The sequence below is a fragment of the Vibrio sp. 1CM23M genome (assembly GCF_023161755.1).
GTDB lineage: Bacteria > Pseudomonadota > Gammaproteobacteria > Enterobacterales > Vibrionaceae > Vibrio > Vibrio coralliirubri.
Genome location: NZ_JALNTR010000007.1, coordinates 115,343 through 173,013 on the forward strand (window position 1 = coordinate 115,343; position 57,671 = coordinate 173,013).

51 protein-coding genes and 1 pseudogene (2 of these 52 running past the window's edge) are annotated in these 57,671 nt (G+C 45.6%); 7 read left to right on the top strand and 45 right to left on the bottom strand.

Going from position 1 to position 57,671, the window contains the following annotated elements:
* Positions 1–1,628, bottom strand: partial view of a class I SAM-dependent methyltransferase gene (locus MSG35_RS18675; protein ID WP_248384733.1) — the 5' portion only. 85 nt of this gene lie to the left of the window's left edge; the window shows 1,628 of its 1,713 coding nt (coding positions 1–1,628); its start codon is at positions 1,626–1,628; its stop codon lies off the left edge, out of view.
* Positions 1,629–1,896: 268 nt separating this feature from the next.
* On the opposite strand from MSG35_RS18675, the gene MSG35_RS18680 reads away from it, so the two are divergent.
* From MSG35_RS18680 to MSG35_RS18695, 4 genes and pseudogenes are all read left to right on the top strand, one after another.
* Positions 1,897–2,835 carry a hypothetical protein gene (locus tag MSG35_RS18680; protein ID WP_248384734.1) on the top strand — a complete coding sequence of 313 codons (939 nt, stop codon included), beginning with the start codon at positions 1,897–1,899 and terminating at the stop codon, positions 2,833–2,835.
* A gap of 197 nt (positions 2,836–3,032) precedes the next feature.
* Entirely contained in the window at positions 3,033–3,800 is a 768-nt protein-coding gene (locus MSG35_RS18685) for a 1-acylglycerol-3-phosphate O-acyltransferase (RefSeq protein ID WP_050633796.1), read from the top strand.
* Positions 3,801–3,947: 147 nt separating this feature from the next.
* Positions 3,948–5,303 (top strand): annotated as a pseudogene (locus MSG35_RS18690) (MBL fold metallo-hydrolase).
* 455 nt (positions 5,304–5,758) lie between these two features.
* Entirely contained in the window at positions 5,759–7,306 is a 1,548-nt protein-coding gene (locus tag MSG35_RS18695) for an alanine/glycine:cation symporter family protein (protein WP_017069529.1), read from the top strand.
* Between the two features lie 145 nt (positions 7,307–7,451).
* Here MSG35_RS18695 and MSG35_RS18700 read toward each other — a convergent pair whose 3' ends face one another.
* The 5 genes from MSG35_RS18700 to guaB all read right to left on the bottom strand — a co-directional run bounded on the left by MSG35_RS18700 (position 7,452) and on the right by guaB (position 15,697).
* Positions 7,452–8,045: a GPR1/FUN34/YaaH family transporter gene (locus MSG35_RS18700; RefSeq protein WP_010440610.1), complete on the bottom strand. Its 594-nt coding sequence runs from the start codon at positions 8,043–8,045 to the stop codon at positions 7,452–7,454.
* A 642-nt stretch (positions 8,046–8,687) separates the two neighbouring features.
* Positions 8,688–10,238 carry a Na+/H+ antiporter NhaC family protein gene (locus MSG35_RS18705; protein WP_248384735.1) on the bottom strand — a complete coding sequence of 517 codons (1,551 nt, stop codon included), beginning with the start codon at positions 10,236–10,238 and terminating at the stop codon, positions 8,688–8,690.
* Between the two features lie 237 nt (positions 10,239–10,475).
* Positions 10,476–12,188 carry a chitinase gene (locus tag MSG35_RS18710; RefSeq protein WP_248384736.1) on the bottom strand — a complete coding sequence of 571 codons (1,713 nt, stop codon included), beginning with the start codon at positions 12,186–12,188 and terminating at the stop codon, positions 10,476–10,478.
* A gap of 289 nt (positions 12,189–12,477) precedes the next feature.
* The gene (guaA, locus tag MSG35_RS18715) at positions 12,478–14,031 is read right to left on the bottom strand and encodes a glutamine-hydrolyzing GMP synthase (protein WP_248384737.1); all 1,554 of its coding nucleotides are present in this window, start codon (positions 14,029–14,031) and stop codon (positions 12,478–12,480) included.
* A gap of 202 nt (positions 14,032–14,233) precedes the next feature.
* The gene (guaB, locus tag MSG35_RS18720; RefSeq protein ID WP_017062496.1) at positions 14,234–15,697 is read right to left on the bottom strand and encodes an IMP dehydrogenase; all 1,464 of its coding nucleotides are present in this window, start codon (positions 15,695–15,697) and stop codon (positions 14,234–14,236) included.
* 269 nt (positions 15,698–15,966) lie between these two features.
* Between guaB and xseA the strand changes: the two genes are divergently transcribed.
* Positions 15,967–17,313 carry an exodeoxyribonuclease VII large subunit gene (gene xseA / locus MSG35_RS18725; RefSeq protein WP_248384738.1) on the top strand — a complete coding sequence of 449 codons (1,347 nt, stop codon included), beginning with the start codon at positions 15,967–15,969 and terminating at the stop codon, positions 17,311–17,313.
* Between the two features lie 101 nt (positions 17,314–17,414).
* Here the strand turns inward: xseA and ureG are convergent, their stop codons facing one another.
* The 34 genes from ureG to trmJ all read right to left on the bottom strand — a co-directional run bounded on the left by ureG (position 17,415) and on the right by trmJ (position 50,040).
* Positions 17,415–18,056 (bottom strand): urease accessory protein UreG, encoded by a 642-nt coding sequence (gene ureG / locus MSG35_RS18730; RefSeq protein ID WP_004735125.1) that lies wholly within the window; start codon positions 18,054–18,056, stop codon positions 17,415–17,417.
* Positions 18,057–18,102: 46 nt separating this feature from the next.
* A complete protein-coding gene (locus tag MSG35_RS18735) occupies positions 18,103–18,783 on the bottom strand; it encodes an urease accessory UreF family protein (protein WP_248384739.1) in 681 nt (226 codons plus the stop codon).
* 42 nt (positions 18,784–18,825) lie between these two features.
* A complete protein-coding gene (locus tag MSG35_RS18740; protein WP_248384740.1) occupies positions 18,826–19,422 on the bottom strand; it encodes a HupE/UreJ family protein in 597 nt (198 codons plus the stop codon).
* A gap of 62 nt (positions 19,423–19,484) precedes the next feature.
* Positions 19,485–19,931 carry an urease accessory protein UreE gene (gene ureE, locus MSG35_RS18745; RefSeq protein ID WP_248384741.1) on the bottom strand — a complete coding sequence of 149 codons (447 nt, stop codon included), beginning with the start codon at positions 19,929–19,931 and terminating at the stop codon, positions 19,485–19,487.
* A 115-nt stretch (positions 19,932–20,046) separates the two neighbouring features.
* Positions 20,047–21,750: an urease subunit alpha gene (ureC, locus tag MSG35_RS18750; RefSeq protein ID WP_048614369.1), complete on the bottom strand. Its 1,704-nt coding sequence runs from the start codon at positions 21,748–21,750 to the stop codon at positions 20,047–20,049.
* Between the two features lie 39 nt (positions 21,751–21,789).
* Positions 21,790–22,125 (bottom strand): urease subunit beta, encoded by a 336-nt coding sequence (locus MSG35_RS18755; protein ID WP_004735120.1) that lies wholly within the window; start codon positions 22,123–22,125, stop codon positions 21,790–21,792.
* An 11-nt stretch (positions 22,126–22,136) separates the two neighbouring features.
* Complete coding sequence (gene ureA, locus MSG35_RS18760) at positions 22,137–22,439, bottom strand: urease subunit gamma (RefSeq protein WP_017092435.1); 303 nt, start codon at positions 22,437–22,439, stop codon at positions 22,137–22,139.
* 133 nt (positions 22,440–22,572) lie between these two features.
* Positions 22,573–23,520 carry an urease accessory protein UreD gene (locus tag MSG35_RS18765; protein ID WP_248384742.1) on the bottom strand — a complete coding sequence of 316 codons (948 nt, stop codon included), beginning with the start codon at positions 23,518–23,520 and terminating at the stop codon, positions 22,573–22,575.
* The gene (gene urtE, locus MSG35_RS18770) at positions 23,517–24,212 is read right to left on the bottom strand and encodes an urea ABC transporter ATP-binding subunit UrtE (protein ID WP_248384743.1); all 696 of its coding nucleotides are present in this window, start codon (positions 24,210–24,212) and stop codon (positions 23,517–23,519) included. Before urtE ends, MSG35_RS18765 begins: the two co-directional genes overlap by 4 nt.
* Position 24,213: 1 nt before the next feature.
* The gene (gene urtD / locus MSG35_RS18775; RefSeq protein WP_248384744.1) at positions 24,214–25,056 is read right to left on the bottom strand and encodes an urea ABC transporter ATP-binding protein UrtD; all 843 of its coding nucleotides are present in this window, start codon (positions 25,054–25,056) and stop codon (positions 24,214–24,216) included.
* Positions 25,053–26,225, bottom strand: a complete 1,173-nt coding sequence (urtC, locus tag MSG35_RS18780) for an urea ABC transporter permease subunit UrtC (RefSeq protein WP_248384745.1) — start codon at positions 26,223–26,225, stop codon at positions 25,053–25,055. The genes urtD and urtC overlap by 4 nt, the downstream gene beginning before the upstream one ends.
* Positions 26,226–26,235: 10 nt before the next feature.
* Positions 26,236–27,864, bottom strand: coding sequence for an urea ABC transporter permease subunit UrtB (gene urtB, locus MSG35_RS18785; protein WP_248384746.1), 1,629 nt, complete (start codon positions 27,862–27,864; stop codon positions 26,236–26,238).
* Positions 27,865–27,998: 134 nt separating this feature from the next.
* Positions 27,999–29,285, bottom strand: coding sequence for an urea ABC transporter substrate-binding protein (gene urtA / locus MSG35_RS18790; RefSeq protein WP_004735113.1), 1,287 nt, complete (start codon positions 29,283–29,285; stop codon positions 27,999–28,001).
* Between the two features lie 560 nt (positions 29,286–29,845).
* Positions 29,846–30,073: a zinc ribbon domain-containing protein gene (locus MSG35_RS18795; RefSeq protein WP_017056199.1), complete on the bottom strand. Its 228-nt coding sequence runs from the start codon at positions 30,071–30,073 to the stop codon at positions 29,846–29,848.
* A gap of 36 nt (positions 30,074–30,109) precedes the next feature.
* On the bottom strand, positions 30,110–31,111 hold the full coding sequence (locus MSG35_RS18800; protein WP_248384747.1) for a sensor domain-containing diguanylate cyclase: 1,002 nt from the start codon (positions 31,109–31,111) through the stop codon (positions 30,110–30,112).
* Positions 31,112–31,400: 289 nt separating this feature from the next.
* Complete coding sequence (locus MSG35_RS18805) at positions 31,401–32,303, bottom strand: alanyl-tRNA editing protein (RefSeq protein ID WP_248384748.1); 903 nt, start codon at positions 32,301–32,303, stop codon at positions 31,401–31,403.
* A 131-nt stretch (positions 32,304–32,434) separates the two neighbouring features.
* Positions 32,435–33,916: a ribosome biogenesis GTPase Der gene (gene der / locus MSG35_RS18810; protein ID WP_017062511.1), complete on the bottom strand. Its 1,482-nt coding sequence runs from the start codon at positions 33,914–33,916 to the stop codon at positions 32,435–32,437.
* A 158-nt stretch (positions 33,917–34,074) separates the two neighbouring features.
* Positions 34,075–35,235, bottom strand: coding sequence for an outer membrane protein assembly factor BamB (gene bamB / locus MSG35_RS18815; RefSeq protein WP_048613470.1), 1,161 nt, complete (start codon positions 35,233–35,235; stop codon positions 34,075–34,077).
* A gap of 10 nt (positions 35,236–35,245) precedes the next feature.
* A complete protein-coding gene (locus tag MSG35_RS18820; protein WP_019822120.1) occupies positions 35,246–35,860 on the bottom strand; it encodes a YfgM family protein in 615 nt (204 codons plus the stop codon).
* A gap of 79 nt (positions 35,861–35,939) precedes the next feature.
* Complete coding sequence (gene hisS, locus MSG35_RS18825; protein ID WP_248384749.1) at positions 35,940–37,208, bottom strand: histidine--tRNA ligase; 1,269 nt, start codon at positions 37,206–37,208, stop codon at positions 35,940–35,942.
* A gap of 70 nt (positions 37,209–37,278) precedes the next feature.
* Entirely contained in the window at positions 37,279–38,400 is a 1,122-nt protein-coding gene (ispG, locus tag MSG35_RS18830) for a flavodoxin-dependent (E)-4-hydroxy-3-methylbut-2-enyl-diphosphate synthase (RefSeq protein ID WP_009848294.1), read from the bottom strand.
* Positions 38,401–38,407: 7 nt separating this feature from the next.
* Positions 38,408–39,364 (bottom strand): cytoskeleton protein RodZ, encoded by a 957-nt coding sequence (gene rodZ / locus MSG35_RS18835; protein ID WP_248384750.1) that lies wholly within the window; start codon positions 39,362–39,364, stop codon positions 38,408–38,410.
* Positions 39,365–39,804: 440 nt separating this feature from the next.
* Complete coding sequence (locus MSG35_RS18840) at positions 39,805–40,947, bottom strand: bifunctional tRNA (adenosine(37)-C2)-methyltransferase TrmG/ribosomal RNA large subunit methyltransferase RlmN (protein WP_019822113.1); 1,143 nt, start codon at positions 40,945–40,947, stop codon at positions 39,805–39,807.
* 442 nt (positions 40,948–41,389) lie between these two features.
* The gene (gene ndk, locus MSG35_RS18845) at positions 41,390–41,824 is read right to left on the bottom strand and encodes a nucleoside-diphosphate kinase (protein WP_016797173.1); all 435 of its coding nucleotides are present in this window, start codon (positions 41,822–41,824) and stop codon (positions 41,390–41,392) included.
* 106 nt (positions 41,825–41,930) lie between these two features.
* Positions 41,931–43,226: an aminopeptidase PepB gene (pepB, locus tag MSG35_RS18850; RefSeq protein ID WP_017062517.1), complete on the bottom strand. Its 1,296-nt coding sequence runs from the start codon at positions 43,224–43,226 to the stop codon at positions 41,931–41,933.
* A gap of 206 nt (positions 43,227–43,432) precedes the next feature.
* Positions 43,433–43,633 (bottom strand): Fe-S cluster assembly protein IscX, encoded by a 201-nt coding sequence (gene iscX, locus MSG35_RS18855; protein WP_248384751.1) that lies wholly within the window; start codon positions 43,631–43,633, stop codon positions 43,433–43,435.
* A gap of 134 nt (positions 43,634–43,767) precedes the next feature.
* Positions 43,768–44,106, bottom strand: coding sequence for an ISC system 2Fe-2S type ferredoxin (gene fdx, locus MSG35_RS18860; protein ID WP_010440525.1), 339 nt, complete (start codon positions 44,104–44,106; stop codon positions 43,768–43,770).
* Positions 44,107–44,126: 20 nt separating this feature from the next.
* Complete coding sequence (hscA, locus tag MSG35_RS18865; protein WP_059021420.1) at positions 44,127–45,977, bottom strand: Fe-S protein assembly chaperone HscA; 1,851 nt, start codon at positions 45,975–45,977, stop codon at positions 44,127–44,129.
* 22 nt (positions 45,978–45,999) lie between these two features.
* Complete coding sequence (gene hscB / locus MSG35_RS18870) at positions 46,000–46,515, bottom strand: co-chaperone HscB (protein ID WP_059021423.1); 516 nt, start codon at positions 46,513–46,515, stop codon at positions 46,000–46,002.
* Between the two features lie 84 nt (positions 46,516–46,599).
* The gene (iscA, locus tag MSG35_RS18875; RefSeq protein WP_010440519.1) at positions 46,600–46,923 is read right to left on the bottom strand and encodes an iron-sulfur cluster assembly protein IscA; all 324 of its coding nucleotides are present in this window, start codon (positions 46,921–46,923) and stop codon (positions 46,600–46,602) included.
* Between the two features lie 97 nt (positions 46,924–47,020).
* Positions 47,021–47,398 carry a Fe-S cluster assembly scaffold IscU gene (gene iscU / locus MSG35_RS18880; protein WP_004740340.1) on the bottom strand — a complete coding sequence of 126 codons (378 nt, stop codon included), beginning with the start codon at positions 47,396–47,398 and terminating at the stop codon, positions 47,021–47,023.
* A 33-nt stretch (positions 47,399–47,431) separates the two neighbouring features.
* Complete coding sequence (locus MSG35_RS18885; protein ID WP_048613459.1) at positions 47,432–48,646, bottom strand: IscS subfamily cysteine desulfurase; 1,215 nt, start codon at positions 48,644–48,646, stop codon at positions 47,432–47,434.
* Between the two features lie 27 nt (positions 48,647–48,673).
* Positions 48,674–49,195, bottom strand: coding sequence for a Fe-S cluster assembly transcriptional regulator IscR (gene iscR, locus MSG35_RS18890; protein WP_010440512.1), 522 nt, complete (start codon positions 49,193–49,195; stop codon positions 48,674–48,676).
* Positions 49,196–49,311: 116 nt separating this feature from the next.
* Positions 49,312–50,040 carry a tRNA (cytosine(32)/uridine(32)-2'-O)-methyltransferase TrmJ gene (trmJ, locus tag MSG35_RS18895; protein WP_019822102.1) on the bottom strand — a complete coding sequence of 243 codons (729 nt, stop codon included), beginning with the start codon at positions 50,038–50,040 and terminating at the stop codon, positions 49,312–49,314.
* Between the two features lie 181 nt (positions 50,041–50,221).
* On the opposite strand from trmJ, the gene suhB reads away from it, so the two are divergent.
* Positions 50,222–51,025, top strand: coding sequence for an inositol-1-monophosphatase (suhB, locus tag MSG35_RS18900; protein ID WP_017062836.1), 804 nt, complete (start codon positions 50,222–50,224; stop codon positions 51,023–51,025).
* A 287-nt stretch (positions 51,026–51,312) separates the two neighbouring features.
* Here suhB and secF read toward each other — a convergent pair whose 3' ends face one another.
* From secF to queA, 5 genes are all read right to left on the bottom strand, one after another.
* The gene (gene secF, locus MSG35_RS18905) at positions 51,313–52,260 is read right to left on the bottom strand and encodes a protein translocase subunit SecF (protein ID WP_017062837.1); all 948 of its coding nucleotides are present in this window, start codon (positions 52,258–52,260) and stop codon (positions 51,313–51,315) included.
* 14 nt (positions 52,261–52,274) lie between these two features.
* Positions 52,275–54,131 (bottom strand): protein translocase subunit SecD, encoded by a 1,857-nt coding sequence (gene secD / locus MSG35_RS18910; RefSeq protein WP_348983488.1) that lies wholly within the window; start codon positions 54,129–54,131, stop codon positions 52,275–52,277.
* A gap of 20 nt (positions 54,132–54,151) precedes the next feature.
* Positions 54,152–54,481 (bottom strand): preprotein translocase subunit YajC, encoded by a 330-nt coding sequence (gene yajC, locus MSG35_RS18915; protein ID WP_010440492.1) that lies wholly within the window; start codon positions 54,479–54,481, stop codon positions 54,152–54,154.
* A 110-nt stretch (positions 54,482–54,591) separates the two neighbouring features.
* Positions 54,592–55,728: a tRNA guanosine(34) transglycosylase Tgt gene (gene tgt, locus MSG35_RS18920; protein WP_017056177.1), complete on the bottom strand. Its 1,137-nt coding sequence runs from the start codon at positions 55,726–55,728 to the stop codon at positions 54,592–54,594.
* Between the two features lie 190 nt (positions 55,729–55,918).
* On the bottom strand, positions 55,919–56,971 hold the full coding sequence (queA, locus tag MSG35_RS18925) for a tRNA preQ1(34) S-adenosylmethionine ribosyltransferase-isomerase QueA (RefSeq protein WP_248384752.1): 1,053 nt from the start codon (positions 56,969–56,971) through the stop codon (positions 55,919–55,921).
* A 334-nt stretch (positions 56,972–57,305) separates the two neighbouring features.
* Here queA and MSG35_RS18930 point away from each other — a divergent pair, with 334 nt between their 5' ends.
* Positions 57,306–57,671 carry the 5' portion of a CBS domain-containing protein gene (locus MSG35_RS18930; RefSeq protein WP_017062524.1) on the top strand. Its footprint extends 81 nt past the window's final position, so only the first 366 of its 447 coding nucleotides appear in the window; its start codon is at positions 57,306–57,308; its stop codon lies off the right edge, out of view.

Genomic DNA, 57,671 nt, shown 5'->3' on the forward strand with positions numbered 1-57,671 from the left:
CACTGTGCAGGGATGTTAGGTAACGAAAGCGCGGCTTCTGAAAAGAATTGTTGTTCAAAATGAGCCGAATCGTTCCAAGCGAGTTGCCACCACTCTAGAATACGAGACTTAGACGAACGAAGCTTTTCAGCCGTAGGAACTTTATCACTTTTACTTAAGTTCTCTTTGCTTGTAGTAGGAAAGAGGTTCCACTTATCGTTGTTTGGCCAGTAAGCGAAAGGCAAACAATGATCAACGTGAAACTCATTTTTTAATGCTTTTCCACTCCACACGCTGACAATGTCGGCACGATCAGATCTAAGTTGCTCGACACGTTTACGCACATCGCGAGTTTCGTGGTTTTGATCGATCCATACCAAGCAGTCGTGATACGTCTGCAATGAGATACTTCGCTGTCGGTTCAACTCGAAACGCTGCATCTCCATGACCCATTGATTCACCACCAGCGGTTCAATCCAAGAGTGGTAGATTCTAAAGCATTCCCATAAGCTTTCATCGAGAGTGAAATAACCAAAGCTTTCTAAGAACTCACTATCAATGACCAGTGATTCTCGGCTCTTCCGTCGTTTCTGAGGTGGGTATATATCGAATAGTCGGTTGTCTTTCGAGCCTTGATAAATAAAAGTCACAGGTCCTGATTTAATGGTGCTGATCGTTTGTGAAAATAGCTTTTGTAGAGCCTTGGCTTCATCGCCGAGAAACATAGCGCCTATCGCTAGGTCATCAGCACTTAGGTGTTTGAGTTTATTCCACCCATCCTCTTTTACAAACCCAAGTCCCTTCGTTGTGTTGCTATTTTGCTGAATCCCGACGCCTTCTATGTCGATATCAATCAGTCGCTTAAACTGCCTAACCCAATACAGCGCGACCAAGCCCACTGGTAGAGAAATTTTCCCATCAGTTCGATCAATCACAGCGCCTGAATGAGCATCAGCAATTCTCAGTAGAGTTCTCAACAAAGCCAACTTGTATGTGGCCGACTTGTTGTCATTCACAATAATATGGCGCACCTTGTTCAAGTCACCGGAGCCATCATCTGGCAGTGTCATCACCACGGTTTGCCACCACACTTCACTGCGGTTCAATGTGTCTTGGCTATCATCGACATGACGAACCAACAAGGCGCTGTTTTTTGATAAACGCTCGAGCTCTTCAACCGAGACTTCATAGCCTTGTCGACTGTCTTTAACCCCCCCATGACGCAGAGTGATCACCAGCTTGCCATTTGGAGCTAGCAAGTTAGACAACTTTCTAAATGCTCGTTCTCGATGAGACGGAGCTAAGTGCATCCAAACAGCACTCACCAATATCAAGTCAAAACGCATTCCGAGGTTTTCGGTGCGGCTAAGGGAGGGAAGTGAATCATCAATCCAGGTAACACTTGGGCCTGTATATTTAGAGCCTTGTTCACGTAATGAAGCACTTGGTTCTATCGCAATAACATCAGCTCCGGCTTTGTGCATCCATAGCGCATCACGACCGCTCCCTGCACCGACATCTAATACTTTATCGCCCTCTAAAGGCCAATAAGCTTGCCAGCTTTTATGCACCGTCTCGAACGTCACTGAGTTGTACTGCTGGCAAAGTGTGTGAGCATTTTTATCGTAAAAAGGAATCGATGAGGACATATGCGCTATTGGAGTAAGGAGTCTATCTCAATAGTAATGGGGAGCTTAGGCGATTACTAGCAGCTCATTTAAGTTCAGCCACACCAATCAACATTTATCGTTAGTGACTGTTTTATATCAATATCCTCCTAATGAGTTCATCAGGCGAGTCACACCCCGAATTAATGTCGTCAGAAAAAAAAACAAACAAGGTGCAAGCTGACGTGCGAACAGAGATAATTGTTTGAAGATGATTAACTCGCCTCAAGCACCTAGCCGATAAAGACTAATGAACACATACTCACACATAGACACCCCATTCAACCTACGCCACACCTGTTGGTTTTGTGGTGAGCCTTCCAGTAACGTTGTTGAATTTCCTAAGACTGCGCAGGCAGTTGCCAAGATTGGCCACTCACCGATAGCACTGCCCGCTTGTGATGAGTGTGCGAGAATTAACTATTCAAAGAATCTGACCTCAATTTGGTCTGTGCGCGATCAGATAAAACACACTCTAATAGACAAGTACGCTAAGCACCTTGGCATCGGTGAGAACTGGACGGAGCAAGAGCTTATTGATTCTGATTTCTCGGGCTCGACACTTGGTGGGTTTGGGCGCAGCGCTTGGAAAATGTATCAAATCGCCAAGCAACGCGTCGATTATAAAGGCTGGCCTTTGTCGGTTGATGACATCCCACTTGAGGTATACGACGAAACCAGTGGCTTTGAGTTTGACGGTACTCGTTATGCCTCAATCAATTCGTGTATCGACTATTTCACCAAGGCAGCAGGCGTAGACAAAGAGCTGTTGTCGCAGCTTGTCGACATCGTTTCATCAGACCGATTTAGCTACGCACTGCGAATCGCCAAGTTGAACAAGAGTGTTTCTAATACCAAGCGCTCGGAGATCGTCGAAGAGGTACTACAACAAGAGTCTGAACAAGAAGAGATACTGCTTGAGCAAGCTAATTCAATGTTTAACCCAAACGTCGAAGAGGTGAATATTTCAGGCTCAATAGCGCCTGTATTTGCCATTCAGTGGGCGCTGGCTAACAAGGTTAAAGATTTAGCCCACCTTTGTGCTCTCGAAGATGAGTATTTTGACTATTTCGAGCACCTCGGCGGCCCTGCAGCTTTCATGTCTTATAACGGCCTACAACTCTACTTAGAATCGCGTCAAGATCCGGAATGGGTAGAAAAATCGGATCCAAATAAACAGTATTGGTGATAATGAGCCATTACTGGTGAACACGTGTAAGCTCGATAACTGTGTCAAACACCCATTGTTAGTCCTTGTTTTATATAAAGATCTAAAAATAGCCCCCTATCACAGTTAATTGTTGCAATTCGGTTAAATAGAGTGAAAACTTCAAGCATCTAAAACTATTTAATCACTGCCATCTTGCGGTGAGTAAGGAGTGAATTGTGCTTGCTGTTCTTCGTATTATTTTGGCTACGGTGTTTATTATTTTCACCACTCTATGTGCTTTTGTTTACTGCTTGTTTAGCCCCAAGAACCCCAAGCATGTGTACGTTTTCTGTCGTTGGTTCAACCAACTCCAAAAGATCATCGGTGTCAAACTGGTGCAGCGCGGCCTAGACAATGCCCCAACACCAGAAAACAGCGTCTACATCTCTAACCACCAAAGCATATTGGACTTTGTAACCGATCCAGGAATGCTAAGACCACGCACTGTTTCATTGGGCAAACGCGATTTGTTGTACGTGCCTTTCTTTGGCCTGCTGTATTGGATCACCGGTAACATCATGATTAACCGCGAAGACAAGTCCAAAGCACGCGATACCATCAAGCAAGTGGCGGAAGCGATTCACCAGAGAGATCTGTCTGTTTGGGTTTACCCTGAAGGAACCCGTAGTAAAGGGCGTGGACTACTGCCATTCAAAACGGGCGCTTTCCGAATGGCAATTGAAGCTGGTGTGCCTATCACCCCGATGTGTACCAGCACCACGCACAATAAGATTGACTTTAATCGAGCCAATAATGGCATTGTGATCACCGAGATGCTGGAACCTATCGATGTGTCTGGATACAAGCTTAGCGACGCAAGAGAACTGGCCAATCGCTGTCACGGACTCATGGCAGAGAAAATAGCAGAACTTGATGCCGAAGTGGCTCGTTTAGAGGCGCAGCAAAAACCAGAGTTGGATTCAGACCGCTCTTCTACGAACTAACTCGCAACGAAACCACTGAGTCATCGCTCAGTTACTTAAAAAGACACTCAACGATCGCAACTCTCATTGTTCTTGTTTTACTTGCTGGCGCTTATCCGCAAAATAAAAACAGGCGTTATCGGCTTTATAGAGCAATGGGAGTAAACGATGGAAGTGATTCACCATGGTGGCAAACATACTGTCACAGGATCTTGTCACGAACTAAGAGATTCAGGCCAAGCGGTGCTCATCAATTGTGGCCTTTTTCAAGGTAAAGAGTCCCAAGGAGAAGATGCACGCCCTCTTGATATTGAATTTGCAACATCCCACCTCAACGCTCTGCTGCTGACTCATACTCACATTGATCATATTGGTCGATTACCTTGGTTACTCGCCAGTGGATTTAACCAATCGATTTATTGCACGCAAGCCACTGCTGAACTTGCCCCTTTAATGATTGAGGATGGCTTAAAACTGCAAGGGCTCAGCAATAAACAATCGAAGCTGATACTCAAAAAGATTCATTCGTTAATTGCTCCCAAGCCTTACGGGGAATGGTTTCCAATCATGTCTAAACAGCAAAACAACGGAAAGGATCATCATAGGCCAAATACTCTACATGCTCGCTTTCAACCTGCTGGGCACATCTTAGGTTCCGCTTATATCGAGATTAAGTTACCCAACCAATAAGTAGTTGTGTTTTCTGGCGACTTGGGCCCGAGTAACACACCACTGCTGCCGGATCCCAAGTCACCACTACAAGCCGACTATCTGTTTATCGAATCCACTTATGGCACCAGTACACATGATGATATTGCTACGCGATCTGAGCGTCTCAAGGCCATTATTGATCGTTCACTACTTGATGGTGGCGTTATTCTAATCCCGGCTTTTAGTATCGGTAGAACTCAGGAATTGCTGTTTGATATCGAACACCTGATCTTTGAGCATCAACTCAGTAGAGATATTCCTATTATTCTCGATTCTCCGATGGCTCAAAAAGTGACGCGTTCATACCGACGTTTTAAAGAGTTGTGGGGACAAGAAGCAAAGCTGCGTCTTGAACTGAAACGTCACCCACTCGCTTTTGAGCAGTGCATTACCGTTGATAGACATAGAATGCACAAGAAAATCGTGAATCGCCTCAAGTCGACAGGTGAACCCGCGATTGTGGTCGCAGCTTCTGGGATGTGTCAGGGTGGCAGGATAATGAACTACTTATCTGCCTTGCTTACCGATAAACGAACCGATGTGATTTTAGCGGGCTATCAAGCGCACGGGACGCTCGGACGAGAGCTGCAACAAGGCGAAATGCAGGTTTCTATTGATAACAAAGACGTTGAGGTTAATGCTCAAATTCATGGCATGTCTGGCTATTCTGCCCATGCTGATAAAGAAGATCTCTACCGATTTATAGAGGGCATCGCGACGCCACCGAAAGAGGTGCATTTGATTCACGGCGAGCCAAATACTCAGTCTGAGTTCGCTCAAGAATTACAGGTGCGAGGGTTCGTGGTTGTTTGAAACAGGCATAAAATTAGCCATTTTCACTAGGTAGATATTAAAGCCTCAATTATCAAACCTTCAAAAGCCACAGTCCCTTAGACCTGCTAGCTCACCCGATGCAAGTGATATATTCCAACCTACTTATCCCACCATCCATATGTCAGCCGTTTATGCTAAGCGGCTTTAACCGCTGTTTTGCGCAATTTCGTTTCTTATGCGCACCTCAAGATCCCCTTTCTGTATTAATCACTATTTATTCACTTTGCAAAACACAAAAAGACACAACCAGTTGCATAGACGATTAAATAGAACGATTATCGAATTAGCACTAAGCATTAACAAATACCCTCTATAACTTGCTTTATGTCACAGTAATCCTAATGCGCAGTTAAATAATTTAACACTCGGGTTACAAGTGAAGTATTGTGTTGTTCGAAAAACAATCATAAGCAAAACTAACAGGGAAAATACTCATGCAGTCATTCGTTGATTTTTTGAATGGAATAATCTGGAGTCCAGTACTTATCTACCTATGTTTAGGTGCAGGTTTGTTCTACTCCATCATGACTCGATTTGTTCAAATCCGTCACTTCTTTGAAATGTGGCGCTTGCTACTATCGGGTAAAAGCTCATCAAAAGGCATCTCGTCTTTCCAAGCTCTAGCCGTTTCGCTATCTGGCCGTGTCGGTACAGGTAACATTGCTGGTGTGGCTGCCGCTATCGGTTTCGGTGGCCCAGGTGCAGTATTCTGGATGTGGGTTGTAGCCTTCTTTGGCGCCGCGACTGCTTACGCAGAATCTACGCTAGCGCAAATCTACAAAGAAGAAGACGAAGGCCAGTTCCGTGGTGGCCCGGCTTACTACATTGAAAAAGCAATGGGTCAGAAGTGGTACGCATGGATCTTCGCTATCGCGACTATTTTTGCATGTGGTATTTTGCTTCCAGGTGTTCAGTCAAACAGTATCGGTAATGCTGTAGAAGCTGCATTTGGCTCAGGTGACATGATTGAAACAGCTGTCGGTACATTCAGTTTCGCTAAAATTTTCACCGGTACTGTTGTTGCTATCATCCTTGCTTTCATCATCTTTGGTGGTGTTAAACGTATTGCGAACTTCACACAAATCGTTGTTCCTTTCATGGCATTGGCTTACATCATCATCGCGTTCGTTATCATTCTGCTAAACATCAGCCAAGTGCCAACTGTTTTCGCAATGATTGTTGGTGATGCATTCACACCTATGGCTGGCTTCGGTGCTGCAATTGGTTGGGGTGTTAAGCGTGGTGTTTACTCAAACGAAGCGGGTCAAGGTACTGGTCCTCACGCGGCAGCGGCTGCAAGTGTTGATCACCCAGCTCAGCAAGGTTTGGTACAAGCATTCTCTATCTACATCGATACTCTTCTAGTATGTTCTGCTACAGCGTTCATGATCATCATCACTGGTGCTTACAACGTTCATGGCGGCGCTGAAGGTGTGTTCCTTGTTCAGAACCTAGCAGCAAACATCGGTGCGAATGGTCCTGTATTTACACAGCTTGCTATTGAAAGTGCACTACCAGGCATTGGTAAGCCATTCATCGCATTTGCTCTGTTCTTCTTCGCATTTACAACGATTCTTGCTTACTACTACATCGCAGAAACGAATATTGCTTACCTACGTCGTACCATCAAGATCCCTGGCATGATGTTCGTACTTAAGCTTGTTCTTATCACTGCAGTTTTCTATGGCACAGTTAAAACAGCGAACCTTGCATGGGCAATGGGTGATGTTGGTGTTGGCTTGATGGCATGGTTAAACATCGTTGGCATTCTGATCATCTTCTTCATGTCTAAGCCTGCGCTTAAAGCTCTAGCAGACTACGAAGAACAGCAGAAACAAGGTGTGACTGAGTATACGTTCAACCCTGTAAAACTAGGCATTAAAGGTGCTACTTACTGGGAAGAGAAGTACAAGCGTAAAACAGGCAAGTCTCCTGAAGCAGAAGCTGCAGACACTAAACCTGTAGAGCAACCTTCAGCTTAAGCTTTCCTTAGCAAATAGATCGCTTTAACAAATAGCGCTTTTAATAACGCATAAAAAAGGGGTTAGCCATTTCGGCTAACCCCTTTTGTTTTATTCATAACCAATAAATGGCTTATAACAAACTAACTGTTCCCGAGTTAGAGTATTAAGCAGCGATTTCTTGTGTTGCCATTTGAGGTGCTTTCTTCTCACCGATAGGCAGTACTGTACGGCCGTATTCGTTGTTGATTACTTGTGCCATTGCAAAGTAAATAGCTGAAGCACCACAGAAGATACCTTCAAAACCAGCGATAGTGCCGATTAGTTCGCTGCCAGTGAAATCACGAGCTGCAAGTAGGAAGAACAAGATAGTTAGTGAACCGAATACTACTTGCTTAGCCACTGGGTAGCATAGAGAGCCGATGAACATGAAGCCTGTGAAGATGCCCCATAGTAGTAGGTACCAACCCATGAATGCTGCAGGGCTTGCAGGTAGGCCCATGTAAGGCATCACGATTAAACCAACCAAAGACAACCAGAATAGGCCGTAAGAAGTAAACGCAGTTGTACCGAACGTGTCACCACGTTTGAAACACATTGTGCCCACGATAACTTGGCTCAAACCACCGTAAAAAATACCCATAGCAAGAATCATTGAATCGATTGGAAAGAAACCTGCGTTGTGAATATTAAGAAGAATAGTGGTCATACCGAAACCCATTAAGCCTAGTGGCGCTGGGTTAGCTAGTTTGGTCGACATTGCGAATTTACCTTATTAAAGTGGTTGATTAAAAAAAAACGATAAAAATTATCAGAAAATTTTAATCTATAAGTCGTACAACTAGGTAATCCAGTTATCGAAAACTAAGATTGTGTAAATGATCCTATGGAAAATTAGTTTCATAACAATACCAATCAATTCACAGAAACTATAAGTAAGCAGGTTCCCTATCACGCTATAAAAAAGATGCGAGTAACGAGATACGAGATGCGAAAACAGTCTTTAGATTTGAGTAAGCGCCCCCTTAATAGCAAACGTAGGCAACAGAGGACGAGCTCTTCGTTACTCGTTTACTCGTATCCCACATCTACTTACTCAGTCGTCATTCCAGAATCGAGGGACGAGATATCTGGAATCTGCCCTTAGACATAAATACCAACCGTAAACGCCAGAGATTCCCTATCACGTTCGTTCCTCACTGTAGGGAATGACGAGGTTTGCTTAGATACGAGTAAAAGAGATACGAGTAACGAGATGCGGGATGAGAAAAGAGTCTTCAGATTTGAGTAAGAGAGAACCCTTAGCATCAAACTTAGACAATAGGGAGCGAGCTTTTCGTTACTCGTTTACTCGCATCCCGTATCTATTCATTAATTCTCGCCCCTCTTCTGTAATCTTAAATTACGCTTGTTGTGGTTTAGATTCAGGCACTTGAGATTGAACTTCTGATGAAGCATTTTTACTCACATCGCGCTTGGCTAACAGCGTCACGATAATCAACTGAGCAACAAGAGCGCCCAACACTACCAATGCACTTCCAGTAAAGCCTGCCACTACAAAACTAATCAGAGCAATAGAACCGTTCATTAATGCGTAAGGGAGCTGTGTCTTAAAGTGTTCAAACTGATCACACCCTGCCCCTGTTGAAGAAAGAATGGTTGTTTCAGAGATTGGTGAGCAGTGATCACCAAACAAGCCCCCCGATAGCACAGCACCAATCGCGACGAGTAACGGAGCATCTATCGCAATAGCGGTTGGAATAACCAATGGCATCATTATCGCGAAGGTTCCCCACGATGAGCCCGTTGCGAATGAGATAATGGCAGACAATAGAAACGCGACCGCAGGTACTAACCAGTATGGAAAGCCACTCTGTGCTTGTTCAGCAATATAAGCCGCAGCACCCAGCTCTTTACCGACAGTGCTTAACGCCCAAGCTAATACCAAGATGATAGCTACAGGCATCATGTTTCCCATACCTTTTAAGTACACAGAAATACCATCTGAAAGCTTTCTTACTCCGTAGTAAGCCATCAGCGTGATCAAGGTAATCGCGGCAAAGAAATAAGCCGATGATAATGCCGCTCTGAATGATGAACCTGCGACCTTTTGGAATGGAAAGCCTTGTGGAACCAACATGGCACATAACACCACAACCATCACCAGCAGCGGCGCCCAGACAAAGGATGCCTTTGCATTTTTATGCGAGAACGCATTGAGTGATTCACTATTCGCACCAGAGCAGATTCCTGCTTGGCAATCACGCTCTGCTTTTGCCATTGGTCCAAAGTCTAAACCTTTAACGGACACTAGCGGAACGATGAAAATCGCGAGAAATGCGTAGAACTGAAAAGGAATTGCACCGATGAACGCATCCCAATCAGACATGTTGACATTCAACGCCGTAAACTCTTTTTGGATCAGGCTCATGATGTAAACGCCCCACCCAATGAAAGGAATAAGGATCGCAACGGGCGATGAGGTTGAATCAATGATGAATGCTAGCTTCTGTCTTGAGAGTTTCAGTTTATCGAAAAGGGGACGAAAAACAGGGCCAACAATTAAAGGGGTGCCTAAGTCTGAGAAAAATATAATGATTCCACCCAACCATGCTGACAATTGAGCTTGGCATTTATTGCTTACCCACTCCGTCACACGCTTGGCAAACGCAACTCCGCCACCAGACTTTTCCATCAAGGCGACAAAGCCACCGATGAATACCAACAGCATAATTACGCCAGCGTTGTAGCTATCAGTCAGCTGAGGCACTAGGTAGCCTTTAACCATGGTTCCGAAGGTATCAAGAGGGTTCAGTTCGCTAAACATTCCAGTGAGCATGGCTACACCACTGAGTACACCAGCAAAAAGGCCAATCACTACATTCCTTGTCGCCAACGACAACACCAAAGTAATAACAATGGGGATGAGTGACGTGATATCTGTCTGTTCCATAGGTAAACCTTAACCCTAAAATAAAGAATAAGTATAATTTAAAAATGAATATAAATTCACACAAAGTATTTGTACAGGACTTTATTCTCTAAATGGAGAATTGGCATTCAGATAGGGTTGATAGCGTTGGATTACTCGAGGAGAACTGAACAGAAACGCAAAAGCCGAAAGCAATCACTTTCGGCTTTGATTAGCCAGTTAAGTCACCTAAAGTAAGGTACTTAATGTATTGAGTAATTAATTACAGCTAATTTCATCCCAGAACCAATTTGACTGAACAGGGCTTTCCCATACGCCCGGGCCATTTTTAGCCACGAAGCACTTGCCGTTATGCGTCACTTTGTCACCGTTACTCACTTGGCTAACGCCCGCTTGCCATGTGATGAACACCGATGGGTCAACGACGACAGGCGGTTCGGTAACAGGTGGTTCAACTGGTGTTGGGTCAACCGGAGCAGGCTCAACAGGTGTAGGATCGACTGGCGCAGGATCGGTGACTACCGGTGGTGTTGGCTCTCCAGCAATCAATTTCCAAGGGCCGCCATTGGCAGGATCATCCCCTTGTGTCCACCATTTCGCTTCGTAGGTTGCGCCATTATGAGTCACTTGGTCACCCGCATTGTAAACCTTGGTCGCACTCCAACCGTTACCACCCGGATCAGTACCAGGGTCTACCGGATCCAGCTTATCGACCACTTTCACTTCAGGCCAACTCGCATGTGACCCATAAAAGTTGGTCACACACTTCTCGTAATCTCCAGCCACCAGCGCAGAATAAGCCGTTTGGAAACCAACAAGCTCACACTCAAATGAGTAACCTTCTGGGCGGTCTGCGTAGTATTTCCAGTTGCCATCCCAGTTGGTGTACAACACATCCGTTGCTCCGTTGAGATTCAAGCTTCCGTAAGGTGTTTGCTGCCAACAAGTATTGGCTTCATCCGCTTCTACCGGAATTTCGTAGTGCGCCGCTAGCCCTTCCCAGTAACGAATACGGTTAACGGGTTGGCCTTTATCTTTGTTCTGCTCCCCACATTCAATACCACCGTTGATAACGTTGATGGTAGTACCAAAGCCATAACCAATCCCCGCATCCAATTCACGTTGAGATGGCGTCCATGTACGGTCAATCACATGCAGCATTGCAGGCTTAGGCGCTTGCGGTGTTAAGAAGAACCAGATAGCAGAAGCTAAGTTCAACCAAGAGTCCGCTACTAAGCCCGGATTGTTGAGAAGCACCGTCGCATCGCCATCGAACATCACTTCCGAGAACGCGCCGTAATTAAAATGGTAAGAAAGCTGTTTAGCACCACGTCCGAAGTAACCCTGCCCCGCGGCACATGGCCAACGGGCATTCTGCCAATCGTTCTGGCCACAACCTGTGGTGTAACCTTCTTGGCCTTCAGACCAACCCATTTCGCGAACATGCACTAGAGCTTGCTGCCATTCTTCGAGAGCTAATGGATTATCAGAGGTGTTGTCTATCGCGATGTGACCACCCGTCTCTTGTGAGAAATGAGCAAAGGCTGTGATGATGGATTTTTTACAGATTGCGTCTGAGTCACGGCCATCGGTGTACTCTCCACAGAAGGCTGGGAATTTACCAATCGCACGTAAGAAGCGGGTGTAGGTGTATTCTGGCGCTGCCATCTGAGTGAGAAAGTCCCATTCAGATTGAGGGAACACGCGCTCTACACGCTTTACGTTTTCAGGATTCGAGGGGGAGCCGGGTTCAATCGCTTCAACGATGGTGTTAGGGCGAGTTTGAAGGGCCTGTGACCAGATCGCGTACATAGGATCCGAGGTTTTCGCTTGTTCAGCAGCTTGTAGAGCCGACTTTTCAACAAGGTAACCATTCGGATTTTGCGGATCAGGTTGAATGTTCAAAGACGCATGACTTTGCGCTGCTAATGTGCAGCCCAGTACTGTCGCCAAATATTTGATTTTTAACATGATGGATTCTCTTATCTGTCCTTAATAAGTCCATCAAAGAGTATGCTTCACATGTGGAATGGCCTAGCTGTAGCTGTGTAATTTTATAAAAAGTGCGAGTGATCTTTTTGATATATGGCTCAACACAACAAAACGTCTCATGGTTTCTTGAGCTGATATCTAGTTTCCAACTCATTTGGTTTCTAGCCGTTATATATAGCTCTTTGATTCCCTGAACCAGAAAGAAAAAAGCCCCGAACTGAGTTCGAGGCTTAAGATCTTAATCAAAGCTGGTTAAATCTCTAAGAGATTATTCCCACTCGATAGTTGCTGGTGGCTTACCAGAAATATCGTAAACAACACGTGAAATGCCGTTAACTTCGTTGATAATACGGTTAGATACCTTACCTAGGAAGTCGTATGGTAGGTGCGCCCAGTGAGCAGTCATGAAGTCGATAGTTTCTACAGCACGTAGAGATACAACCCAATCGTACTTACGGCCATCGCCCATTACACCAACTGAACGTACTGGTAGGAATACCGTGAATGCTTGAGATACTTTGTGGTAAAGGTCAGCAGCGTGAAGCTCTTCAATGAAGATAGCATCTGCGCGACGCAGTAGATCACAGTACTCTTTCTTCACTTCGCCAAGTACACGAACACCTAGACCTGGACCCGGGAATGGGTGGCGGTAAAGCATGTTGTATGGAAGACCAAGCTCTAGACCGATCTTACGTACTTCATCTTTGAATAGCTCACGTAGAGGCTCAACAAGGCCCATTTCCATATCATCAGGAAGACCACCAACGTTGTGGTGAGATTTGATTACGTGTGCTTTACCTGTCTTAGATGCTGCAGACTCGATTACGTCTGGGTAGATAGTACCCTGAGCAAGCCATTTAGCATTCTTCAGTTTCTTAGACTCTTCATCGAAGATATCTACGAATACGTGACCGATGATCTTACGCTTAGCTTCTGGTTCAGCTTCGCCTTCCAGAGCGTCAAGGAAACGATCTTCAGCATCTACTTTGATGATGTTTAGGCCAAACTTGTTGCCGAACATCTCCATAACCTGCTCACCTTCGTTTAAACGAAGAAGGCCGTTATCTACAAATACACATGTTAGTTTGTCGCCGATAGCGCGGTGAGCAAGCATCGCAACTACAGATGAATCAACACCACCAGAAAGACCAAGGATAACTTCGTCGTCACCTACTTGTTCTTTAATACGTGCAACTGCATCTTCAATGATTGATGCTGAAGTCCACAGACCTTCACAACCACATGCGTTAAGAACGAAGTTCTCAAGCATTTTTAGGCCGTTCTTAGTGTGTGTTACTTCTGGGTGGAATTGAACACCGTAGTATTTCTTATCTTCGTTTGCCATTGCAGCGTATGGGCAAGTGTCTGTCTCTGCGATTTTTGTGAAATCAGCAGGGATTTCAACCACTTTGTCGCCGTGGCTCATCCAAACATCTTGAGTTGTCTCAAGGTCAGCGAAAAGTGCAGACTCGCCAGTTACTTGTACCGCTGCGTAGCCGAACTCACGCTCAGTAGACGTTGCTACTTTACCGCCAAGTTGCTCAGCCATAGTTTGCATGCCGTAGCAGATACCGAAGACAGGAACACCTGAATCAAATACATACTGAGGTGCACGTGGAGAGTTCTCCTCCGTTACACTTTCAGGGCCACCAGATAGGATGATGCCGTCTGGATTGAATTCACGAATATCCGCTTCTTCTACGTCCCAGCTCCAAAGTTCACAGTAAACACCGATCTCACGAATACGACGAGCTACTAGCTGTGTGTATTGAGAACCGAAGTCCAGAATTAGAATACGTTGGTCATGAATATTTTTAGTCATTGTAAGCAGTCTTATTGGCTATGTGATAAAACGGAGGCGAGTTTACTCACCTCTGATTAACTCTTCAAGAAATAAAGCAAACGTTTTCGTTAGATATCTTTAACCACGTGTTTTGAGAAAATCGGACTTTTAACAAAACAGACGGTAGATAAAATAATGTGCCGACTAAATCAGCACATTATTCAAACGTTTGGACGTATTATTAACCTAAACGGTAGTTAGGTGCTTCTTTCGTGATTTGAACATCGTGTACGTGAGATTCTTTCATGCCCGCACCAGAGATACGAACAAATTCAGCTTTAGTACGCATATCTTCAACAGTTGCAGAACCCGTTAGGCCCATGCTTGAGCGTAGACCGCCCATCTGTTGGTGAACGATCTCTTTTAGACGACCTTTGTATGCGATACGACCTTCAATACCTTCTGGAACAAGCTTGTCTGCAGCATTGTCAGATTGGAAGTAACGGTCAGAAGAACCTTGAGACATAGCGCCAAGAGAACCCATACCACGGTAAGACTTGTAAGAACGACCGTTGTAAAGAATAACTTCACCCGGTGCTTCTTCAGTGCCAGCGAACATTGAACCAACCATCACACAAGATGCGCCAGCAACGATAGCTTTACAGATATCGCCAGAGAAGCGGATACCGCCATCTGCGATTACTGGAATACCGTATTCGTTAGCTACTTCAGCTGCGTCTGCGATTGCTGTTACTTGAGGAACACCAACACCAGTAACGATACGAGTCGTACAGATTGAACCCGGGCCGATACCTACTTTAACCGCACTAACACCTGCTTCGATAAGAGCACGAGCGCCAGCGCCAGTTGCTACGTTACCACCGATGATTTGTAGATCAGGGTATGCAGCGCGAGTTTCGCGGATACGGTTAAGTACGCCTTCAGAGTGACCGTGTGAAGAGTCGATAAGTAGAACGTCTACGCCAGCTTCAACTAGAGCAGCAACGCGCTCTTCGTTACCAGCACCAGCACCAACAGCTGCACCTACACGTAGGCTGCCGCGCTCATCTTTACAAGCGTTTGGTTTACGTTCTGCTTTGTGGAAATCTTTTGCAGTGATCATTCCAGTAAGTTGGAAGTCATCATTTACAACAAGAACTTTTTCAACACGCGCTTCGTGCATTTTCTCTTGAACTTCTTCACGAGTTGCACCTTCTTTAACAGAAGCAAGGCGAGCTTTAGGCGTCATTACTACATCAACTTTCTTAGAAAGGTCAGTAACAAAGCGAACGTCACGGCCAGTAATAATACCAACAAGTTCGTTTGTTTCAGTAACAACAGGGAAACCGGCAAAGCCGTGTTTTTGGGTAAGGGCTACAACATCAGCGATTGTCGCGTCAGGGCTTACTGTTACTGGGTGAGAAACCACACCAGCTTCGTAAATTTTAACCTGGCGAACCATTTCAGCTTGCTGTTCAATAGACATGTTCTTGTGAATGAAGCCTATTCCGCCTTCTTGTGCCAGTGCAATCGCTAGGCGAGCTTCTGTCACAGTATCCATAGATGCAGATATCATTGGGATGTTTAGGGAAATATTCTTCGTCAGCTGAGTGCGAAGATCAGCTGTATTAGGGAGAACGGTGGAGTGTGCTGGCACTAGCAGTACGTCGTCGAATGTCAGCGCTTCTTTGGCAATTCTTAGCATTTGCAATATCTCACAATAATAGGAGTAAAAAGAAACAATCCAATCTCATCGTTTCGCCTAATGAGGGCAGCCAATTAAGGAAAATCAAACTGCATTTGGATTAGATATTGCGGACGGATTATACGGCCAACGAAATCGCTTGGCTACACATTTTTGTATTTTTAATTTGCATTTACCCCCTTGCTATGTATTATATTGCCGCTATCTTCCATACTCACGCCCTGTGAGATTCCAAGAAAGACCTTCCTTCAAGGAAAGATAGTGCTTCTATGACTAATCCAAACATCTTTACTGTTTCTCGCCTCAACTCAGAGGTTCGTCTCCTATTAGAAAACGAAATGGGAATAGTCTGGCTCGTTGGTGAAATCTCAAATTTCTCTGCACCTGTCTCTGGTCACTGGTACCTCACGCTTAAAGACTCTCGCGCTCAAGTTAAGTGCGCTATGTTTCGTGGCAATAATCGCCGTGTGACTTTTAAGCCTCAGAACGGTAATCAAGTTTTAGTCAAAGCACGTTTGTCTCTTTATGAGCCACGCGGTGATTATCAACTGATCATCGAAAGCATGCAGCCAGAAGGTGACGGTAAGCTTCAGCAAGAGTTTGAAAAGCTGAAGATGAACCTTGCCGCTGAAGGCCTGTTTGCTCAATCGAGTAAGCAACCGCTTCCTGAACATCCAAAACGCGTTGGCGTCATCACCTCTAAAACAGGCGCAGCCCTCTTCGATATTCTCGATGTTCTCAAGAGACGCGACCCTTCATTGCCAGTCATCGTGTATCCGACCATGGTACAAGGTGAAGGAGCTTCGATTCAGATCGCTCAAGCGATTGGACGAGCTAACGAACGCAATGAGTGTGATGTGTTGATCGTGGGTCGTGGCGGCGGTTCATTAGAAGACTTATGGTGCTTCAATAACGAGATCGTTGCTCGCACAATTGCAGCAAGCCAGATACCGATTATCAGCGCAGTTGGCCACGAAGTTGACGTCACTATCGCCGATTTCGTCGCAGATATGCGTGCTCCAACGCCGTCAGCTGCTGCAGAATTGGTTAGCCGTGACAACAGTCATAAAGAGCAAGCTTATGCCTCTAAACGTGCTCGCTTGGTGAGTGCGATTCGTCATGTGTTAATCAAACAAGCACAATCCACTCAAACGTTAAAATACCGCTTAGAGAAACAGCACCCGAGCTACCAACTGCAAAAGCAGAGTCAACAGCTTGATGATCTAGACATGCGTTTGCGTCGTGGTATGACTCAATACCTAAAACAACATGCACAGCGTGTTGAACGTAAACAGCACCAGCTTCAGCTGAACTCACCAGTAAAGCGCCTTGGTGAACAAAAACTACATCTACAACGCTCTGAGCAGAAGCTACTGGATGCAATGGATAAAACACTGCTAACCACTCGCCACCAGCTGGCCATGGCTGCCGAGAAGTTAGAGACCGTTAGTCCACTTGCAACCCTAAAGCGTGGCTACAGCATTACTCATTCAGCATCGAGCAAGACTGTATCGTCGATTAATGATGTCGAAGTAGGTGAAGTGATCACCACTCAAGTTGAAGATGGTGTGATTGAGTCGCAAGTGACCACAAGAGTCACTAAGAGCGAGCTTTAAGTTCGACTCGAACGTTTAAAATCAGAAAGCCCTATCGACAATCGACAGGGCTTTTGTATATCTACTGGCTGTAAAAGAAAACAACCTGATTCAAACCTTACTCACGACTCAGTCGTAGACGGCTCCTTCATGGTTAGCATCCCTTCCGTCACAATAAAGTTGATGATGAAATCTAAGCCTTGGCTCTCTTTTAGGTTGGTGAACACATATGGCTTGGTTGGACGCATGCGTTGTGTGTCTTGCTCCATCACCTCAAGTGACGCACCAACATACGGTGCTAAATCGATCTTGTTGATGACTAGCAGATCAGAACGCGTAATACCCGGCCCGCCTTTACGTGGGATCTTCTCCCCTTCTGCTACATCAATCACGTAGATGGTAAGATCGGCTAATTCAGGGCTGAACGTAGCACTCAAGTTATCACCGCCACTTTCGACGAATACCACATCGAGGTTTTTGTGCAGCTTAGCCAGCTCTTCTACCGCAGCTAAGTTCATCGACGCATCTTCACGGATCGCCGTGTGCGGACAGCCACCCGTTTCAACACCAATGATACGATCCGGTTCTAGCGCTTCTGCTCGCGTGAGTATCTTTGCGTCTTCTTGCGTGTAGATGTCGTTGGTTACCACGGCAATGTTGAGCTTGTCGCGAATCGCCTTACATAGCACCTCTAACAACGCTGTTTTACCAGACCCTACCGGGCCGCCAATACCAATTCGAAGGGGTTGCTTGTAACTTTCCATTGTCTACTTCCTTATATTCTTTTTACTATACCGTTCGAGCTGACCGCTATGAACGAAATAGTCTCGTGTATTGTGTTTCGTGCAGTGAACTTGCTAATGCCATTGATGGCGAAAAACTGCCTACCATCCAATCTTCTATCGCTCGGGCCTTTTCGATTACGTCAGGAAAGGTGTTGGTGATATTAATCAATGCCAACTGCCCATCGGTTTGACCTAAAGGCACCAGTTTCACGCCTGCAGTAACGATATTTTCAAGCCAACTCCATAAGTAACCTTGCTTGAGGCTTTCTAAATCAATGCCCCAATACTGAGCCGCCATACACATGCCCAACAATTGGTTGGGATGACTATCAACAGAATCCACCAGCGAGATATCGATATCTAAGCGCTTCAACAAAGTATTCAATGCCTGCCCACGTTGCTTCTCTTCCGCTCGCAATTCACTGGTTTCACGGCTTGAGTACAGGTAATTACACCAGTGCTCAATTTCATCGAGTTCACCCTTTTCTAAAGCGTGGTAAAGGCGCTCTAAGATAGGCAATTCCAAGGTCGCGACACTGGAACTGACGATGGTATTGAGCCACTGTTCCATGCTGTTGCGATCGGTCACCCACCCCGCTTCAACCGCTAACTCTAAGCCTTGCGAGTATGTAAACCCACCAATTGGCAATGACGGACTGATCAATTGAAACAGACGATAGATGGCGACATTTTCTGTTGTGGTCATAACCGTGCCCTCAGTCTTCTAGAATCAAATAAGTTCGAGAGCTTACGCGCCTAACAGTAATAGTGCGCTTGCTGAAGCCACACCAACCGACATCCATTTTGAGTAAACCGCGCGGCCAACAAAAGCACCAATAACCATCAGAGCCAAAGCTGTGATGCTCATACCCGCTGCAAACTGAGTTAGGTTACTTGCCGCTTCAACACCATGTGCATAACCATGGAAAAACAACATGCCAATCGAAGCCGCTAATACACTGTTCACACGCTTAGTCGATGGTGAAAACACGTGCCATAAACATAGGCTGACAACGAATAGAGAAGCGATGATTGCAGGTTCAACAATCACAGAGAAACCTAAGGCTTGGCCTGCGATGAGTCCTACCACCAAAGACGCCAACCCACCGCCAATCAGAGCGGCTTTTGTCTTGGTGGAAAATGAAAGTGCGCCAATTAACAGACCGAAAGCGATCAACATGATCAGGTGATCCATACCTGTCACAGGGTGAGTTAAGCCAGACATAAATGAGTGAGACTCATGAACCGAATGCGAACCGTGCCCCGGGTGAGCGAAAGCCAATGTCGATGTTGTTAGAGAAGCTATTGTGAAAGTGCATAAGCCTACTGCTGTTTTAAAGTTCATCGCGAGTTCCTTGCGTTTATCGTTATTAATATTTGTTGTTATATAAATCGTTTAGTGAGTCATTAATGATGATGTCCACCTGAGCGACCGCCATAAGCGCCACCTTCAGGTTCAAACGGTTGTTTCTCGGTAGTCACCTTCGCGCCTAAACCTTCAACCATTTCATCCAAAACATGGTCGTGTTGGTAACGAACCCAACCCGCTTCCACTTGCAGCGGAACATGACGGTTACCAAGGTGATACGCCACTCGCGTTAGCAAATGTGGGTCTTCACAGTAAACGGTTGAAACGGTTTCAGGTGCCGCTTTCACTTCTACGACTAAACCACATTCACTTGAGAGTTGTTCGCCACCGCGCAAGATATGACCTCGTGGTAGAAATAGCCCAGCATTGCGCCCGTCATCTAGCATCACCTTAAGGCGGCTTTTGATGCGGCTATCGATCGGCAGGCTTAAGTAGCCGTCCGGTGCGTTTTGTATTTGAGTATTCAGTTGAGTCAGTTCAATCATGCTATTACCTCAATCTCCTTGTGAGATTTATAACGTTCAAAATAAGAGCCCTCAGCCAAGAGCTAAAATACGAGCTTCAGCTAAAGGTCTAAAATAAGAGCCTTCAGCCGAACTATTAAAATAGAAAATACCGCTGAGCCATTGGTAACTCTTCAGCTGGCTCACACGTCAGCAATTCACCATCGGCGCGCACTTGATACGTCTGAGAATCGACCTCAATTTTTGGCATCCAATCATTGAGCTTCATGTCGGCTTTGCTGATGTTTCGGCAGTTACTTACTACACCAATCAAGCTCTGCAGACCCAACTGTTTGTCGATGTTCTGTGCCTTGGCTTCTTTAGAGACAAACAACATTGATGTGTTTTGACACGCCTTGCCGTAGCTACCAAACATAGAGCGGTAATGGACTGGCTGAGGTGTTGGGATTGAAGCGTTAGGGTCACCCATCGGTGCCATGGCGATCATGCCGCCCTTCAAAATCACACTTGGTTTCACGCCAAAGAAGGCTGGCTTCCATAAAACTAGGTCAGCTAATTTCCCGGCTTCGATCGAACCGATTTCATGAGACATACCATGAGTTATCGCTGGGTTGATGGTGTACTTAGCGACATAGCGTCTTAAACGGAAGTTATCGCTGTAGTCGGAATCTTCTTTTAGGCTACCACGCTGCACTTTCATCTTGTGCGCGGTTTGCCACGTGCGGGTTACAACCTCGCCCACTCGTCCCATTGCTTGTGAGTCCGAGGCAATCATCGAGAACGCGCCCAAGTCATGAAGAATGTCTTCTGCGGCAATGGTTTCACGGCGGATACGCGATTCAGCAAAAGCGACATCTTCGGCAATCGACGGTGAAAGGTGATGACACACCATCAACATGTCTAAATGTTCATCGACCGTATTGACGGTGTAAGGTCGTGTTGGGTTAGTCGATGAAGGCAGAACGTTGGGTTCACCTGCCGCACGGATAATGTCGGGAGCATGACCACCGCCCGCACCTTCAGTGTGATAGGTATGAATCACGCGGTCGCCAATTGCGCCAAGTGTTGATTCAACAAAACCCGACTCATTCAAGGTATCGGTATGAATCGCAACTTGTACGTCCATCTCGTCAGCAACGCTCAAGCAGGTATCGATTGAAGCGGGGGTTGTTCCCCAATCTTCGTGCAACTTCAAACCCACAGCACCTGCCGCTACTTGCTCACGTAGTGCTTCTGGCTGACTTGCATTGCCTTTGCCTAACAAACCAAAGTTCATCGGGAATTGATCGAGTGACTCTAGCATGCGGTGCATGTTCCAAGGCCCCGGCGTACATGTGGTCGCGTTGGTGCCCGTATTTGGACCCGTGCCACCGCCGATCATGGTTGTCACACCTGACGCCAGTGCCTCTTCAATTTGTTGTGGGCAAATAAAGTGGATGTGTGAATCAATGCCACCAGCAGTCAGGATTGAACCTTCACCTGCTAAAATTTCCGTGCCCGGGCCAATCACAATATCAACGCCCGGCTGAACATCTGGGTTGCCCGCTTTACCCAATGCCTGAACTCGACCATCTTTGATGGCAACATCGGCTTTTACGATGCCCCAGTAATCCAACACAATCGCGTTGGTGATCACCAAATCTGGAGTTTCGGCACTTGGACGTTGGCTTTGCCCTTGTCCATCACGAATCACTTTACCGCCGCCGAATTTCACTTCGTCACCGTATACGGTGTAATCCTTTTCAACTTCTAGCCATAAATCAGTGTCAGCAAGACGCACTCGGTCACCGACTGTTGGCCCAAACATTTCGGCATAAGCCTGTCTGGATATCGTCGCCATGTTCAATCCTTTGTTATTTTCATTATTCCGTGGGAGCGCTTAGAGCTTACCCATCACCTTTCCTTGGAAGCCATAGATCTCTAACTTACCGGCGTAACGCACTAACTCGACGCTGCGCGACTGACCCGGTTCAAAGCGGGTTGCAGTACCCGCAGGAATATTGAGTCGAAAACCTTTAGTGGCTTCTCGGTCAAAGATCAGTGATGGGTTTGCTTCATAGAAGTGGTAATGAGAGCCAATTTGAACAGGACGATCGCCAATGTTTTGTACCTTAACGGACGTTGTATCGCGGCCTTCATTGAGAGTGATGTCACCGGGTGCGGTTTCTACTTTTCCGGGAACGAATCCTGAGTATTGTTTTGTGGAACCAGCCATATTACTTCTCCCTACACGATAGGTTCATGAACGGTCACCAGCTTGGTGCCATCAGGAAAAGTGGCTTCGACTTGTACATCAGGGATCATGGAAGGGATCCCCTCCATAACGTCATCGACAGTAAGAAGTGTGCGTCCAAAATCCATTAATTCTGAAACGGTTCTACCCTCACGGGCACCTTCAAGAATGGCACTGCTGATCAGTGCAATAGATTCTGGATAGTTGAGTTTTAAGCCTTTTTGTTTGCGCTGCTGTGCCAGCATTCCTGCGCAGAAGATAAGTAGCTTATCTTTTTCTCTTGGTGTTAATTCCATTTAGCCGCCCGCTGTTAGTGTTGTTTTCTTATTGCTCAAAAACGCATGAGCAGTAAGTGGGATTCAATCACAGCAAGCTTGAAAAAATGTACCTAGGGTCGGAAGTCACCCTAGGTACAAAAAGGGCTAATCGCTAAGTCGCCCAAATCCTTGGTAAATCAGGAGTCGTACCACATAAATGAGAGCGAGTTGCTTGCCATATCTGACCAAAGGCCTGGAGGATATCTTCACTCCAATTACCCAAGGCTCGCACCACAATCAATCCTTCTATCTGAGTCGCACCCAATATTAATGTGGGTTCACTCGACGTTTTTGATGTAACTGATTGCTGTGAAGCTTGCTGTGTAATAGATAAGAGCAAGCTCTGTACCAACTCTAAATCTTGCTTCTCATTTGAAGTGATATAAAAGGTTCCCATCATTGAATAATCAAGTAACCCCATATTTATCATTAACTTATCACCACCATGAAAATTAAAACCTTCAGTCAGAAGCCTTTGATTATCAAGATAGATTTCTGTTTTCCCAACGAGGTGACCATGCTCGAATCCCTCATTCTGTGCAGGGCGTCCAAAACAGTGCATCTCCCAACCCCAAAATTGTGCACCCTTTTCTAGGCGAATTTCAGTGTCTAAACGAACGTGTGCGTTCGGGAAAAAGATGTTTTCTTGCGGCATCCATTCCAAGCGAGCATCTTTCTTCACTCGTAAGGTCTGCTTCTGCTTGGCGTACTTGTTGTTTGAGCGATAAAACTTGGTCGCACCGGGTGTAGTGATCAACGCATGCGCACCGCTTTCGATGGTCGCTTCAATATTAAGTGTGTCACCACCTACCACTCCGCCGGGGGGATGAAGTAAGTAGGTGTGACACGTTTCCCCATCAGGATACAAGGGACGTTGCACCGCAAGCGGACCAGACTGCTGACGATTCTTTAATACGGTTTTATCACCACGGTCAACAAAGGTGAGGTTTAAGTTCGCTTGCCAACCGTCTCGAATATCTTGTTCGATGGTCTCATTCAGAGACAACACTCCCGCTAAAGAAGTGTTTATTGCTTCATTCGAAGAATATAGAGAGCTCATACGGTTAGGTACTCCTTAATCAAAGACTCATTGAGCCCTTTCATTTCACCTTCTGCTACCTGACGACCACGGTCTAGAATGCAAAATCGGTCACCGACCTTTCGCGCAAATGGCAGCTTCTGTTCAACAAGCAGGACGGTGAGTCCCATCTTCTCGTTGAGCATACGAATGATGTCACCAATCTCTTGCACGATATTGGGCTGAATACCTTCTGTCGGTTCATCCAAGATCAACAATTTTGGATTAACCACCAGCGCACGCCCAATCGCCAGTTGCTGCTGCTGACCACCAGACAAATCACCACCGCGACGATGCAGCATCTCTTTTAATACTGGGAATATATCGAAGATGAACTCTGGGATCTTACGGTCTCCCTTTTCTCTAATTGGCAAACCTACTTCTAGGTTTTCTTGAACCGTGAGCATCGGAAAGATCTGACGACCTTGCGGCACATAACCGATTCCCTGGCGAGCACGATCTTCAGCATCGGTTTTCAAAAGCGACTCGCCCGATAATGAGATATCACCGCTTTCGACCTTAACCAACCCCATGATGCATTGCAGCAGAGTCGTTTTACCGACACCGTTTCGTCCCATTAACACCGTGCATTTACCTGCTGGGATCTGCATATCCAAATCCCACAGCGTGTGGCTCTCACCGTAATATTGATTAACTGATTTAACCTCTAGCATCCTATTCTCCGAGATAAACTTGTTTAACTTCAGGGTGAGCCTGCACTTGATCCATGGTGCCTTCAGCCAACACATGACCTTGATGAAGCACGGTGACATGGCTGGCGATAGAACGAACGAAATCCATATCGTGTTCAACCACGACCACCGAGTGCTTGCCTGCCAGCGAATTGAGCAATTCAGAGGTGCGATCCATCTCTTGGTGAGTCATACCTGCCACGGGTTCATCCACCAGCAACAGCTTAGGGTTTTGCATCAATAGCATGCCGAGCTCTAACCACTGCTTTTGCCCATGAGACAGGTTACCTGCCAAGTTAGCCGCTTCGTCTTTTAAATGAATCAGCTCAAGCACAGAGGTCAATTTGTCTTTCTGTTCACCGGACATCACAGCAGTGAACGTCGCCCAAACTGAACGGTCACCGGCCATGGCCAACTCAAGGTTTTGCCACACGGTTAAGCATTCAATCACGGTCGGTTTTTGGAATTTACGCCCAACGCCTGCATTGGCAATTTCAGCTTCGTTCATCTTCAATAAGTTGATGTTTGAACCCAGCCATACTTCGCCAGTGTCTGGCTTAGTTTTACCTGTGATGATGTCCATCATGGTGGTTTTACCTGCGCCATTAGGGCCGATGATGCAGCGTAGCTCTCCCTCTTTGATGTAGAGGTTGAGGTCGTTTATCGCTTGGAAACCATCGAAGCTTTTGTTGACGCCTTCGACATACAACAGCACGTTATGGCGAGTATCGATAGCGGGGTGAATATCGGGTTTGAGGTAATCAAAGACTTCGTCTCGACGGGTGAACGCCTGAACCGATTCCTTTACGCTATTAAATGTGGTCATGCGATCACCTCCTTGGCTTTGTGCTGATCATCCTTATCTTTATCTTGTTTTTTCCCATTTGATGCCTTGCGCAGCTGCTGCCATTTTTCACTGACAAAGCCAATCACACCTTGTGGGAAGTACATGGTCGAGAGTACGAATAACCCGCCCAGAGCAAATAACCACACCTCTGGGAATTCAACCGTAAACCAACTCTTGGCATAGTTGATGATCAATGCACCGACAATCGCACCAAACAGAGTGGCACGACCGCCTAAGGCAACCCAAACCACAATCTCAATCGAGTTAAGAGGAGCAAATTCACCCGGGTTAATGATGCCAACTTGAGGAACATATAAAGCCCCGGCAATACCCGCGATAACCGCTGAAAGAACGAAGACCCACAGCTTGATGCCATCGACGTCGTAGCCCATAAAGCGAGTGCGTGATTCCGTATCACGAATCGCTAATGCCACACGTCCTAATCGACTGGTTACCACCATGCGACAAGCGATGTAGCTGAGAATAAGCGCAATACCAGTCGCGACAAACAGACCAATCTTGACCGCATCACTTTGCAAGCTCAGGCCGATGATATCTTTAAAGTCTGTCAGTCCGTTGTTGCCACCAAAGCCCATCTCGTTGCGGAAGAATGCCAGCATCAAGGCGTAAGTTAACGCTTGAGTCATGATCGAAAGATACACACCGGACACACGAGAGCGGAAAGCTAAATAACCAAACAAGTAAGCCAATGCGCCCGGCACTAGCACCACCATCAGACAAGCAAACCAGAACTGATCAAAGCCCTGCCAGAACCACGGCAACGCCGACCAATCAAGGAACACCATAAAGTCAGGCAGGATTGGATCACCATAAACCCCACGGTCACCAATCTGACGCATCAAGTACATGCCCATCGCATAACCACCAAGCGCAAAGAAAGCACCGTGGCCGAGGCTCAATATTCCGAGATAGCCCCACACCAGATCGAGCGCCAACGCCAACATTGCGTAGCTCAGGTATTTACCCATCAGCGAGATAGTAAAAGTCTCGACATGGAGCGGGTGCCCACTTGGTAACATGGTGTTAGCCAGTGGGATAAGAATAACGGCCGCTAGAATGGCAAGGATGGTCAGTTGGCCACCTTTGTCACCACGCATCGCCGAAAGTACAAATGATTTTGACTGCATGATGTTGTCCTTAACCTTCAGCCGCACGACCACGTTGCGGGAAGAGTCCGCGTGGGCGTTTTTGAATAAATAGAATGATGAAAACCAGTACCAGAATCTTGGCGAGAACCGCACCAGCCCATGGTTCTAAAATCTTATTGAACAGACCAAGGCTTAAGCCTGCGACTAGCGTGCCCCACAAGTTGCCAACACCGCCGAACACCACCACCATGAACGAATCGATGATGTACGCCTGTCCCATATTAGGGCCAACGTTAGTCAGTTGAGAAAGTGCCACGCCTGCAACACCCGCAACGCCAGAGCCTAAACCGAAGGTCATCGCATCAACTCGCTCTGAACGAATACCCATCGCACGAGCCATACCACGGTTTTGAGAAACCGCACGAACCTGCAAGCCTAGTGGTGTCTTTTTCAGAACCATCAATAAGCCCATAAACACCAAACCACAGAACAAGATGATATAAAGTCGGTTGTAAGTCAGAGACAACATTGGGTTCAATTGAAGTGCGCCAGACATCCATTCAGGTGTGCTCACTGAGCGGTTGAGTGGAGAGAAAATCGAGCGAACGGCTTGCTGCAAGATCAAGCTAATACCAAAGGTCGCGAGTAAGGTTTCCAATGGGCGACCATAAAGATGACGAATCACACTTCGCTCAATCGCAATGCCCACTAATCCGGACACAATGAATGCCGCTGGAATGGAAAGTATCAGCGCTAAGCCAATATGATTAGGCATCAACAACTGCAATACGTAGGTGGTATAAGCACCAATCATGATCAGCTCGCCATGAGCCATGTTGATAACGCCCATCACACCAAAGGTAATCGCTAAGCCAATGCCCGCCAGTACCAATACAGAGCCTAAGCTCAAACCGAAGAATACCGTTTCTACACCCGAATAGAGTGCTTGGCTTTGTTGATAGCTATCCATCGCACGTTCTGCTGCAGCGGCAATGCTTGGATCTTGTTCAGTGTTTAACAGTTGATTCAGTGTTTGCAGAACGACTGAGTGTTTGAAGTCACCAACTCGCTCAATCGACGTGACTCGCTCTTCAATGGTTGCGCTTTTATCAAGGGAGCTATAAATAGCCAATGAGAGGTCCATCAGCTCTGCCACTTTGCCCTCTGATTCATTGGCTCTGAGTTCAGCTATGCGTTCAATGATGTCAGCGTCTTTAGTCCCTAGTAGATCCAAAACAGCTTTATAACGTACGTCAGGATTACTGCTGTTCAGTCCAATAGAAGCAATTTCCCCGCGCAAGATGCCGCGAAGTTTGTTATTCACACGAACCTTTTTAAACTGTCTCGCATTCTCGATATTCAGCGTTGAATCATCCCATACAGACTGAGCTGACGTCGCTGTTTTGATGCTTTGAATGAGATAGAGCTGTTTGTACTGCTCGCTCTGTTTATCACCAAAATAGTAAAGGTTTCCGTTTAACCAACCACCCAGAATAGGTTTCGACACATCTTCCGTTTGCGTCTCAATCACCCAATCAATAGCTAATTCTTTATCCGATGTTTTCTTACCAACTAGCGCCTTGGTAAAGCTAGCTTCATCCGTTATTCCCGCAAAAGCCAACTGAGCACTGACTGCCATGAGCAACAGCGCCTTAAATACGTTTAATGCGTTTTTCATCCCTGCTTCCTTAGTCCATCGAGCTAGATATTGTTATTTTTGCTTGATGGATACGTGGATAATTATTATTACCTGAGAAGTAGTGAGCCTTACCTTAGCTAGGTTTACTAAAGACAAGGCTCATATTCATGACTCTAGTTACCGCCAGAACATTTCTTCGTTTCGACGTTAAACGCACCACATGAGAATGGCTTCGACCAGCTAGAGAACAGTTTTGCCGATTCAGGTAAGTAGCTCGACCAAGCATCACCCGCAACGAGACCTGTGGTTTCCCAAACGATATCGAACTGACCATCGTCTTGGATCTCACCGATCAGTACTGGTTTGGTGATGTGGTGGTTTGGCAGCATGGTTGAGTAGCCGCCAGAAAGGTTAGGAACAGACACACCAATCAAGGCATCTTGCACAGATTCAGGATCGGTTGTGCCTGCATTAGTGACCGCTTGAGCCCACATGTTGAAGCCAACATAGTGCGCTTCCATTGGGTCGTTGGTGACACGCTTTTCACTCTTGATGAACGACTGCCACGTTTCAACGAACTCTTCATTGGCTTCGGTATCCACACTCATGAAGTAGTTCCATGCCGCTAGATGGCCTACCAGTGGTTCTGTGTCCATACCTGACAGTTCTTCTTCACCAACAGAGAATGCAATAACTGGGATGTCTTCAGATGAAATGCCTTGAGCGCCAAGTTCTTTATAGAAAGGTACGTTCGCATCGCCGTTCACAGTAGAAACCACAGCGGTTTTCTTGCCTGCTTCGCCGAACTTTTTGATGTCTGAAACGATAGATTGCCAATCAGAGTGACCAAATGGCGTGTAGTTGATCATGATGTCTTCTTCTGCGACACCTTTATCTTTTAAGTAGGCTTCTAAGATCTTATTGGTAGTACGTGGATAAACGTAATCGGTACCAGCAAGTACCCAGCGCTCAACTTCAAGCTCTTCCATCAAGTAATCCACTGCAGGGATCGCTTGTTGGTTTGGCGCGGCACCGGTGTAGAAAACGTTTTTAGAAGACTCTTCACCTTCATACTGTACTGGGTAGAAAAGGATGCTGTTGAGTTCTTCAAAGACAGGCAGCATCGATTTACGTGATACCGATGTCCAACCACCGAACACCACATCCACTTTCTCTTTTTCGATAAGCTCACGCGCCTTCTCAGCAAATAGCGGCCAGTTTGACGCAGGGTCAACCACGACAGGCTCTAGCTTCTTACCAAGCAAACCGCCCTTTTTGTTCTGCTCTTCGATGAGCATTAGCACGGTATCTTTTAGCGTTGTCTCACTGATCGCCATGGTGCCAGAGAGTGAGTGTAGAACACCGACCTTGATGGTCTCATCAGCAGCAAACACCGTTGCAGAAGAAAATGAAAGTGTTGTACACAGTGCAGCTAGCGATAAATTGAACACCTTGTTCATGATATTACTCCATAATTGTATTTTTGTTATTCAATTACAGAGTTACAAGAAGAGTGCCAAACTTACAAACCAACGAAATTATTTATAAGTGATTGTATTGATAGAGTTTAAAAGAAACTAACACCAATAGAGTGCATAGCAATCATGTAACTATGTTTCATACTGGTGCAGTGACAGTGGGAATGAACCAAGATGACACATTCCTGTTCTTCAGATACAAAAAAGACCCAACACTTTAGGGCGTGTTGATCTTTCGAGCTGATTTTTGCAGCGAGTTGCTGGGTATTTATACAAGGCAGAGGCATCGATGTGTAGCTAGCCTACATGAGAAGCCGATAACGTAGTAGAAATGACCAGCAAACGCTGCCCGAAGGGTTCGGCTAAAAGCGTTTTACTCTTTGTTGAGGGAGATTTGCTTAGAATGACTAGGCTACTTCTCCCTCGCCGCGATTAAAACACTTTTATCTCGAACAAAATTTAACCGCGAAAGGTCAACACGCCCTAGTATTGAGTCTCTGGTATAACATCACCGATGGTCGTTCAAACCATGTAGTTTAAGGCTATTCCGCAGGTTGAAATTCGAATTTTACTCTCGACTTTGATTTCAACTCGTTGCAATCACCGTTGCAAAAATAGCTCGCCGCACCACAAGCTTGAAGCTTCTCAAGTTGGCTGCTGCACTCAGGGCAAAACCCAACTTTAGTAAAGTGAGCCTGACAACTTTCACAGTGATACTTGCCATCCCAAGCTAGCTCAGACTGGCACTTAGGGCAGATATTTTCACTCATTAGCACTTCCTAATTTACGACTATTTTTACAATCTACTACTGCAGAGACTTGGCTTGCTTGATTTGATACATGTTCTTATCAGCTTGTGCGATCAACAGGTCTAATCCTTGAGGATCTTTGTCACAAGATAGCCCGACACTCACTGAGAACTGCACATCATTGATATAAAGCGCTTGTTGTAGTGCTTTCTCTAAGCTGTGGTAGAAGCTAACAACGCTTTCTTGATCATCAAAACATGAGAACACCACAAACTCATCACCACCATAACGACCTATCTTGGCGCATGCTGTGGTTGCCTCATCAAGAACTTCGGCAACCGCCAACAACACATCGTCACCGAAACTATGGCCATAGGTATCATTTATTGATTTGAACTTATCGACATCCACAAACAGACACGCCATCACCTTTTCTGAAAAACATCGCTTGGCCAAGACTTTTTCGGCTTCATTGAACAGTGCACGACGATTCAAGCAGTGGGTTAGAGAATCTCGATTGGCGAAAAAGTTAAGCTGATTCTCCAACTCGAACTTTTCTAGTGCTACCGAATACAGGGAAGCCAGTAGTTCTAAGATCTCGAGCTCAAATTCATGTGGTTCAGAGATGTACTGGCTATAAATAGCGAAGGTACCCAACACATTACCGCGCGACGAGATAATGGGGACCGACCAACAGGCATGCAGATTCGCTTGATTGGTGAGGGCCAGAAAAGGTGCCCAGTTTGGGTGTGCATTTATGTTGGAGACCATCACTGCTTTCTTAAGCGCAGCTGCCTCGCCACAAGAGCCTATCCCCGCACCAATTCCTACCCCTTCTATCTGTTGATTGTAAAAATCAGGCAGGTTTGGGGCATATTCAAGGTGTAACGTTTTAGACTCTGAGTTGAGCAGTAGAATTGAAGCCATGCGCTGCCCAAAAAGCTGCTCGGTAAGCTGAATAATCTTGTGATTTAAATCTTTGCGATCCATCCCAAGCGCAAGCTTCCGTAGCAAGCTATTGACGGCTCGATGGCCTTCTAATAAAAATTGTTGTTCCATTCACTAAGGCTTTCAATTGTGTAATCGGGTACAGCTTGTTCTTATGCAAGCTTGTTATTGGTTAATAATAACACACTAAATTAGTACGACACACAATCGAAGATCATAGGTTGATCTTTCGCTTTATCTATTTTGATCAGCGATCTACCCCAAAAAGAATATTTATATCACCACACACCGAAAGCATAAGTTACATGTGCTGCATTTCAATTTTAAACAGTTATTTATATCAAAAGTGACATGTAATAATAAAATAAACAGCACAAGCCATTTCGATCTGCAGTCTAAATCATCGAATTACATGCGTCAGCATTTCAATATGCTGGTCATCTAACTGGGTTAACTTAACGGACAATGCCTTAAGCTCTGAGGTGTTCTCAATGTGAGTACCACCACACGGAATAGACACTAAAGTGTCGGCATCCAACTGCCATTCCCAATAGCGAGAGTCTGTTAATGCTTCACCTTCCAGTCTCATTGCGACTGGCGTCGGCTCTGCAAGCCAGCCCGCAATCATCTGGTTGATATCAGCTTCGATGTCATCAAGGTTTGCTAGCATGTCTGCAACGTTCAAACCGCGCTTCTTGAGGGTTTTGCCTAAACGATACTTATCGGTACACAGCTCTGGAGTCACAAAGCTCGTCACTTGTGCGTAGCTATTGAAGTCGTAACTGCCAAGCGGATCTTTTCTATCCGCATCTTTACGCCAGTAGCTCTCAGCCAATACTTTATTCAAAGCTAGGAAAGCGATGTGGCCAGCACTGTGACCACGGCTCAAACTGGCTTGGTACTCTTTATCAACCGACAACACGACTTCGTCACTAACCTTAATCATAGAAGCAGATACGGGTAGCTGGTGGACAACCACAAACGCCCACCCTTCCGTATCACGCTTAACAGGGATATCTGCTGCGATATGAAGCTTGCCAGTAGATTGTTCTATAGCACCAACAAGACAGTCTTCAACGGGATATTGCACGTCACCAACACTCACAAAGCCTTGGTCTGCAGGGTGATCGGGCCAAATGTGACTCACTGGGTGGAAAGGTGTCACGTCGGTGATCAGGTAAGTTTTGCTGTCATCGCTTTCAACGTACAGCGCTTTAGCATTGAGCTGCCAAGCCTGATGACAAAATTGAGTGATGGTTGGTGTGATTGCTGACGCAGGTGTAATCAAATCGCTAGTAGTCATATCGTTCTTCTTTTTGAATCTAGTCTGATTCGTTAAGCCATGATGATAAAAACGTATTGTTATGGCTTAACGTGAATTTTGCTTAAAAAAATACCCGAGACAGGCTCGGGTATCAAATCTATTGGAAAGGTTTACTTACGACCTTTAACCATGCTCATCATACGCTTACGTTTGCGTTCTTGAGAAATTGTCAGCTTGTTTGTCTTAGCTTCAAATGGGTTCTCGCTGTTCTGGAATTGAATGCGAATAGGTGTACCCATAATTTCTAGTGAACGACGGTAGTAGTTCATCAAGAATCGTTTGTATGAATCTGGCAAGTTACGAACTTGGTTACCGTGGATAACGATAATCGGTGGGTTGTAGCCACCAGCGTGCGCGTATTTCAGTTTCACACGACGGCCACGAACCATAGGCGGTTGGTGATCATCAGTCGCCATCTTCATGATACGAGTTAGCACAGAAGTACCAACACGAGTCGTCGCTGACTTGTAAGCTTCTTGTACAGACTCAAACAAGTGACCAACACCTGTACCGTGAAGTGCAGAGATAAAGTGAATACGTGCGAAATCAACGAAACCTAAGCGACGGTCTAGCTCTTTCTTAACGCGTTCTTTAACGTCGTTATCTAGGCCATCCCACTTGTTTACCGCAATCACAATTGAACGACCAGCGTTCAACGCAAAGCCTAGCAAGCTTAGATCTTGATCAGAGATGTTTTCGCGAGCATCGATAAGCAGCAATACAACGTTAGCATCTTCAATCGCTTTCAGTGTTTTAACCACTGAGAACTTCTCTACCGTTTCGTTGATGTTTTTACGACGACGAACACCCGCAGTATCGATTAGAACGTATTCACGCTCATCACGCTGCATTGGGATGTAGATAGAGTCACGAGTCGTACCTGGCATATCGTAAACAACCACACGCTCTTCACCAAGAATACGGTTAGTTAGCGTTGATTTACCTACGTTAGGACGGCCAATGATCGCTAGCTTGATCGGTTGATCTTGAAGACGCTTGAATTCTGCTTCAGCTTCTTCTTCTGTAAATTCAACCTGCTCTTCTTCTTCGTCTTCAAACTCAGTTAAATCGCTTACTTCGCCATTCTCAGCTTTTAACGCTTCTGCGAATGGGTTAAGAGCAAGGTCAATAAGTGCAGTAACACCACGACCATGCGCCGCAGCGATTTGGTACATGTCTTCTACACCTAGTTGCCAGAAGTCAGCACTTGCAGCATCAGGGTCGATACCATCAACCTTGTTTACTACTAGCATTGAAGGCTTTTCTAGTTGACGTAGGTGCTTAGCAATCGCCACGTCTGAAGGTGTTAGACCCGCACGGCCATCTACCATAAATAGAACGACATCAGCTTCATCAATCGCCGCTAGCGACTGTTCAGCCATTTTAGTTTCAACACCTTCTTCAGTACCGTCGATACCGCCAGTGTCAATAACAATAAAGTCATGCTCGCTAAAATGAGCATGACCGTATTTACGGTCACGCGTTAAGCCAGGGAAATCCGCAACCAATGCATCACGAGTTCGAGTCAATCGGTTAAATAACGTAGATTTACCTACGTTCGGACGCCCTACTAGAGCAACAACAGGTACCATAACAACCTCTACAATTTCTTCTCTAAATGTAGTTATAGGTAAGCACTTGTTCGCAAGTTTAAACTCTTACCTATAACCACACGGTTTATTAATTTTTAACAACAAAACGGCTCCTGGCTGTTACCAACCAGGAGCCGACTGTGAATTATATCACGCTTTTATTGGCTAATCGTTAGTTTCTTTACATCGCCATTGCGAGTCGTCACTAAGTAGCCTTCAGGCAGTTCAATTGGTGCAACCGCAAAGCCGCTATCATCGACAAGCTGTTGAGCAACAAACTCACCCGATGAACGATCTAACCAGTGCAGATAACCTTCTGTATCACCCACGACTACATAACCATTAATAATAGCAGGTGCTGTCAGTAAGCGGTTTTCTAACAATGGAGTGCTCCACAGTTCAGTACCACTGCGCGCATCAACCGCAACCACATGGTCTTTGTCGGTAACAACGAACAAACGGCTACCATCACTTGCTAAATCAATCGCTGATGAGTAGTTACGTTTCCAAATTGGCTTACCAGAACGAAGGTCGATAGCAATCAGCTGACCATTGATACCTACGGTATACAGGGTGCCACCAAGAACAATTGGAGATGCATCAACATCAACCAAACGATCAATTTCCGTTGCACCTTTTGGTGTGCCTACTGGCTGTTGCCAAATAAGCTGACCACGGTCAACGATAGCCGCAGCTAGACGACCATTTGCAGTGCCCCAGAATACACCACCAGAAACCGCAACAGGCGAGCTGTCGCCACGCAGTGTTAGGCTTGGTACTTCAGTACTGATGGTCCATTTTTGTTCGCCGCTTGCTTGATCTAACGCGATCAACATACCGCGACTGGTATGAACAATGACCATGTTGCTATCAGTTGCTGGGGATGCAAGCACCTCGCCATTTACTGATACACGCCACAGCTCTTCACCGGTCGATTCTTCCAGTGCGATCACTTCGCCATTTTCAGAACCAACAAATACTTTACCGTAAGCCGCCGTTAGACCACCCGATAAACGAGCCAGTACGTCTTTCTCAAGATCGACTTTCCACAGCTCTTTACCTGTATCAGGATCAAGCGCTTTAACCATACCTTCACGGCTTGCAACAAACACTTTGTCGTAAGCCAATTCTGGCGTTAGTTTTGAAAAGTAGTGACCAACACCATCACCAACCGACGTCGACCATTCCTGACTAGGAGTGAACTCGCTGTTTACCGTTGGTACTGGAGCCATGATTACGGTGTCTTCTTCACCCGCACAGCCAGCTAGTAGGCCAAGAGCAATCGCACACAACGCCGCTTTTGGAAACATCTTCTTCATTCAAAGCGCCTTATTTAGCTAGGTCGTCAAGTTTGATTTGAAGCGTTTGGCTAGCGTCAACAGCTTGCTGTGCTTCTGTGTAAGCACTGTATGCTGCGTCAGTGTCGCCTTTACGAAGTGAGATATCACCACGCAGTTCGGCAACACGGCCTTTCCAAGATTCATCTGTCATAGCAGCAAGATCAGTCAGTGCTGCGTCAAATTCACCTTGCTCAGCTTTGATGCGTGCAACACGGTAAGTAAGTAGTGGCGCAAGTGCCGCGTCCTTAGTTGCCGATTTTGCCCACTCTAGCTGTTCAAGTGCTGCTGCTAGCTCACCCGCTTGTACTTGTACTTTTGCTAATTGCATAGCAGCAAGTACTGAGTACTCAGCGTCTTTGTTTGCGTCGATGAAAGCTTGAATATCAGATTGAGCATCAACGCCCTTAGTATCAAGAGCTGAAATTACAGAGGTGTAGCCTTCTGAAGCTGCTTCACGCGCTTCAACTACTGAATCTTGGTAATAGCGCCAGCCAAATAGACCACCTAAACCAATAACCGCACCAAAGATTACGGCTTTACCGTTCTCTTTCCACCAATCTTTAATGGCTTCAACTTGTTGCTCTTCGCTATCGTAAAGTTCCACTTCCTGTCCTCTTTAATTCTTTAAACGCCAGCATAGTGCTGACGTTAGTATTCATTATGAGCGTTTGCTCAATGGCTAATTAGATTAGCGCAGCAACTTTCTCTGCAACTTCCGTTTGAGACACGGTTTCTTGCTCGCCGCCAACCAGATCTTTTAGCACAACTGTATTGTCAGCAACTTCGTTCTCACCAAGTACCAGCGCCACAACAGCACCTACTTTGTCAGCACGTTTGAATTGCTTCTTGAAGTTACCACCACCGAAGTGGTTCATTACACGCACGCCTTCAACGGTGTCGCGTAATTGATTCGCTAACTGCATGCCCGCGATCATAGTACCTTCGCCAGCAGCAACTACGTATACATCAACGCTACGACGAACTTCTGTTAGCTCTAGCGTTTCCATCATCAGAACCAGACGCTCTAGACCCATTGCGAAGCCAACTGCATTGGTTGCTTTGCCGCCCAGCTGCTCAACAAGACCATCGTAACGACCGCCGCCACATACTGTACCTTGAGCACCAAGGCTGTCTGTGATCCACTCAAATACGGTGCGGTTGTAGTAATCTAGGCCACGTACTAGACGCTCATTAACTTGGTATTCGATACCAACAGCGTCAAGAAGTTCACACAAACCAGCAAAATGTTGCTTCGATTCTTCACCTAGATATTCAGATAGTCGAGGTGCGTCACCTAAGATAGCTTGAACATCAGGGTTCTTAGTATCAAGAACACGTAGTGGGTTAGTGTGCATGCGACGTTTGCAGTCTTCGTCAAGCACATCAATGTGTTGCTCAAGGAAAGCCACTAACGCAGTGCGGTAACTTACGCGATCTTCTTGAGAACCGATTGAGTTCAGCTCTAGGCGAACGTGCTTATCGATGCCTAGCTCACGCCATAGACGCGCTGTCATCATGATAAGTTCTGCGTCAACGTCTGGACCGTCTAGGCCAAACACTTCAACACCACATTGGTGGAATTGACGGTAACGACCTTTTTGAGGACGCTCGTGACGAAACATAGGGCCCATGTACCATAGGCGCTGTTCATCACGGTTGATAAGGCTATTTTGAATACATGAACGTACACAACCTGCTGTGCCTTCTGGGCGCAGCGTTAGGCTATCGCCATTGCGGTCGTCAAAGGTGTACATCTCTTTAGAAACAACGTCTGTCTCTTCACCAACTGCACGGCTAAATAGGTTTGTTTCTTCAACGATAGGCATACGTACTTCGTTGTAACCGTGTGCGCTCACCACGTTTTTAACTGCGCTTTCTACTTTCTGCCACAGTGGTGATTGAGTTGGAAGGCAGTCGTTCATGCCTCGAATTGCTTGGATATTTTTAGCCACAGTATTTATTCCGTAATTTCTCACGACCAGGTGTTAGTGCGAATAGACAATCACACCCCATCGCGTTGTATTAATCTTCTAAGTTTTCTACATCAATGCGATTTGCTTTATCAAGCACTGACGCTTTTGCACGAATCTTAGCTTCAAGTTTGTCGACAAGGTCATCGTTGTCGAAGCGCTCTTTCTGACGCTTACCATCTTCGTAGAAGGCACTCTTACGTGCACTACCAGCTAAACCTAAGTGAGACACTTCAGCTTCACCAGGGCCGTTAACCACACAACCGATGATAGATACATCCATTGGAGTGATCACGTCTTCTAGGCGCTCTTCAAGGGCATTAACGGTGTTAATAACATCGAACTCTTGACGAGAACAGCTCGGGCACGCAATGAAGTTGATGCCACGCGAACGAATGCGCAAAGATTTAAGAATATCAAAGCCAACTTTGATCTCTTCAACCGGATCAGCCGCTAGCGAGATACGCAGCGTATCGCCGATACCTTCAGAAAGAAGCATACCTAAACCTACTGCTGACTTCACAGAGCCAGCACGCGCCCCACCCGCTTCGGTAATGCCAAGGTGAAGAGGTTGATCAATCTGCTTAGCCAGCAAACGGTAAGAACCGACTGCTAGGAATACATCAGACGCCTTAACGCTGACTTTGAATTGATCAAAGTTCAGACGGTCTAGGATATCGACGTGACGCATTGCTGATTCAACAAGCGCTTCTGCTGTAGGTTCTGTGTATTTCTCTTGGATCTCTTTCTCAAGAGAACCGCCGTTAACACCAATACGAATCGGAATATTCATATCACGTGCACAATCAACAACTGAGCGGATACGGCTTTCGTTACCGATGTTACCTGGGTTGATACGCAGACAGTCAACGCCGTATTCAGCCACTTTAAGTGCGATACGGTAGTCGAAATGAATATCAGCAACCAAAGGAACAGAGACCTGCTGCTTGATTAGCTTAAAGGCTTCAGCGGCATCCATAGTCGGTACAGATACGCGAACGATATCAGCGCCAACTTTTTCCAGAGCTCTAATTTGAGCAACGGTCGCGGCTACATCTGTTGTTCTTGTGTTGGTCATGGATTGCACAGCAATTGGTGCACCATCACCGATCGGCACATCACCCACATAAATACGGGTTGATTTGCGACGAATAATAGGAGATTCGTGTTGCATATTAACTCTAAGGTAAGGTTATTCTAGCTACTTTGCCTGAAGTATACCCAGAAAGGTCGACAGGTTCACTTGCAAATGTCATTGATACGCCTTCTGGCGCACCTAGAATCACTTTATATGGCGCAGTTCCTGATAGATTTAACGACTGACCTGCTTTTTTGATGCCAGTCGACAAGGTTTTACCCGTTGCATCTTTTACTTGGATCCAGCAATCAGCGGTGAACTGCATCACTAGCTCGTTAGCCACAGCTTCAGGAACAGTGCTAGCTTCAGCCGCTTCTGCATTCGCAGCAACTTCAGCAGTTGGTTCTGTCTCTGTTGCTTGTTGTGCAGGAGTTTCGTCCGCTGGAGTAGCAGCATCTGAACTGTCTTCCGCATCGCTTATTGCTGCAAGGCCTTCAGTACCTTCAACAACAGAAGCACCCGGTTCGTTTTGTTCAGCTTCAATCACTTCTAAAGAGGTGAATTCAGGGGCAAGTGATTCTTCTACCGCTAGCTCTTCTGAGCTTTCAGTATTTGCTAAAGATTGAGATAGGGTGTCTTGTTGTTGGTTCTGCCACCACCAAAGTGAGGAGATACCCGCAATGACCGCAAAAATGCTCCAAGTCAGGATCATAATACGGCTGTTGTGCTTCTCGGTTTTGGTCTTACGAGAAAAGCTCAACATTTCTTGCTCTTGATGCTGAGCATCGCCGGCATGATGCAGCGCACTCAATACGACTTTTTCGTCAAGATTGACGTATTTCGCGTATGAACGAATGTAGCCACGCATAAACGTCGCCACTTGATCTGACTCGAATTGGTTTTCTTCAATTTGTTGGATCAGCGTAACGCGAAGTTTCAAGCGATCAGAAATCTGCTTTTGCGTTAAACCAAGAGATTCTCGTTTGTTCTTAAGCAGCGTTCCCGCTTCCAAAGCTGGAGCTACGTTTTCTTGCGCTTGTGTATCTTGTTCTGTGTTCATAGAGAGTGAACTTCTAAAGTATTATCGCAGGTTGAGGAGAGCGTTTTCTTATTGTCGTTTAAGCTCAATCTAACAACCCACGTTATGTGGAATTTTTCCTGCTATCTAAATCATCAACCCTTAAAGGCGAACATCATTCATTTGTTATGGATGACCTTCTCAGGAAGCTAGTTTATCAAGTAGCCAACCTAAATAGACATATTGATGATCAGTAGCAAGCGAGCACTTAAATTAATTTAAGATTAGTTAATCATAAGCTAATGCCATTACAAGGCAAAAACACTTTAAACAAAATTTACCGTCAGCTCATGGTTTTGTCCAAAATTTGACGAAAAATGTAAGAAAGCGTGGGCAAGAAGTCCAAAAAATCAAAAACTGTACCCCAGAAAAGCAACAAGCCAGAAGTAAGACTTCTGGCTTGTTTAGGTTCTAATCGCGTTTTATACCGCTTTTACTTCAATCACACCACCGGCAATCAAGTTCGCTTCAGAGGCTGCTTTGATCATTTTGGTACGTTTGGTTCTATCAATCACATCACCGACTAACTGACCACACGCGGCATCAATATCATCACCACGAGTTTTACGAACCGTTACTGTGTAGTTGTATTCCATCAGCGTTTTTTGGAAGCGATCAATACGAGAGTTACTTGGCTTCTTATAAGGCGAACCCGGGTAAGGGTTAAATGGAATTAAGTTGATCTTACAAGGTGTCTCTTTCATTAGCTCTGCAAGTTCACGTGCGTGGTCCATATCATCATTCACATGGTCCAAAAGCACGTACTCAACCGTTACTTTACCGCGGTTAGCATTTGAAGATGCAATGTAACGACGAACAGATGCTAGGAAGTCTTGGATATCCCAACGATCGTTGATCGGCATGATTTGGCTACGTAGTGCATCGTTTGGCGCATGTAGAGAAATAGCCAATGCGACATCGATGTTGTCTGTCATTTGGTCAAGACCAGAAACAACACCAGAAGTTGATACAGTTACACGACGCTTAGACAGTGCGAAACCTAGATCATCAAGCATGATTTCTAATGATGGCATTAGGTTCTTCATGTTCAATAGAGGCTCGCCCATACCCATCATTACAACGTTAGTAATTGGACGACGGCCGGTTTCTTTTTCTAGGCCGATTTCGCGAGATGCACGCCAGATTTGGCCAACAATCTCTGAAACTTTTAGGTTACGGTTGAAGCCTTGTTGAGCTGTAGAACAGAACTTACATTCAAGAGCACAACCAACCTGTGAAGAGACACATAGCGTCGCACGGTCACCATCTGGGATATATACCGTTTCAACGTCTTGGTCGCCAACGCTCATCGCCCATTTAATTGTGCCATCTGAAGAGTGTTGAGCTTCAGAAACAACAGGTGCAACAATCTCACAGCGACGTTGAAGTTTCTCACGTAACTTTTTGTTGATGTTGTTCATTTGTTCGAAGTCATCGACACCGAAGTGATAAATCCACTTCATCACTTGCTCTGCTCGAAACGCTTTCTCATTCAGTTCTTCTGTGAAAAATTTACGAAGACCTTTACGATCAAAATCGAGTAGATTGACTTTAGCTGTGGTCATGATGCCTCTCAATGACGGAACAATAATTAAGGGCGCGAATTGTACAGGCTTTACGCAACTTCAACAAGCGTTGTAAAACCCTGTGTTTATTAAGACATTCAAACTTAAGCGATTAAAATTTGAACAATTATATTTATCGGCCTGAGATTACCCAATTTAAACAAAAGATTCCCGATTACACTCCTCCGTCGCTTTCGGGAATGACGTAAATACTCACCAATTGCTCGGTAATATTTACCACGAGATAGTGGCTCCAAAGCTCCCCGTCATTCCAGAACTGAGGAACGAAGTATCTGGAATCTCCAATAAGAAAAAGAGGTTCCCGATTACGCTCCTTCGTCGCTATCGAGAATGACAACTAAATTGATTATCGAGAGCGTAAAATCCACTTACAAAAAAGGCCTCACCGAGGTGAAGCCTTTAGAATAATTTGCAGTGCCGATTATTGAGCTGGGCGTGGACAAATTTCAGATTCTGGGAAGAAGAATTCGATTTCGCGAGCTGCAGACTCAGGGCTGTCGCTGCCGTGTACTGAGTTGTAACGCATGCTGATTGCGTAGTCAGCACGGATAGTACCGCATGCCGCTTCTTCTGGGTTTGTTTTGCCCATAAGTTCACGGTAACGAGCGATAGCGTTTTCGCCTTCAAGCACTTGAACCATGATAGGACCAGAAGTCATAAACTCTTTAAGAGCAGGGAAGAACTCTTTGCCTTCGTGTTCAGCGTAGAAGCCACTCGCTTGCTCTTCAGTAAGACGAACCATCTTAGCAGCAATAATTTCTAGGCCTGCTTTTTCGATACGGTGGTAGATTTCACCAACAAGGTTACGCTTAACTGCATCCGGCTTAACAATTGAGAACGTTCTTTCTAGAGCCATAGGGATTCCTTCACTTCATTTTTTTGTTATTAAATACTGAAATTACTGAGATCTTTCGATCTGAGCTTTATGAATGAGCGGCACAAAATACCGCTCATCCTTATTATTATTTTGCTTGGTCGATAAGAAGACGAGCCAGTGTGCGAACGCCCATACCCGTTGCGCCTGCCGCCCACTTGTCACTTGCTGACTTACGGTAAGTACCCGCGCAATCCATATGAATCCAACCTTTTTTGTAGTCATCTACAAAGTAAGAAAGGAATGCCGCTGCTGTACTTGCACCCGGTGTGTAATCGCCCGTGCTGATGTTTGAAAGATCAGCAAAGTTTGAAGGCAACATGCCACGGTGGAAATCAGCAAGAGGCAATGGCCATAGCCCTTCTTTCTCTTGGTTTGCCGCAGTTAGCGCTTGGTGAGATAACTCATCATCGAAGCTTAATAGTGCGTGGTAGTCGTTACCTAGTGCGTTTTTAGCCGCGCCTGTTAGCGTTGCACAGTCGATGATCAGCTCAGGGCTTTGTGCACTTGCGTACATTAGGCCATCAGCCAGCACCAAGCGGCCTTCCGCATCGGTGTTCATGATCTCAACTGTCTTACCATTTTTGTAGGTAATGATATCGCCAAGCTTCAATGCGCGACCAGAGATCATGTTCTCTGCACAACATAAGATAAGCTTGATACGCTTGTTCAGACCACGTTCAATCGCAAGACCTAAACCACCAGTAATCGTTGCTGCGCCCCCCATGTCAGCTTTCATTGCTGTCATGAATTGGCCTGGTTTGATGCTATAACCGCCCGAATCGAACGTAATACCTTTACCGACTAAACAAGCAAATACAGGTGCGTTTTCGTCGCCTGTTGGGTTGAAGTCCAGTTGCAGCATTGCTGATGTACGCTCAGAACCACGGCCGACCGCGTAGATACCTTCCCAACCTTCGGTTAGTAGATCCTTGTCTTTAACGATCTTCGCTTTAACAGTGCCCGCTGGTGCCACTGACTTGATATATTCAGCAGCCATGGTCGCAAGTTGGCGAGGTGCCACTTCTTCAGCGGTTTTATTGATAATGTCACGCGTCCAGTCAGTTGCGCGAATACGAGCTTCAAGCTCAGTTTGATCGGCTTCTGAAAGTGCATCCCATTCCAATGCATTCTTTTTCTTTGGTCCACGGTAGCCTTGGTAGAAAGCCCAAACGCTTTCTAGATCCCAACCTTCACCACGAAGTGAAACGAATGCGATACCTTGTCCGTCAAGCGTACGACCCGCACGTTGAACTGCGCCTAGATCGTGGCCTTCACCAATGTGAATTGTCGCTCCCGCTTCTGAGAACGATAAAATAGCTCTTGCTCCCCACTGAGGCTGGGCAGCTTCTTGACTTAAAAATACTGACATCTGTGTAGACATGATTTCTCCTTGTCATGAACCACTTTGAGTGTGTGATTCTGATTATTTTTTATTAGCGCACTGATGTTAGCATTATGTAGGAGGAAAATGTCATTTTGATAAAAAAACGGACCATAAGGTCCGCTTTTTTTAGTAAGAATTGTTAACTTGGCTGCGTTTTATATTGGACTGATACCAACCCGCGACCAAATCATCAGACAAGAGGATTAATCCATCTCATCAATCCAGCACAAAATAATAGCCTCTAAGATTTTCTCATTCGAGTGGTTAGGCTCGTCGTCGAACTCTTCAAGGTCTAGCACCCATTGATGCAGATCGGTAAAACGTACCGTTTTAGGATCAGTATCAGGGTACAAATCACATAGCTCAATTGCGATATCTCGCGAATCAATCCACTTCAAGCTCATAACACTTCCTTATATTTATCAGCGACGCTCTGTCACCTTTATGATCTATATTCTAGGCCAGTTTTCTTAGTATGCTTGTCTAAGCAATAACTCTCTCAGTCATCGCTGTATTAGCCATGATTGAGAACTGGTTCTTAGTGGTCTTCAGAAGCCAGGTTCAACGTGTACTTTGGAATCTCTACAACAAGATCCGTATCAGCCACTTTAGCTTGGCAACCAAGACGAGATTCCATCTCTAAGCCCCATGCTTTATCTAGCATGTCGTCTTCTAGATCATCACTCTCTTCTAAAGAATCAAAACCTTCACGAATCACAACGTGACATGTTGTACATGCACACGATTTTTCACATGCGTGTTCAATACCAATACCGGCCTTCAGTGCAACATCAAGAACCGTCTCACCAGTTTTTGCTTCTAAAACAGCGCCTTCTGGACATAGATCTTCGTGAGGTAAAACAATAATCTTTGGCATGTTTATCTATTCTCTAACTATTAAATATTATCGACTGACTGACCTGACAGTGCAGCACGAATTGATTTATCCATACGACGAGAAGCAAAGTCTTGGCTCGCTTTGTCGGTATTCTTAATTTCTAGCTCAATGGCATCAGCGTTGTCGCCATTACGCACTTCAATCAGTGCTTCAATCGCTTGAACAAGTTGTTGTTTGCCTTGCTCATCAAGTAGCTCGTCACCATCGGCTTGCATTGCAGCGATAAGGCCTTCGATAACGCGATCCGCTTCTACGCGTTGCTCAGCCAGAGCACGCGCTTGCATGTCTTCTTTTGCAAACGTCATCGAATCTTTCAGCATGCTAGCCACTTCGTTGTCGCTCAGACCGTAAGAAGGCTTAACTTGGATTTCAGCTTGAACGCCAGTGCTCTTCTCCATTGCGGTAACCGATAGCAGGCCATCAGCATCCACTTGGTAAGTAACACGAATATGAGCTGCACCTGCAGTCATCGGCGGGATGCCTTTCAAAGCAAATCGAGCCAGTGAACGACAGTCGTCAACCATCTCACGCTCGCCTTGCACGGTGTGTACTGTCATTGCAGTTTGACCGTCTTTGAACGTGGTAAATTCTTGTGCGCGAGCAACTGGGATCGTGGTGTTACGAGGGATGATCTTTTCAACCAAGCCACCCATGGTTTCAATACCAAGAGACAGAGGGATAACGTCAAGTAGTAGCATTTCTGAGTCAGGCTTATTACCGACTAAGATATCCGCTTGAATTGATGCACCAATCGCAACAACTTCATCAGGGTTAATGCTGGTTAGTGGCGTACGACCAAAGAAGTCACCGACCATTTCACGTACAAGTAATGTGCGAGTTGAACCGCCGACCATCACAACTTCTAGTACTTCATCCGCGTCTACTTCCGCATCTTTTAGTGCGCGACGGCATGAAAGCAGTGTTTTCTTAACGAGCGGTTTGATGATCTCTTCAAACTCTTCACGAGTTAATGAACCAGACCAACCTAATACGTCAACATCAACGCTTTCCGCTTCAGATAAGCCAATCTTCGCTTCCGTTGCGGCGTCTAGAAGAATACGGTTCTGCTCTGCTGTTAGCTCTGATAAGCCCATTTGCTCTTGGAAATGATCTGCAACTAAATGGTCAAAGTCGTCGCCACCTAATGCTGAGTCACCGCCTGTAGCTAAAACTTCGAAGACACCTTTCGATAGGCGTAAGATAGAGATATCAAACGTACCACCACCTAAGTCATAAACAGCAATGACCCCTTCTTTACCTGAATCCAAGCCGTAAGCAATCGCAGCGGCAGTAGGTTCATTAAGAAGACGTAACACGTGGAGACCAGCAAGTTGTGCCGCGTCTTTGGTACCTGCACGCTGTGCATCATCGAAGTACGCAGGAACGGTAATCACAGCACCAGATAGCTCACCACCGAGTGTAGACTCAGCACGTTGACCTAGCGCTCGCAGAATGTCTGCAGATACTTGAATTGGGTTCTTGTTACCTTGCTCTGTGCGAATCACAGGCAAACCATTATCACTTTCTTCAAATTGATATGGCAGAGATGGGTATCGCTGTTGAATATCTGACAGTGAACGACCGATCAGTCGCTTAACTGAGATAATGGTATTTTTAGGATCAGTCTGTGCATTTGCACGAGCTTCATCACCAGTCGTGTACGACTCTGACGTATAGTGAACAACGGAAGGAAGAATACTGCGACCTTGTTGATCAACCAGTGTGCTCGCCTCACCACTGCGCACTGCCGCAACCAATGAGTTTGTTGTACCTAAATCAATACCCACAGCAAGCTTGTGCTGGTGAGGAGCGGCGCTTTGCCCTGGTTCTGCAATCTGAAGTAGTGCCATGGATGTGTCCTTGTTATACGAACTAGCCGATCAGACGATCTTCAACTAACTCGATTTCATTCTTTAATTTTGCAATAAACTTAAGCTTTCTTACTCGGTCTGCAGCTTCTAACCAAGCCTCACTGTCTAGTTCTTGTTGGATAGCGCTTAATTGTTGTTTATACATTTTGCTAACCTTTCCTTCAAATGCAAACAAAGCATCTTCAGGATCAGAACTGTCGGCGATCTCTTCAAGCTCTTCGCGCAATTCCATTTGCTCCATCAGGAACATAGGATCTTGCAGAGTCTGCTGCTCACCACGAATATCCTCACCATGTTGCACTAACAGGTATTCAGCTCGGCTGATTGGATTCTTCAATACCTGATACGCATCATTGATTTGCGCAGCTTTTTGCACGGCTAACAGGCGATCACGCTCAGAAGCAGTGGCAAATTTATCAGGGTGGAATTGGCGTTGCAGATCTCTAAACTGAGAAGAAAGAAGGCTACCATCCAGTTGAAACTGAAGTGGTAGCCCAAATAATTCGAAATGATTCATGTAACGGTGGTCCTAAGTTTAGGCTCTTCAATCAGAGCCTAATTTTATTCTTCGCTCACTATAAACGCTTAACGATTGAAGCGTTTATACGTTGAAGCTCTCACCACAACCACATTCGCCTTTCGCGTTAGGGTTGTTGAATTCAAAACCTTCGTTTAGGCCTTCTTTTACGTAATCAAGCTCAGTACCGTCTAGGTAAACTAGGCTCTTTGGATCAATGATGACCTTAACACCTGAATGCTCAAACACTTCGTCTTCTTCGTTAAGCTCATCAACGAATTCCAGTACATACGCCATGCCCGAACAGCCAGTAGTTTTTACCGCTAAGCGCAACCCGATACCTTTACCTCGGTTATCTAGGAAAGCTTGAACTCGGCTTGCTGCCGTATCTGTCATGGTGATGGCCATACTACAACCTTGTGTTTTATATAAATTGAGAACTCAGGGGGAGCACAAAGGATGCTCCCAAATATTGCTTATTTTTTGTGATTACTTAATGAAACGATTAACGCTTCTTTTTGTAATCCGCAACTGCTGCTTTGATTGCATCTTCAGCAAGAATTGAACAGTGCACTTTCACTGGTGGCAACTCTAGCTCTTCTGCTATTTCAGAGTTTTTGATAGCTGCTGCTTCATCAATACTTTTACCTTTAACCCACTCAGTTACTAGTGAGCTAGAAGCAATTGCGCTACCGCAGCCGTAAGTTTTGAATTTTGCATCTTCGATAATGCCTTCTGGCGTTACCTTGATTTGCAGTTTCATTACGTCACCACAAGCTGGTGCGCCAACCATGCCGCTACCTACACTTGGGTCTTCTTTATCAAACGAACCTACGTTACGTGGGTTTTCGTAGTGATCAATTACTTTTTCGCTATATGCCATGATAGTTACCTCGAATCCTCTATTTCCGTGAGATTAGTGATGAGCCCACTCAACAGTGTTCAAATCAATCCCTTCTTTATACATATCCCATAGAGGAGACATGTCGCGTAATTTGTTTACCGCTACACGAATTTGTGCAATCGCGTAGTCGATTTCTTCTTCCGTTGTGAAACGGCCGAATGAGAAACGTACTGAGCTGTGTGCTAGTTCATCGTTCAGACCAAGAGCACGTAGAACGTATGAAGGCTCTAGGCTTGCTGATGTACATGCAGAACCTGATGATACTGCTAGGTCTTTTAGAGACATAAGCAGAGACTCACCTTCAACGAAAGCGAAGCTCACGTTTAGGTTGTGTGGTACACGTTGGTCTAGGTCGCCGTTTACGGTTACCGCTTCTAGATCTTGAACACCTTTCAATAGGCGCTCACGAAGTGCTAGTGCGTGATCGTAATCTTTCTGCATGTCTTGTTTAGCGATGGCAAAAGCTTCGCCCATACCCACGATTTGGTGAGTAGCAAGAGTACCAGAACGGAAACCACGTTCATGACCGCCACCGTGCATTTGCGCTTCTAGGCGAATACGTGGCTTACGACGAACGTACAAAGCGCCGATGCCTTTAGGGCCGTATGCTTTGTGTGCAGACATAGAGATAAGGTCTACTTTCATCTCTTTTACGTCTAGTGGGATTTTACCCGCAGACTGCGCCGCATCAACGTGGAAGATGATCTTACGTGCACGACATAATTCGCCGATTGCAGAGATATCTTGGATTACACCAATCTCGTTGTTTACGTGCATGATAGAAACTAGAACAGTATCTTCTCGCATTGCAGCTTGTAGCTTGTCTAGATCGATGATGCCGTTAGCTTCTGGCTCAAGGTATGTAACCTCAAAACCTTCACGCTCTAGTTGGCGACATGGATCAAGAACCGCTTTGTGTTCTGTTTTGCACGTGATTACGTGCTTACCTTTCTTCTCGTAAAAGTGCGCTGCACCTTTGATAGCAAGGTTATCTGACTCTGTAGCACCTGACGTAAAAACAATCTCACGTGGGTCTGCATTTAGTAGATCGGCAATTTGCTCACGAGCATTATCTACTGATTCTTCTGCCTGCCAGCCGTAACGGTGTGAACGAGATGCAGGGTTACCGAAGTTACCGTCCATCGTCATGCACTGAACCATTTTTTCAGCAACACGTGGATCGACTGGGCATGTAGCTGAATAGTCAAAGTAAATAGGCAGTTTCATTTTCTACTCCAATGTAAAAACTGACCGCTAAGAGCGGGCATTAACACCGTGAGGTGCTGCACTAATCGTTGTAGTGCTCGTATTTTTATGTGCAAAACCATTATTAACCGCAAGATCGATATCTTGACGATCAGAAATCTCTAAAACTTCGTTATCTTTCATTAGCTCACCGAGCGTAATGTCGTTTAAGAAGCTGCTGATTCGGGAGCTTAAATCACGCCATAAAGTGTGAGTTAAACAACGACTGCCACCTTGGCAATCTGCTCGACCGTGACACTTAGTTGCATCAACTGATTCGTCTACTGCAGCAATTACAGTTCCGACAGCGATGTCGCTCGCTTCAGCACCTAAACGGTAACCACCGCCAGGACCACGAACACTAGCAACTAAGCCAGCTTTACGTAACTTAGAAAATAGCTGTTCTAAGTAAGATAACGAGATGCCTTGTCGCTCTGAAATATCAGCCAGAGGAACTGGGCTTTTTTGCGAATGCAGTGCTACATCGAGCATAGCTGTTACCGCATATCTTCCTTTAGATGTAAGTTTCATATCACACCGTATCCACATTGTTTATGTGGTTGGAATCTTCCCATACCCGACTAAATTGGTCAAGTATTTAGTTGACTATTTTAGTCGGGTATTCACCCTTATTGTTTGTGCGGGCTTTATTTGTCGCTTTTGCTCTTCTCAATTGAAGTCAAAATGCCGCGTAGAGTGTTGATCTCTTGCAACTCTGGACGAGCTCGACTGAACAGACGACGTAGTTTATTCATCACCTGACCCGGCTTATCCTTAGAGATAAATTGGGTATCAATGATCACTTTTTCAAGGTGCTCATAGAACATTTCTAGTTCTTCGTGACGAGGGTATTCATCTTGTTGCTGTGGCTGATATTGGCTAGCGACCATATCAAGGTGAGCTACACGCACTTCGTAGCTCAGAGTCTGCACTGCCATTGCTAGGTTTAGCGAGCTGTATTCAGGGTTAGCTGGGATACATACATGGAAGTGGCACTTCTGAAGCTCATCGTTAGTCAAGCCAGTACGTTCACGGCCGAACACTAATGCGACTGGGTGCTTTTGGCCTTCAATCGCAAACTTTTGTCCACACTCACGAGGCTCAAGCATTGGCCATTCAAGCGTACGTGAACGTGCACTCGAACCAACCACTAAACCACAGTCTTTTACGGCTTCGTCTAATGTAGAAACGATGGTCGCGTTTTCTGCGATGTCACCTGCACCCGCAGCCAGTGCTAAGGTCTGCTCGTCAACTTCACATTGAGGGTCTACAAGAACTAATTGACTCAAACCCATCACTTTCATTGCGCGAGCTGCTGATCCGATATTTCCCGAATGAGACGTACCAACCAGAACGACTTTTACATTGTCTAACATGCTATATGACACCACTTTAAAAATAATCGCGAGATATTAACACATAGCAAAGTAAAATGGTCAGACCCTTAACGGAATGTGAAACCAAGAGTTCAAAAAATAACCACTTCCCTTTTACGGAAACTTTGGTATACTCGCCGCCGCTTTAAATTGTTCTTTAACATCTTGTGGGAAAAACCATATGCATCCAATGCTAAACATTGCGATACGCGCTGCGCGTAAAGCTGGCAACCATATTGCTAAATCTCTAGAAACAACTGATAAGATCGAATCGTCTCTAAAAGGTAACAACGATTACGTTACTAACATTGCTCAAGAAGCTGAGTACATGATCATTGAGACAATCAAAGCATCTTACCCAGAGCACAGCATTATTTCTGAAGAGAAAGGCCTGACTGAAGGTAAAGACTCTGATGTACAATGGATCGTTGACCCACTAGATGGCACCAACAACTTTGTAAAAGGTTTCCCTCACTTCTCTGTATCTATCGCTGTTCGCATGAACGGTCGTACAGAAGTTGCTTGTGTTTATGACCCAATGCTAAACGAGCTATTCACAGCTCAACGTGGCGCTGGCGCTCAACTTAACAACGCTCGTATGCGTGTTACTCAACTAAAAGACCTTCAAGGTACTGTTCTAGCGACTGGTTTCCCATTCAAGCAAAAACAACACTCTGAATCTTTCATGAAGATCATCTCTGGTCTATTCATCGACTGTGCTGACTTCCGTCGTACTGGTTCTCCTGCTCTTGACCTATGTTACCTAGCAGCTGGCCGTGTTGATGGTTACCTAGAACTTGGCCTTAAGCCATGGGATCTAGCAGCTGGCGATCTAATCGCTCGTGAAGCTGGTGCTATCATGACTGACTTTGCTGGCGGTACTGATTACATGACTTCTGGTAATGTTGTTGCTTCAAGCGCACGTGGTGTTAAGTCTATTCTTAAGCACGTTCGTGAGAACGCTAACGAAGGTATGCTGAAGTAATTCAGAACTTACGTTAACGCTCCCTGTTTTAAGGGCGCATAGAAATTCCAAAGCCTCGCTATATAGCGAGGCTTTTTTGTATCTGCGATTTGAGCTCAGAGATACGAGATACGAGATACGAGATACGAGATACGAGATACGAGATACGATCAGGATGTCTCTTAGTGAAATGAAGTTCAACAGACTTCAACGCTAAATTGTATTGAGCTTCCCTAGAATACAGACGTAAAAAAACCGCTAGTTGACTAGCGGTTTTTTTGGTTTAGCGAAACTTATTAAGCCAAGGCCTAAGGCATCTCGTCAAACTCTTCACCTTCTTTGTCCACTTGTGGTGGCATTAGGTGTTCACGCGTAATACCCAACTTCATAGCTAGTGCAGATGCAACGTAGATAGAAGAGTAAGTACCAACCGTAATACCCAATAGAAGTGCAGTCGCGAAGCCGTGGATCATAGCGCCGCCCTGAACGAACAGTGCGATAACTACGAATAACGTGGTACCAGAAGTGATCAATGTACGGCTCAATGTTTGTGTGATTGAGCTGTTCAGTACTTCAGGTGCTTCACCCTTACGCATCTTACGGAAGTTCTCACGAATACGGTCGAATACAACAATGGTATCGTTGAGGGAGTAACCGACGACCGTTAGCAAGGCTGCTACGATTGTAAGGTCGACCTCAATTTGCATTAGAGAGAACACACCCAGAGTGATGATAACGTCGTGCGCCAGTGCTAATACCGCACCCGCAGCCAAACGCCATTCGAATCGCACTGATACGTAGATCAAGATACAGATAAGAGAAACAAGGATAGCAAGGCCACCCGCTTCTGTTAATTCGTCACCCACGTTAGGACCAACGAACTCGATACGACGCATTTCAACTTGCTCACCAGTACCATTCTCAATAGCAGAAAGGATTTGGTTGCCAAGCGTTTCGCCCGCTACGCCATCACGTGGACGTAAACGAACCATCACATCACGAGCTGAACCGAAGTTCTGTACCGTTGCATCACCAAAGCCTTCGGCTTCTAGTGCACTACGAATATCAGGAAGGTGTGCCGGTTGTTCAAAACCAACTTCAATCAGAGTACCGCCAGTAAAATCTAGACCCCAGTTCAACGATTTCGTTGTTAGGGTGAAGATAGCAGTACCAATCATCAAGATAGAAAAAACAAAGGCAACCTTTGACCAACGCATAAAGTCGATCATTTTGTCTGCTTTTAGAATCTGAAACATATTAATTCCTAGCCTTAGATCGACAGTTTTTTAACGCGTTTGCCGCCATACATCAGGTTCACGATACAACGTGTTCCGACAATAGCTGTAAACATTGAAGTCAAGATACCGATAGACAGCGTTACCGCGAAGCCTTTGATAGCCCCCGTACCCACAGCAAATAGAATGATTGCTGTTAGTAGTGTGGTGATGTTGGCATCTGCGATTGTACTGAATGCGTTCGCGTAACCTTGGTGAATCGCTTGTTGTGGACTACGTCCATCTCGAAGCTCTTCACGTATCCGCTCAAAGATCAGAACGTTCGCATCAACCGCCATACCGACCGTTAATACGATACCGGCAATACCTGGTAGGGTCATGGTAGCCCCCGGAATCATCGACATAACACCGATAATCAACACCAAGTTAGCCATTAGTGCAACGTTCGCAATAAGACCAAAGCTACGGTAGTAAAGCAGTGTAAACAGCATTACAGCAGCCATACCCCAAACCATCGCCATGATACCCATATCGATGTTTTGCTGACCCATAGATGGACCAATGGTACGTTCTTCTACAATCGAGATAGGCGCAATCAACGCACCAGCACGCAGTAGAAGTGCCAAGTTATGAGCTTCAGCCGTTGAGTCGATACCAGTAATACGGAAGTTACGGCCTAGCGCAGATTGAATTGTCGCTTGGTTAATTACTTCTTCGTGCTTACTTAAGATAACTCGACCTTCCGGTGTTTTACGACCGCTGTCTTTGTACTCTGCAAATACCGTTGCCATTAGCTTACCGATATTCTGACGAGAGAACGCTGACATCTTGCTACCACCTTCGCTGTCTAGCGAGATGTTAACTTGAGGACGACCATATTCATCAACACTTGAGCTTGCATCAGTAATACTTGAACCGCCTAGAATAACGCGCTTCTTAAGTACCACAGGACGACCATCACGATCTTGCTTGATTTCGCTGCCCGCAGGGGTACGACCAGAAGCGGCAGCGGCTAAGTCAGCACTGCTATCCACTTCACGGAACTCAAGCGTCGCGGTAGCACCAAGGATTTCTTTAGCGCGAGCCGTGTCTTGAACACCAGGCAACTCCACTACGATACGGCTAGAGCCTTGACGTTGAACCAAAGGTTCAGCAACACCAAGTTCGTTTACACGGTTACGTAGAATGGTAATATTTTGCTCAACCGCGTAGTTACGGATTTCTTGAAGACGAGCCTCTGTAAAGCTTGCAACCAAAGAGAAACGACCGTTAGATTCAGAATCTACAAACGTCATATCTTGGTGCTTAGATTGCAGTAGCGATTTCGCTTCAGCAAGCTGCTCTTCGTTACGCAGAATCACCTCAACCGCATCTTTACCAGATGGGCGAATCGCACGGTAACGGATTTTCTCTTCACGAAGTTCACTACGGAATGCTTCTTCTTGTTGGCCAACCAGCTTTTCCATCGCAGCGTCCATATCCACTTCCATTAAGAAGTGAACACCACCACGTAGGTCAAGACCAAGTTTCATTGGTGCAGCACCAATAGATTCAAGCCAATTAGGAGTTGAAGCCGCTAGGTTTAAAGCAACGATAACGTCATCGCCTAGTGCTTCTGTGATGATATCACGGGCACTAATTTGCGTATCTGTGTCGTTAAAGCGAACAAGAATGGAACCGTCTTCGAGAGCAACGGATTTAGTAGAAAGGTTTTCTGCTTCAAGAGCATTGGTGACAGCATCCAGCGTAGACATATCTACAGAGGCGCCGCGCGCCCCTGTAACTTGAACTGCCGGATCTTCACCGTATATATTTGGAAGTGCGTACAACGCAGCGATAGCGATGGCAAACACCACCATCAAATACTTCCATAACGGGTAACGGTTTAGCACAGCGAGGATCCTCTAGCTGTTTATAGAGATTTCAGAGTACCTTTTGGTAGCACTGCTGTAACGAAGTCTTTCTTGATAACTACTTCGTTGTTTGCGTTCAGTTCGATAGCAACGTAGTCGCTGTCTTCAGCAATCTTAGTGATCTTGCCGATTAGGCCGCCGCTTGTAAGAACTTCATCGCCTTTGCCCATAGAAGACATAAGGTTCTTGTGCTCTTTAACACGCTTAGCTTGTGGACGGTAGATCATGAAGTAGAAGATCACAGCGAACATACCTAGCATGATAAGCATTTCGAAACCGCCGCCTGCTGGTGCACCTTCTGCTGCTGCGTGAGCTTGAGAAATAAACATTTAAAACATCCTCTATTATATTTTCGTAATTGTTTGTCTAATTGGGTCGCATCCCTTTATTTTCAAGCCCCATCACTCGGAAGAGAGATAGGGCTCGCAAAAAAGAAATACTAAGATTCTTTACCTAGTGGTGGCACTTCACGCCCCATTCTTGCGTAGAACTCTGCAACGAACTCTTCAAAGCGATCTTCATCGATAGACTGACGAATGTCTGACATTACTCGTTGGTAGAAACGCAGATTATGAATCGTGTTCAGTCGAGCACCTAGGATTTCGTTACAACGATCCAAATGGTGTAAGTACGACTTGCTGTAGTTCTTACAAGTGTAACAGTCACACTCTGAATCTAGTGGTGTTGTATCGGTTTTATGCTTCGCATTACGGATCTTGATCACACCTTCAGTCACAAACAGGTGGCCGTTACGTGCATTTCGCGTTGGCATTACACAGTCAAACATGTCGATACCGCGACGAACACCTTCAACCAAGTCTTCAGGTTTGCCTACGCCCATTAGGTAACGTGGCTTATCTTCTGGCAGTTGAGGACATGTGTGCTCAAGAATGCGGTGCATATCTTCTTTTGGTTCGCCTACTGCTAGGCCGCCTACTGCGTAACCGTCAAAACCAATTTCAGTTAAACCTTTAACGGATACATCACGAAGGTCTTCGTACACGCCACCTTGAACGATACCGAACAGTGAGTTCGGGTTTTCAAGTTTGTCGAAGTGGTTACGTGAACGCTCAGCCCAACGAAGAGACATCTCCATTGAGTCTTTTGCTTCTTTGTGTGTCGCTGGGTAAGGCGTACACTCATCAAAGATCATTACGATGTCTGAACCTAAATCTTTTTGGATTTCCATAGACTTCTCAGCGTCCATGAAGATCTTGTCACCGTTTACAGGGTTACGGAAATGAACACCCTCTTCAGTGATTTTACGCATTGCACCTAGGCTGAATACTTGGAAGCCGCCTGAATCAGTCAGGATAGGACCGTGCCAGTTCATGAAATCGTGCAGGTCACCGTGCATTTTCATGATTTCTTGACCAGGACGTAGCCATAGGTGGAATGTGTTACCTAATAGGATTTCAGCACCTGTGTCTTTTACTTCTTCAGGTGTCATACCTTTAACAGTACCGTAAGTACCTACAGGCATGAATGCTGGGGTTTCAACGGTACCGCGTTCAAACTGAAGTTGACCACGACGTGCGCCGCTATTAGTTTTTTTAAGTTCGTATTTTAATTTCACGAAGCCTCCAATATGCCAGAGAAACAATCTGACTGTTAATTCAGAACCTTAGGCCAAACAAAAGTTCAGCCTAGTGGGTTCTATGAGGAGCGGTCGCGTATTCCTTGCGAGAGATTAGACAGACACCCTGCCCGACTCCTAGCTTACTGCTAGCACCCGTAAATTTTTGTATCGCTTAAACCAGCTTAAATTAGCTCGTTTTCTTGTTGATGAACATAGCATCGCCGTAGCTGAAGAAACGGTATTCGCTCTTCACTGCGTGATCGTATGCGCCCATCACATTATCGTAACCAGCAAATGCACTCACCAACATAATCAACGTTGATTCTGGTAAGTGGAAATTGGTAATCAAGCAATCCACCAACTGGTATTCATAGCCAGGGAAGATAAAGATTTCTGTATCACCAAAGAAAGGAACGAGTTCGGTGCCTGTCTTCAATGCATCTTGTGCTGCACTTTCTAGTGAGCGTACTGATGTTGTACCAACAGCAATAATACGGCCGCCACGAGCTTTTGCTGCAGCTACGGCGTCAACCACTTCTTGCGGCACCTCAACGTACTCAGCATGCATGTGGTGATCGTTAATATTATCAACTTTTACTGGCTGGAACGTACCAGCACCAACGTGAAGCGTCACGTAAGCAAACTCAACACCTTTTTCTTTCATGTCAGCCATTAGCTTGTCATCAAAGTGAAGGCCTGCTGTTGGCGCTGCAACCGCACCCGGCTTCTCATTATAGACCGTCTGGTAGCGCTCTTTATCTGCATCTTCATCAGGACGATCGATGTAAGGAGGCAGTGGCATGTGACCCACACTGTTAAGAATCTCTAAAACGCTTTGATCGGATGTGAAATGGATTTCAAATAACGCATCGTGACGCGCCACCATTTCAGCTTCATATTCATCGTTCTCACCAAGGAACAACTTGGTGCCCGGCTTCGGTGATTTAGAACAACGAACATGCGCAAGAATGCTTTTCTCATCTAGCATGCGTTCAACCAGCACTTCAAGCTTACCGCCTGATGCCTTGCGACCAAATACACGAGCTGGAATCACTCGAGTGTTATTGAAAACAACAAGATCGCCTGGCTCAACCAAGTCTAAAACGTCTTTAAACGAACCATCAGCTAGGTTACCGCTGTTGCCATCTAATTTAAGCAGGCGGCTTGCTGTACGCTCCTCTTGAGGGTAGCGAGCAATGAGTTCATCTGGTAGGTCAAAGTGAAAATCTGAAACTTGCATGTGTCTAGTCTTGTCTTAGTTGATGAGATTTGTGCCGTTGACGAATCATAAATCGTAGTTGCTGGATAATCGTTACGGTAAGTCAATCGTTACCAGAAACACATCGCAAACACGACTAAAAATTTCGCAGTGGGCTAGTATAGGCACACGAGCCGCAATAGCAAGGTTTACAGCACTGGATTATTGTAAAGAGGCGTAAAATAATGCGACTGATTCACCTCCTCAAACTAAAGAATTAGTTGCATAAAACTCACCCAAGAATGCGTCAGATCTCAGTTATTTTTTGGATAAAAAACTATAGTAATAGCAACAAATAAAAAAGAAGGAGGTTCGTATGATCAAGGTTGAAGATATGATGACTCGCAACCCTCATACCCTATTGCGCTCACACTCACTGGCCGATGCTAAGCACATGATGGAAGCGCTTGATATCCGCCATATTCCGGTCGTTGATTCCGACAGGCAACTACTTGGTGTCGTCACACAACGAGACGTTCTAGCCGCTCAAGAATCCAGCCTACAAAACATCCCACAAGCTCAATCTTTTACTCTTGCTACTCCCCTCAACGACATCATGCACAAAAGTGTTATGTCGGTAGAGCCGCGTGCAGGATTAAAAGAATCGGCTATTTATATGCAGAAGCACAAAGTGGGCTGTTTACCTGTCGTAGAAAACCACGAACTAGTAGGCATAATTACA

Excerpts from the sequence above, each read along its gene's own strand:
- MSG35_RS18700 (WP_010440610.1), bottom strand. The coding sequence starts at position 8,045 with ATGTCGACCAAACTAGCTAACCCAGCGCCACTAGGCTTAATGGGTTTC.
- ureE (WP_248384741.1), bottom strand. The coding sequence starts at position 19,931 with ATGATTGAACTGACTCAACTGAATACTCAAATACAAAACGCACCGGAC.
- guaB (WP_017062496.1), bottom strand. The coding sequence starts at position 15,697 with ATGCTAAGAATTGCCAAAGAAGCGCTGACATTCGACGACGTACTGCTA.
- yajC (WP_010440492.1), bottom strand. The coding sequence starts at position 54,481 with ATGTTTATTTCTCAAGCTCACGCAGCAGCAGAAGGTGCACCAGCAGGC.
- MSG35_RS18885 (WP_048613459.1), bottom strand. The coding sequence starts at position 48,646 with ATGAAACTGCCTATTTACTTTGACTATTCAGCTACATGCCCAGTCGAT.
- urtA (WP_004735113.1), bottom strand. The coding sequence starts at position 29,285 with ATGAACAAGGTGTTCAATTTATCGCTAGCTGCACTGTGTACAACACTT.
- hscB (WP_059021423.1), bottom strand. The coding sequence starts at position 46,515 with ATGAATCATTTCGAATTATTTGGGCTACCACTTCAGTTTCAACTGGAT.
- urtC (WP_248384745.1), bottom strand. The coding sequence starts at position 26,225 with ATGCAGTCAAAATCATTTGTACTTTCGGCGATGCGTGGTGACAAAGGT.
- ureA (WP_017092435.1), bottom strand. The coding sequence starts at position 22,439 with ATGGAATTAACACCAAGAGAAAAAGATAAGCTACTTATCTTCTGCGCA.
- MSG35_RS18765 (WP_248384742.1), bottom strand. The coding sequence starts at position 23,520 with ATGAGCTCTCTATATTCTTCGAATGAAGCAATAAACACTTCTTTAGCG.
- MSG35_RS18755 (WP_004735120.1), bottom strand. The coding sequence starts at position 22,125 with ATGGCTGGTTCCACAAAACAATACTCAGGATTCGTTCCCGGAAAAGTA.
- der (WP_017062511.1), bottom strand. The coding sequence starts at position 33,916 with ATGGTACCTGTTGTTGCTCTAGTAGGGCGTCCGAACGTAGGTAAATCT.
- rodZ (WP_248384750.1), bottom strand. The coding sequence starts at position 39,364 with ATGAACACAGAACAAGATACACAAGCGCAAGAAAACGTAGCTCCAGCT.
- fdx (WP_010440525.1), bottom strand. The coding sequence starts at position 44,106 with ATGCCAAAGATTATTGTTTTACCTCACGAAGATCTATGTCCAGAAGGC.
- MSG35_RS18705 (WP_248384735.1), bottom strand. The coding sequence starts at position 10,238 with ATGGAACAGACAGATATCACGTCACTCATCCCCATTGTTATTACTTTG.
- iscU (WP_004740340.1), bottom strand. The coding sequence starts at position 47,398 with ATGGCATATAGCGAAAAAGTAATTGATCACTACGAAAACCCACGTAAC.
- iscR (WP_010440512.1), bottom strand. The coding sequence starts at position 49,195 with ATGAAACTTACATCTAAAGGAAGATATGCGGTAACAGCTATGCTCGAT.
- queA (WP_248384752.1), bottom strand. The coding sequence starts at position 56,971 with ATGCAAGTTTCAGATTTTCACTTTGACCTACCAGATGAACTCATTGCT.
- ispG (WP_009848294.1), bottom strand. The coding sequence starts at position 38,400 with ATGCAACACGAATCTCCTATTATTCGTCGCAAATCAACCCGTATTTAT.
- suhB (WP_017062836.1), top strand. The coding sequence starts at position 50,222 with ATGCATCCAATGCTAAACATTGCGATACGCGCTGCGCGTAAAGCTGGC.
- MSG35_RS18805 (WP_248384748.1), bottom strand. The coding sequence starts at position 32,303 with ATGACTACTAGCGATTTGATTACACCTGCGTCAGCAATCACACCAACC.
- MSG35_RS18710 (WP_248384736.1), bottom strand. The coding sequence starts at position 12,188 with ATGTTAAAAATCAAATATTTGGCGACAGTACTGGGCTGCACATTAGCA.
- urtB (WP_248384746.1), bottom strand. The coding sequence starts at position 27,864 with ATGAAAAACGCATTAAACGTATTTAAGGCGCTGTTGCTCATGGCAGTC.
- bamB (WP_048613470.1), bottom strand. The coding sequence starts at position 35,235 with ATGAAGAAGATGTTTCCAAAAGCGGCGTTGTGTGCGATTGCTCTTGGC.
- pepB (WP_017062517.1), bottom strand. The coding sequence starts at position 43,226 with ATGTCTACACAGATGTCAGTATTTTTAAGTCAAGAAGCTGCCCAGCCT.
- MSG35_RS18800 (WP_248384747.1), bottom strand. The coding sequence starts at position 31,111 with ATGGAACAACAATTTTTATTAGAAGGCCATCGAGCCGTCAATAGCTTG.
- iscA (WP_010440519.1), bottom strand. The coding sequence starts at position 46,923 with ATGGCCATCACCATGACAGATACGGCAGCAAGCCGAGTTCAAGCTTTC.
- MSG35_RS18740 (WP_248384740.1), bottom strand. The coding sequence starts at position 19,422 with ATGAACTTTAAAACAGCAGTAGGCTTATGCACTTTCACAATAGCTTCT.
- xseA (WP_248384738.1), top strand. The coding sequence starts at position 15,967 with ATGACTAATCCAAACATCTTTACTGTTTCTCGCCTCAACTCAGAGGTT.
- secF (WP_017062837.1), bottom strand. The coding sequence starts at position 52,260 with ATGTTTCAGATTCTAAAAGCAGACAAAATGATCGACTTTATGCGTTGG.
- ureG (WP_004735125.1), bottom strand. The coding sequence starts at position 18,056 with ATGGAAAGTTACAAGCAACCCCTTCGAATTGGTATTGGCGGCCCGGTA.
- MSG35_RS18735 (WP_248384739.1), bottom strand. The coding sequence starts at position 18,783 with ATGACCACAACAGAAAATGTCGCCATCTATCGTCTGTTTCAATTGATC.
- MSG35_RS18680 (WP_248384734.1), top strand. The coding sequence starts at position 1,897 with ATGAACACATACTCACACATAGACACCCCATTCAACCTACGCCACACC.
- hscA (WP_059021420.1), bottom strand. The coding sequence starts at position 45,977 with ATGGCACTACTTCAGATTGCAGAACCAGGGCAAAGCGCCGCTCCTCAC.
- ndk (WP_016797173.1), bottom strand. The coding sequence starts at position 41,824 with ATGGCTCTAGAAAGAACGTTCTCAATTGTTAAGCCGGATGCAGTTAAG.
- MSG35_RS18695 (WP_017069529.1), top strand. The coding sequence starts at position 5,759 with ATGCAGTCATTCGTTGATTTTTTGAATGGAATAATCTGGAGTCCAGTA.
- guaA (WP_248384737.1), bottom strand. The coding sequence starts at position 14,031 with ATGACTAAAAATATTCATGACCAACGTATTCTAATTCTGGACTTCGGT.
- urtD (WP_248384744.1), bottom strand. The coding sequence starts at position 25,056 with ATGACCACATTTAATAGCGTAAAGGAATCGGTTCAGGCGTTCACCCGT.
- trmJ (WP_019822102.1), bottom strand. The coding sequence starts at position 50,040 with ATGTTAGACAATGTAAAAGTCGTTCTGGTTGGTACGTCTCATTCGGGA.
- MSG35_RS18840 (WP_019822113.1), bottom strand. The coding sequence starts at position 40,947 with ATGACCACAGCTAAAGTCAATCTACTCGATTTTGATCGTAAAGGTCTT.
- iscX (WP_248384751.1), bottom strand. The coding sequence starts at position 43,633 with ATGAGCTTGAAGTGGATTGATTCGCGAGATATCGCAATTGAGCTATGT.
- MSG35_RS18795 (WP_017056199.1), bottom strand. The coding sequence starts at position 30,073 with ATGAGTGAAAATATCTGCCCTAAGTGCCAGTCTGAGCTAGCTTGGGAT.
- urtE (WP_248384743.1), bottom strand. The coding sequence starts at position 24,212 with ATGCTAGAGGTTAAATCAGTTAATCAATATTACGGTGAGAGCCACACG.
- ureC (WP_048614369.1), bottom strand. The coding sequence starts at position 21,750 with ATGGCGACGATATCCAGACAGGCTTATGCCGAAATGTTTGGGCCAACA.